The organism is Lacrimispora sp. (assembly GCF_046972725.1).
GTDB lineage: Bacteria > Bacillota > Clostridia > Lachnospirales > Lachnospiraceae > Lacrimispora.
The window spans coordinates 805,288-862,958 of record NZ_JBKVXF010000002.1 but is presented as its reverse complement, the minus strand read 5'-3'; the positions used below and the strand labels follow the sequence as shown (position 1 = coordinate 862,958).

At 44.6% G+C, this 57,671-nt stretch carries 51 protein-coding genes and 1 other annotated feature (2 of these 52 only partly in view); of the genes, 5 read left to right on the top strand and 46 right to left on the bottom strand.

Going from position 1 to position 57,671, the window contains the following annotated elements; all coding sequences use genetic code 11:
* The 12 genes from ACLTWA_RS12310 to coaBC form a co-directional block, all read right to left on the bottom strand.
* Nucleotides 1-95 carry the beginning of a YqeG family HAD IIIA-type phosphatase gene (locus tag ACLTWA_RS12310; protein WP_412328080.1) on the bottom strand. Its footprint begins 415 nt before the window's first position, so 95 of the gene's 510 nt are visible here — the first part of the coding sequence; its start codon is at nt 93-95; the stop codon falls past the left edge of the window.
* 7 nt (nt 96-102) lie between these two features.
* Nucleotides 103-555 carry a transcriptional regulator NrdR gene (nrdR, locus tag ACLTWA_RS12305; protein ID WP_412328078.1) on the bottom strand — a complete coding sequence of 151 codons (453 nt, stop codon included), beginning with the start codon at nt 553-555 and terminating at the stop codon, nt 103-105.
* Nucleotides 556-639: 84 nt separating this feature from the next.
* Nucleotides 640-900: a PRC-barrel domain-containing protein gene (locus ACLTWA_RS12300; protein WP_412328076.1), complete on the bottom strand. Its 261-nt coding sequence runs from the start codon at nt 898-900 to the stop codon at nt 640-642.
* A gap of 63 nt (nt 901-963) precedes the next feature.
* Entirely contained in the window at nt 964-1,791 is an 828-nt protein-coding gene (locus ACLTWA_RS12295; RefSeq protein ID WP_412328075.1) for a DUF975 family protein, read from the bottom strand.
* The gene (locus ACLTWA_RS12290) at nt 1,791-2,192 is read right to left on the bottom strand and encodes a hypothetical protein (RefSeq protein ID WP_412328074.1); all 402 of its coding nucleotides are present in this window, start codon (nt 2,190-2,192) and stop codon (nt 1,791-1,793) included. Before ACLTWA_RS12290 ends, ACLTWA_RS12295 begins: the two co-directional genes overlap by 1 nt.
* 152 nt (nt 2,193-2,344) lie before the next feature.
* Nucleotides 2,345-3,241 (bottom strand): MetQ/NlpA family ABC transporter substrate-binding protein, encoded by an 897-nt coding sequence (locus ACLTWA_RS12285; protein WP_412328073.1) that lies wholly within the window; start codon nt 3,239-3,241, stop codon nt 2,345-2,347.
* 46 nt (nt 3,242-3,287) lie between these two features.
* Entirely contained in the window at nt 3,288-3,953 is a 666-nt protein-coding gene (locus ACLTWA_RS12280; protein ID WP_412328071.1) for a methionine ABC transporter permease, read from the bottom strand.
* Entirely contained in the window at nt 3,943-4,965 is a 1,023-nt protein-coding gene (locus tag ACLTWA_RS12275; RefSeq protein ID WP_412328069.1) for a methionine ABC transporter ATP-binding protein, read from the bottom strand. The genes ACLTWA_RS12280 and ACLTWA_RS12275 overlap by 11 nt, the downstream gene beginning before the upstream one ends.
* Nucleotides 4,966-5,304: 339 nt before the next feature.
* Nucleotides 5,305-6,708 carry a dipeptidase PepV gene (gene pepV, locus ACLTWA_RS12270; RefSeq protein WP_412328067.1) on the bottom strand — a complete coding sequence of 468 codons (1,404 nt, stop codon included), beginning with the start codon at nt 6,706-6,708 and terminating at the stop codon, nt 5,305-5,307.
* Nucleotides 6,709-6,726: 18 nt separating this feature from the next.
* Nucleotides 6,727-7,179, bottom strand: a complete 453-nt coding sequence (locus ACLTWA_RS12265; RefSeq protein ID WP_412328065.1) for a GatB/YqeY domain-containing protein — start codon at nt 7,177-7,179, stop codon at nt 6,727-6,729.
* Between the two features lie 50 nt (nt 7,180-7,229).
* Nucleotides 7,230-8,819, bottom strand: coding sequence for a peptide chain release factor 3 (locus ACLTWA_RS12260; protein WP_412328063.1), 1,590 nt, complete (start codon nt 8,817-8,819; stop codon nt 7,230-7,232).
* 63 nt (nt 8,820-8,882) lie between these two features.
* Complete coding sequence (gene coaBC / locus ACLTWA_RS12255) at nt 8,883-10,103, bottom strand: bifunctional phosphopantothenoylcysteine decarboxylase/phosphopantothenate--cysteine ligase CoaBC (protein WP_412328062.1); 1,221 nt, start codon at nt 10,101-10,103, stop codon at nt 8,883-8,885.
* A gap of 84 nt (nt 10,104-10,187) precedes the next feature.
* Here coaBC and ACLTWA_RS12250 point away from each other — a divergent pair, with 84 nt between their 5' ends.
* Both ACLTWA_RS12250 and sigG read left to right on the top strand, forming a co-directional pair.
* Nucleotides 10,188-10,958: a type III pantothenate kinase gene (locus tag ACLTWA_RS12250; RefSeq protein ID WP_412328060.1), complete on the top strand. Its 771-nt coding sequence runs from the start codon at nt 10,188-10,190 to the stop codon at nt 10,956-10,958.
* Between the two features lie 105 nt (nt 10,959-11,063).
* Nucleotides 11,064-11,840: an RNA polymerase sporulation sigma factor SigG gene (gene sigG, locus ACLTWA_RS12245; protein WP_412328058.1), complete on the top strand. Its 777-nt coding sequence runs from the start codon at nt 11,064-11,066 to the stop codon at nt 11,838-11,840.
* Nucleotides 11,841-11,893: 53 nt separating this feature from the next.
* Here sigG and ACLTWA_RS12240 read toward each other — a convergent pair whose 3' ends face one another.
* From ACLTWA_RS12240 to ACLTWA_RS12205, 8 genes are all read right to left on the bottom strand, one after another.
* Entirely contained in the window at nt 11,894-12,766 is an 873-nt protein-coding gene (locus ACLTWA_RS12240; RefSeq protein WP_412328056.1) for a DUF3298 domain-containing protein, read from the bottom strand.
* Between the two features lie 16 nt (nt 12,767-12,782).
* Nucleotides 12,783-13,262: an RNA polymerase sigma factor gene (locus ACLTWA_RS12235; protein ID WP_412328054.1), complete on the bottom strand. Its 480-nt coding sequence runs from the start codon at nt 13,260-13,262 to the stop codon at nt 12,783-12,785.
* Between the two features lie 128 nt (nt 13,263-13,390).
* Nucleotides 13,391-14,131, bottom strand: a complete 741-nt coding sequence (sigE, locus tag ACLTWA_RS12230) for an RNA polymerase sporulation sigma factor SigE (protein ID WP_412328052.1) — start codon at nt 14,129-14,131, stop codon at nt 13,391-13,393.
* Between the two features lie 29 nt (nt 14,132-14,160).
* A complete protein-coding gene (locus tag ACLTWA_RS12225) occupies nt 14,161-14,997 on the bottom strand; it encodes a sigma-E processing peptidase SpoIIGA (RefSeq protein WP_412328051.1) in 837 nt (278 codons plus the stop codon).
* Between the two features lie 310 nt (nt 14,998-15,307).
* Nucleotides 15,308-17,947, bottom strand: coding sequence for a valine--tRNA ligase (locus ACLTWA_RS12220; protein WP_412328049.1), 2,640 nt, complete (start codon nt 17,945-17,947; stop codon nt 15,308-15,310).
* Between the two features lie 67 nt (nt 17,948-18,014).
* Nucleotides 18,015-18,237, bottom strand: a binding site (T-box leader).
* Nucleotides 18,238-18,325: 88 nt separating this feature from the next.
* Nucleotides 18,326-19,141, bottom strand: a complete 816-nt coding sequence (locus ACLTWA_RS12215; protein WP_412328047.1) for a hypothetical protein — start codon at nt 19,139-19,141, stop codon at nt 18,326-18,328.
* The gene (locus ACLTWA_RS12210; protein ID WP_412328046.1) at nt 19,138-20,361 is read right to left on the bottom strand and encodes a DUF5716 family protein; all 1,224 of its coding nucleotides are present in this window, start codon (nt 20,359-20,361) and stop codon (nt 19,138-19,140) included. The genes ACLTWA_RS12215 and ACLTWA_RS12210 overlap by 4 nt, the downstream gene beginning before the upstream one ends.
* A 17-nt stretch (nt 20,362-20,378) precedes the next feature.
* Nucleotides 20,379-23,951: a DUF5717 family protein gene (locus ACLTWA_RS12205; RefSeq protein ID WP_412328045.1), complete on the bottom strand. Its 3,573-nt coding sequence runs from the start codon at nt 23,949-23,951 to the stop codon at nt 20,379-20,381.
* Between the two features lie 143 nt (nt 23,952-24,094).
* On the opposite strand from ACLTWA_RS12205, the gene ACLTWA_RS12200 reads away from it, so the two are divergent.
* The gene (locus ACLTWA_RS12200) at nt 24,095-25,252 is read left to right on the top strand and encodes an NADP-dependent malic enzyme (RefSeq protein ID WP_412328043.1); all 1,158 of its coding nucleotides are present in this window, start codon (nt 24,095-24,097) and stop codon (nt 25,250-25,252) included.
* Between the two features lie 76 nt (nt 25,253-25,328).
* On the top strand, nt 25,329-25,853 hold the full coding sequence (locus ACLTWA_RS12195) for a DUF4364 family protein (RefSeq protein WP_412328042.1): 525 nt from the start codon (nt 25,329-25,331) through the stop codon (nt 25,851-25,853).
* A 346-nt stretch (nt 25,854-26,199) separates the two neighbouring features.
* On the opposite strand, the gene ACLTWA_RS12190 is transcribed toward ACLTWA_RS12195, so the two are convergent.
* The 13 genes from ACLTWA_RS12190 to ACLTWA_RS12130 all read right to left on the bottom strand — a co-directional run bounded on the left by ACLTWA_RS12190 (nt 26,200) and on the right by ACLTWA_RS12130 (nt 42,425).
* Complete coding sequence (locus ACLTWA_RS12190; RefSeq protein ID WP_412328041.1) at nt 26,200-27,159, bottom strand: D-2-hydroxyacid dehydrogenase; 960 nt, start codon at nt 27,157-27,159, stop codon at nt 26,200-26,202.
* Nucleotides 27,160-27,300: 141 nt separating this feature from the next.
* Nucleotides 27,301-28,044: an amino acid ABC transporter ATP-binding protein gene (locus tag ACLTWA_RS12185; protein ID WP_412328039.1), complete on the bottom strand. Its 744-nt coding sequence runs from the start codon at nt 28,042-28,044 to the stop codon at nt 27,301-27,303.
* On the bottom strand, nt 28,045-28,845 hold the full coding sequence (locus ACLTWA_RS12180; protein ID WP_412328037.1) for an amino acid ABC transporter permease: 801 nt from the start codon (nt 28,843-28,845) through the stop codon (nt 28,045-28,047).
* Nucleotides 28,846-28,951: 106 nt separating this feature from the next.
* Nucleotides 28,952-29,848 (bottom strand): transporter substrate-binding domain-containing protein, encoded by an 897-nt coding sequence (locus ACLTWA_RS12175; RefSeq protein ID WP_412328035.1) that lies wholly within the window; start codon nt 29,846-29,848, stop codon nt 28,952-28,954.
* A 67-nt stretch (nt 29,849-29,915) separates the two neighbouring features.
* The gene (gene yihA, locus ACLTWA_RS12170; protein WP_412328033.1) at nt 29,916-30,515 is read right to left on the bottom strand and encodes a ribosome biogenesis GTP-binding protein YihA/YsxC; all 600 of its coding nucleotides are present in this window, start codon (nt 30,513-30,515) and stop codon (nt 29,916-29,918) included.
* A gap of 12 nt (nt 30,516-30,527) precedes the next feature.
* A complete protein-coding gene (gene lon, locus ACLTWA_RS12165; RefSeq protein WP_412328032.1) occupies nt 30,528-32,846 on the bottom strand; it encodes an endopeptidase La in 2,319 nt (772 codons plus the stop codon).
* A gap of 77 nt (nt 32,847-32,923) precedes the next feature.
* On the bottom strand, nt 32,924-34,225 hold the full coding sequence (clpX, locus tag ACLTWA_RS12160; RefSeq protein ID WP_412328031.1) for an ATP-dependent Clp protease ATP-binding subunit ClpX: 1,302 nt from the start codon (nt 34,223-34,225) through the stop codon (nt 32,924-32,926).
* A gap of 63 nt (nt 34,226-34,288) precedes the next feature.
* Nucleotides 34,289-34,876: an ATP-dependent Clp endopeptidase proteolytic subunit ClpP gene (gene clpP, locus ACLTWA_RS12155; protein ID WP_412328030.1), complete on the bottom strand. Its 588-nt coding sequence runs from the start codon at nt 34,874-34,876 to the stop codon at nt 34,289-34,291.
* An 81-nt stretch (nt 34,877-34,957) separates the two neighbouring features.
* Nucleotides 34,958-36,244: a trigger factor gene (gene tig, locus ACLTWA_RS12150; protein ID WP_412328029.1), complete on the bottom strand. Its 1,287-nt coding sequence runs from the start codon at nt 36,242-36,244 to the stop codon at nt 34,958-34,960.
* Between the two features lie 110 nt (nt 36,245-36,354).
* A complete protein-coding gene (locus ACLTWA_RS12145; protein WP_412328028.1) occupies nt 36,355-39,333 on the bottom strand; it encodes an EAL domain-containing protein in 2,979 nt (992 codons plus the stop codon).
* Nucleotides 39,334-39,336: 3 nt separating this feature from the next.
* The gene (locus tag ACLTWA_RS12140; RefSeq protein ID WP_412328026.1) at nt 39,337-40,782 is read right to left on the bottom strand and encodes an extracellular solute-binding protein; all 1,446 of its coding nucleotides are present in this window, start codon (nt 40,780-40,782) and stop codon (nt 39,337-39,339) included.
* A gap of 16 nt (nt 40,783-40,798) precedes the next feature.
* Entirely contained in the window at nt 40,799-41,359 is a 561-nt protein-coding gene (locus ACLTWA_RS12135) for a DJ-1 family glyoxalase III (protein WP_412328025.1), read from the bottom strand.
* 1 nt (nt 41,360) lies between these two features.
* The gene (locus tag ACLTWA_RS12130) at nt 41,361-42,425 is read right to left on the bottom strand and encodes a galactose ABC transporter substrate-binding protein (RefSeq protein ID WP_412328023.1); all 1,065 of its coding nucleotides are present in this window, start codon (nt 42,423-42,425) and stop codon (nt 41,361-41,363) included.
* 140 nt (nt 42,426-42,565) lie between these two features.
* Here ACLTWA_RS12130 and ACLTWA_RS12125 point away from each other — a divergent pair, with 140 nt between their 5' ends.
* Complete coding sequence (locus ACLTWA_RS12125) at nt 42,566-43,018, top strand: CYTH domain-containing protein (protein ID WP_412328022.1); 453 nt, start codon at nt 42,566-42,568, stop codon at nt 43,016-43,018.
* Nucleotides 43,019-43,130: 112 nt separating this feature from the next.
* Here ACLTWA_RS12125 and ACLTWA_RS12120 read toward each other — a convergent pair whose 3' ends face one another.
* The 13 genes from ACLTWA_RS12120 to ACLTWA_RS12060 all read right to left on the bottom strand — a co-directional run.
* Nucleotides 43,131-44,129 carry a galactose/methyl galactoside ABC transporter permease MglC gene (locus ACLTWA_RS12120; protein ID WP_412328020.1) on the bottom strand — a complete coding sequence of 333 codons (999 nt, stop codon included), beginning with the start codon at nt 44,127-44,129 and terminating at the stop codon, nt 43,131-43,133.
* Nucleotides 44,126-45,682 (bottom strand): sugar ABC transporter ATP-binding protein, encoded by a 1,557-nt coding sequence (locus tag ACLTWA_RS12115; protein WP_412328018.1) that lies wholly within the window; start codon nt 45,680-45,682, stop codon nt 44,126-44,128. Before ACLTWA_RS12115 ends, ACLTWA_RS12120 begins: the two co-directional genes overlap by 4 nt.
* A 73-nt stretch (nt 45,683-45,755) precedes the next feature.
* Nucleotides 45,756-46,877, bottom strand: a complete 1,122-nt coding sequence (locus tag ACLTWA_RS12110) for a galactose ABC transporter substrate-binding protein (protein WP_412328016.1) — start codon at nt 46,875-46,877, stop codon at nt 45,756-45,758.
* Nucleotides 46,878-47,064: 187 nt separating this feature from the next.
* The gene (locus ACLTWA_RS12105; protein WP_412328014.1) at nt 47,065-48,084 is read right to left on the bottom strand and encodes a galactose ABC transporter substrate-binding protein; all 1,020 of its coding nucleotides are present in this window, start codon (nt 48,082-48,084) and stop codon (nt 47,065-47,067) included.
* A 15-nt stretch (nt 48,085-48,099) separates the two neighbouring features.
* A complete protein-coding gene (locus ACLTWA_RS12100) occupies nt 48,100-49,071 on the bottom strand; it encodes a substrate-binding domain-containing protein (RefSeq protein ID WP_412328013.1) in 972 nt (323 codons plus the stop codon).
* Nucleotides 49,068-50,840, bottom strand: a complete 1,773-nt coding sequence (locus tag ACLTWA_RS12095) for a sensor histidine kinase (RefSeq protein WP_412328012.1) — start codon at nt 50,838-50,840, stop codon at nt 49,068-49,070. The genes ACLTWA_RS12100 and ACLTWA_RS12095 overlap by 4 nt, the downstream gene beginning before the upstream one ends.
* Nucleotides 50,840-52,456 (bottom strand): response regulator, encoded by a 1,617-nt coding sequence (locus tag ACLTWA_RS12090; RefSeq protein ID WP_412328011.1) that lies wholly within the window; start codon nt 52,454-52,456, stop codon nt 50,840-50,842. Before ACLTWA_RS12090 ends, ACLTWA_RS12095 begins: the two co-directional genes overlap by 1 nt.
* Before the next feature lie 30 nt (nt 52,457-52,486).
* On the bottom strand, nt 52,487-53,122 hold the full coding sequence (locus ACLTWA_RS12085) for a precorrin-8X methylmutase (RefSeq protein ID WP_412328010.1): 636 nt from the start codon (nt 53,120-53,122) through the stop codon (nt 52,487-52,489).
* 27 nt (nt 53,123-53,149) lie between these two features.
* Nucleotides 53,150-54,667 (bottom strand): cobyric acid synthase, encoded by a 1,518-nt coding sequence (locus tag ACLTWA_RS12080; RefSeq protein WP_412328009.1) that lies wholly within the window; start codon nt 54,665-54,667, stop codon nt 53,150-53,152.
* Nucleotides 54,668-54,671: 4 nt separating this feature from the next.
* The gene (locus tag ACLTWA_RS12075; RefSeq protein ID WP_412328007.1) at nt 54,672-55,760 is read right to left on the bottom strand and encodes a pyridoxal phosphate-dependent aminotransferase; all 1,089 of its coding nucleotides are present in this window, start codon (nt 55,758-55,760) and stop codon (nt 54,672-54,674) included.
* A 26-nt stretch (nt 55,761-55,786) separates the two neighbouring features.
* A complete protein-coding gene (cbiB, locus tag ACLTWA_RS12070; protein ID WP_412328005.1) occupies nt 55,787-56,785 on the bottom strand; it encodes an adenosylcobinamide-phosphate synthase CbiB in 999 nt (332 codons plus the stop codon).
* Between the two features lie 18 nt (nt 56,786-56,803).
* A complete protein-coding gene (locus ACLTWA_RS12065) occupies nt 56,804-57,193 on the bottom strand; it encodes a bifunctional adenosylcobinamide kinase/adenosylcobinamide-phosphate guanylyltransferase (protein WP_412328003.1) in 390 nt (129 codons plus the stop codon).
* A gap of 20 nt (nt 57,194-57,213) precedes the next feature.
* On the bottom strand, nt 57,214-57,671 hold the 3' portion of the coding sequence (locus ACLTWA_RS12060; protein ID WP_412328001.1) for an adenosylcobinamide-GDP ribazoletransferase. It continues 340 nt past the right edge of the window; only the last 458 of its 798 coding nucleotides appear in the window; the start codon falls outside the window, past its right edge; the stop codon is at nt 57,214-57,216.

Sequence of the window (57,671 nt, the reverse complement as noted above, 5' to 3'; positions counted from 1 at the left end):
AAAATCACACCCCTGATTCCGCGCTTATATAAGCGCTCAAAGGGTATGTCATACGTGGACACCACGTCTTCATCCGGATAAAATGCCTTTAACATAAATCTCCTACTTCTTTAATAGTTTTCCTATTTCTTCTATAAATGTATTTACATCTTTGAATTCCCTGTAGACGGAAGCAAAGCGGACGTAAGCCACTTCGTCTATTTCCTGCAGCTTCTTCATGACAAGTTCCCCAATGACGGTGCTTTCCACTTCCTTTTCTTCACGGTTAAACACCTGAGTCTCTACCTCATCGACCATAAAATCAATCTGCTGGGAGGACACCGGCCTCTTATGGCAGGAATGAAGAATTCCTGATTCTATTTTCGAACGGTCATAAACCTCTCTGGAACGATCCTTTTTAATTACCATGAGAGGCATGGTCTCAAGCTTCTCATAAGTGGTAAAGCGTTTTCCGCATTTTTCACACTGCCTGCGCCGCCTGATGGAACTATTGTCATCTGCTGGTCTGGAATCAATGACTTTTGTATCTGCTTCATTGCAAAATGGACATTTCACGCCTCTATCCTCCTGTCTTACGGACTCTGTTCTTATTATGTATATCATAACTTACATTCCACAGATTCGCAAGCCCATCTTCTACTATATCCCGCATTTTTCCGTTGCTTTATCCAGATCCACATTAACGAGGATTATATCCGGCCCAACCTGCCTGATATCACAGAAGGGAATGACATATTCTTTTTCCCTAACCAGAAATCCACAAAAGCATCCGGGACCGGGCACAATAATGGCTAAAAGACACCCGGACTCCATATCAAAATCCACATCGCCCACATATCCAAGACGTCTGCAGTCACAGATATTAATTACTTCTTTTGTCTTGAGATCAGAAATGCGCATAGAATACACCTCCTTACTGCTTAGTGTATTCTATGCGCAAAAAAGCCGTATGACACGGTTTTATCACTGATTTCCCTGATTCCACATGGATTCATAAGAAACATCCGGCTGGTCATAACCGGTTTTTGGCGCCTGCTCCGATTTTAAATCCAGGTAAAACTCTGTAAATGTAGCATGAGCATAGGGCAATATCCAAAGAAAGCCAATGCCTAAAGAGAGATATCCCAATAACACCATTCCAGTAAAACTCAGATAAATATAAAAGAGACGCCCTTTGTTCCCTCTCATCATCTCAGCGCTTTCCCGGATGCTTTGAAACACTCCCTTATCCGTAGCTTCGATTAATATATACATGGACTGGGATAAATAAATGGAACTGATGATGGCACCTGCCAGCAGTACAAAATACATCAGAATCAGGAGAACTACCATCACCGGCATATAATCTGTGATAACCGCAACTACAAACACAATGATGTAAGGGATGGCACATACAACCCCGATCAGCATCTGGGCCATATAAAGGCCTAAAAACTTCAAAGGTTTGTTTTTCAGCCCAAACAGCAGGTCTGAAAAACCGGGGTTTTGTTCTGTACTTATGTTATAATAAAGTTTCATAATTCCCGGCATTAAAAGCCCCATAGCCCCCACCAGAATAATGGAAAAGAAAATAATTACGAGCTGCATTATGATAAATCCGGCTCCAGATTCACTTCCTCCGGCAAACAACGCCGTATTCGCAACGCCCACAAACAGAGCAATCATAAAATAGATCAAAAAAAACACGGACAGAACGGCAGAAGCAATAAATTCTGTACCGACACACAAGCCATATCTGCCTTTCAGTCTGGCCTTCGCCCGCCTTTTAAGTTCTGAAGATGTGGTTTTCATTAAAAAGCACCTCCTGTCTCAAATTCACCGGCAACAGCAAATATGATCAATACGATTCCCAACAGCATTGCCATCACCATACCGATGACCGAGGTAATTAAACCGGCCTTTGCATAACCCTCAAACCGGTCTTCCGTCTTGGAAAGAAGCCCGAATAAGATTCCCAGGCTTCCAAATATCAAGCCTCCGTAGCAACAGCAGGAAGTAACGATACCTATAATTCCCATAACCAGAGATGCCAGGGCCATATTGCTTTGAGGGGACTTTACCGGCTGACTTGGAACCTCCTGATAATTCCAGTCTCTTTTCACTTCTTCCACACTGAAAGAATCCGGACGGGTCTCCTCTTTTAATCCTTCAGAAGGTTCCTTATGATATTCGTTTTGATTCTCCTGATCCATGTATTATCAACTCCCTTTTTGTCATAATATAAAGATTATACAATAAATCTCAGAATCTGTAAAACTAATATTTTCACCGGACTCATTTTCAAAAAAAATGCTGCGGAACAGGCAAGTGCATGCTCCGCAGCGTTTTTTCAATCAGATATGATTTAGAAGGAGGGAACAACCGCTCCGTCATAGGTATCTTCAATAAACTTCTTAACCGTATCGCTTGTTAAAGCTTCTACAAGCGCTGCTGTTTTCTCGCTTTTTTCCTCTCCCTTACGTACTGCAATAATGTTGCTGTAGCGGGTGGCTGCGGTAGACTTTGCATCTTCTACTGCCAATGCTTCAGATACCTTTAAGCCTGCTTCAATGGCATAGTTGCCGTTAATAACTGCAACATCCACATCACCCAAAGAACGGGGAAGCTGAGCTGCCTCTACCTCTATAATCTTAAGGTTTTTATCATTCTTAACAATGTCATTTTTGGTAGCCTCAAGTCCAACGCCTTCCTTAAGTTCGATCAGCCCATTGTCTGCAAGCAGAAGAAGTGCTCTTGCTTCATTGGAAACATCGTTAGGAACTGCAACCTGAGCACCATCTGCCAGTGCATCAAGAGATGCAGTCTTGCCTGCATAAATGCCGAATGGTTCATAATGAATGGAAGCAGCACTGACAAGCGTGGTCTTATTTTCCTCATTGAACTGATCCAAATATGGCTGATGCTGAAAATAATTGGCATCCAAATCCCCGGAATCAAGAGCCAGGTTTGGCTGTACGTAGTCCGTATATTCCTTTATTACCAGGTCATATCCTTTTTCTTTTAACACTTCCTTTGCAGCATTCAAAATCTCTGCATGAGGTGCCGGGGTTGCCCCAACGACGATCTTTTCTAAATCCCCGGCAGACTCTGCTTTGGAATCTGCTGCGGCTGAATCTGCTGCGCTAGTTGCTTCTGCTGTCGTTTCTGCTGTTGTAGCAGGCGCTTCGCTTTTTCCTGAACATGCGGTCAGAGCACCTGCTGCAAGCAAAGCTGCGGTAAGAACGTAAAGTGATTTTTTCATAATTTCTTCCTCCTTGAATTTTATATGGTAACGCCTTTGGCTGTTACTATTTGATTCTCTTGTCGCTGATTCTGGAAAGTTTCATTCCCGCTTCCTGAATGATCTGTACAATAATAACCAGTATTACCACGGTTGCAAACATCATTCCGGTCTGGTAGCGGTAGTAGCCGTATTTAATAGCAATGTCTCCAAGTCCGCCGCCGCCTACAAACCCTGACATCGCGGAATAACTAAGTATAGTGGTCACAGATAAAGCCGCTCCTACCAAAAGAGAGGGCTTTGCCTCTGGCAGGAGAACCTTCCATATAATCTGCAGCGTGGATGCTCCCATGGATTTGGCGGCTTCAATCACTCCCGCATCCACTTCTTTAAAGGAAGATTCCACAACACGGGCCACATAAGGAGCTGATGCAATGACTAAAGGTGGAATAACCGCTTTTGCGCCCAGAGTGGTTCCTACAATGGCTTTTGTAATGGGAATTACCATGATCAGTAAAATAATAAACGGCACGGAACGGAGAAGGTTAATGACCAGCCCCAGGATTCTCTGAAACCACGGAACCGGATAAATGCCGTCTTTATCCGTGACGATGAGAATGATTCCCAGCGGAATTCCGATCAGATAGGAAAAAAAGGAGGAAGTAAATGTCATAAACAGAGTCTCCCATATCCCCAGCTTTAACATATCAACAGTAGCTGCATCAAATACCATAATCCTTCACCTCCTCATGGGTTATTTCTGCTGTTCTTAAGTAATTTAATATGCGCTTCTGGTCCACTTCATCTTCCGGAAGCTGAATAACCATCTGCCCCATAGCGGTTCCGTTAATATCTTTTGTCTCCGCATGGATGATATTGACCGGTACTTTGCAGGCAAGAATCATGTTGGATAAGACCGGTTCAAAGGATGAACGCCCGTCAAAAGTGATTCTCACCATCTTTGACCGGCCGAACTGTACGGCATGTTCAGCTGCCTCTCCTAAAATAAGCTGCCGCCCGATCTTTGATTTGGGGCCGGAGAAAATATCTGCCACACTGCCTACCTCTGCAATGTGGCTCTGGTCTATGATTGCCACCCTGTCACAGATCGCTTCTATAACAGCCATCTCATGTGTGATAACCACCACCGTTACCCCAAGATTCTTATTGATTTCCTTTAAAAGCCCAAGTATGGATTTGGTTGTATTTGGATCAAGAGCACTGGTAGCTTCATCACAAAGGAGAATCTTCGGATTGGTAGCCAATGCTCTGGCGATAGCAACTCTCTGCTTCTGCCCTCCGGAAAGCTGGGAGGGATAAGCCTTTGCCCTGTCCTTTAGCCCGACCAGTTCAAGCAGTTCCATGGCCCGGTCCATTGCTTCCTTCTTCTGTGCATAAGCGATCTCTAGAGGAAAGCATACATTCTGAAGTACATTTCTCTGAGACAATAAGTTAAACTGCTGAAAGATCATCCCCATGGACTGTCTGGCCAGCCTCTGCTCCCGCGGTCTCATGGCAGATAAGCTTTTGTTTTCAAAAAGTACCGTTCCTGAGGTGGGTACCTCCAGATAATTGATACAGCGGACTAATGTACTCTTACCGGCTCCGCTTAAGCCGATTATTCCAAAAATCTCTCCCCGCTCTATGGAAAGATTGATATCGTCCAGTGCTTTAATGGGACCACTGACCGTATGAAATTCTTTACCAAGCCCTACCAGTTCAATAATTGGTTCTGCTGACTGCATGTGTTCCGTTTCCTTTCTTTTAGGTACAAAAAGGCCGCAAGTCCTGCACAGACTTGCGACCTGATAATTCCCGCGTTTCGCTGCTACTGGCGAATTCAATCACAATCCATACAAATGAATTTCATTATCGGTTTTTTACGCACTCTGACTTACAACACATCATCATACACGTGCCGTTTATCCGATCCATATTCATCTGCATAGCTTTTGAATGATTCATGGCAGCTACTCCTTCCCCGATTCCTATAGTGAAAGTAGGAATTACTTTATGAGGCGTATTTTACGCTTTCTTCCTATATTTGTCAATACTATTTTAGAATATTGAAAAATTTCAGAATCTTAGGAACAAAGGTCTACAATTACCTGTGCAAATATCTTGGCACTTACAACAAGTTCGTCTACAACGGCAAATTCATCAGCCCCATGCATCCGGTTATCTGTCTCCGGCATAGAAGCTCCGAACGCGACCCCGTTCTTTAAATCATGAACATAGGTTCCGCCACCCATGGAAACACATTCGCCCTTGCGTCCGGTATATCTTTCATAGACATTTAAAAGGGTTTTCACAAATTCCGAATTCCCATCTACATGATGGGGAGGTCTCATGGAATCATTATGAAGAGTGAAGCCCTTTGCGGCCATATTCTTTTTGACAACCTGAAGGACATTTTCTTCTGTGGAACAGATGGGACAACGGCTGTCAAAGGTTCCTTCCAAACAGTCATCCGTTATCTTCAGCAAACTAAGGGCCAGAGTCAGATCCCCGGAAATCTCATCGCCCATTGCAATTCCCAGCGCCCTTCCGCAGGTATCACCGTGAGGAATCAGTTCCAGAAGATTCCGCATCATGGAAACCTGAGGACATTCCGCCAGAGGAAGTTTTACCAGATAATCCAAAAGTCCGGTCAGCGCATTGTTTCCTTCCTGAGGAACGGAAGCATGGGCGCCTTCACCAATTGCCGTTACAGAGGCATTCCCATTCTCCATCTTGATTTCAAAGCGAATTCCTGTATTCTTCGTACATTCCTCTGCAATCTTCACTAAAACCGCTTCTTCCACTCCGGCCACGACCGCACTTGCCTTACCAGGTACCACATTGACCTTGATTCCGGCATCAAGGCTTACCAGCTTTGGAAGCTTGTCTGAAGGAGTAAATCTGGCTGTAAAATGACCATTCAAGCCTCCCTTTTCCGTATTCACCACCGGGAAAGCACCGTCCGGAGAAAATGTCATGGGTGCTTCCTTTTCCACTGCATAATAATGAGCGATATCCGAACTGCCGCACTCTTCATCGGTACCCAGAATCAACCGGACATTCTTCTGAAGAGGAATCTTAAGTTCTTTTACGGCTCTCATGGCATAAAGAGCTGCCACTGCCGGTCCTTTATCATCGGAGGTTCCCCGGCCGTATAACTTTCCATCCTTTACCACCGGTTCAAAGGGCTGAGTCTCCTTCCAGCCTTCTCCTGCCGGAACCACATCAAGATGCGCCAGAATATCAAGCTGCCGCTCCTTATCATTCATATCCACGGTTCCCACATAGTTGTCGTAATTGTTAATGGAAAACCCATAGGACTCTGCCATATTAAGAGCCTCTGTAAGCGCTTCAAAAGCACCAGGTCCAAAGGGCATCCCTTCTTTATAAGGCATTTTTTCACTATTGATCCTGCATAGGGTACAGATATCTTCGATCATTTCCTGCTTATGCGCCTCAATATATGCTTCTATTTCCTTCTTATACATAAACAACGCCTCTTTTCTTTACTTCATCATTCCTGCCAGAACTTCATTCACGACCTTGCCGTCGGCCTTTCCTTTTACCTTTGGCATCAGGACTTTCATGATCTTTCCCTTATCGGCTGCCGTGGGCGCTTCAATCCCCAGTTCAGCAAGAACCGAAAGAATGATCTCCTTAATCTGATCCTCGCTCATATCTTCAGGGGCAAATTCCTTATAAACAGCGATGCGGGCTGCTGCTTCTTCCCGTATGTCATCCCTGTCTGCAGGCGCCAGTTCATAAGTCTCCTGGGTCTGCCTGATCTCCTTTTTCACGATTGCATTGGCTTCTTCTTCTGTAATCGGAGTATGATCCTTCTTATCGATCTCAAAATTTTTCAGTGCTGCGAGAAGCATGGATAACGCATCTTTCCTCTGCTTGTCTTTTGCTTTCATGGCTTCCACCATGGCTGCTCTTACTTCATCAATTTTACTCATTGTACTTCCTCCTTCAATGATCTATATTCCCGGTCTTTCCATTCCAATATCTAGTTATTGCCAAATTCAGAAAGTTCCAGTCCCGGATTACGCTCCAATACCATTCCCACACTCCAGCTGTTCACAAACAAAAGAAGAGGATTGTCCTTTAAATCCTTAATCCGCTTCATATCAGATGTTCCCTGGATCTTTGCCACATCAACTTCATTCTTATTCACGATCCAGCGGATATATTCATACGGAAGCTTCTCAAGCTTTACTTCCACATTGTATTCATTCTCCAGACGGTAAGTCAGAACCTCAAACTGGAGTTCTCCCACCACGCCCACAATGATTTCTTCCATACCCGTATTGAATTCCTGGAAAATCTGAATGGCTCCTTCCTGAGCGATCTGATTCACACCCTTGATAAACTGCTTTCTCTTCATGGTATCAATCTGACGCACTCTGGCAAAGTGCTCCGGAGCAAATGTGGGGATGCCCTCATATTCAAACTTTTCATTGGACTTGCAAAGAGTGTCTCCAATGGAGAAGATCCCCGGATCAAATACGCCGATGATATCTCCTGCATAAGCCTCTTCCACAATCTTACGGTCCTGTGCCATCATCTGCTGAGGCTGAGATAACCGGAGTTTTTTTCCGCCCTGAACATGATTCACTTCCATTCCTGCTTCAAATCTGCCGGAAACAATTCTCATAAATGCAATCCTGTCTCTGTGGGCCTTATTCATATTGGCCTGAATCTTAAAAACAAAAGCAGAGAAATCTTCTTCAAACGGGTCCACCACTCCGGTGGTCGTAAGCCTTGGCAGAGGAGAAGTCGTCATCTGAAGAAAATGCTGTAAAAATGTTTCAACACCAAAGTTTGTCAGTGCAGAACCGAAAAATACCGGAGATAAGTTTCCTTTGCTGACCCGCTCCATATCAAGCTCATCACTGGCACCGTCAAGCAGCTCGATCTCATCCATCAGCTGTCTGTGGAACGCTTCGCCGATCAGATCATCTACGCCCGGATCTCCCAGCCTGACTTCGGTAGATTCCACTTCCTTTTGTCCGCTCATGGCTGCGCGGTAAGTGGTTATGGTTTCTTTATAACGGTCGTAAACGCCTTTGAATTCTCTGCCGCAGCCGATAGGCCAGTTGACCGGACAGGTGCGGATTCCCAGCACGTTTTCAATCTCATCCATCAGTTCAAAAGGATCCCTTGCTTCCCGGTCCATCTTGTTGATAAAGGTAAAAATAGGAATATGGCGCATAACACAAACCTTAAACAGCTTGATGGTCTGTGCCTCCACACCTTTAGACCCATCGATGACCATGACCGCAGAGTCAGCTGCCATAAGTGTACGGTAGGTGTCCTCAGAGAAGTCCTGATGCCCTGGCGTGTCCAGAATATTTATACAGAATCCGTCGTAATTAAACTGCAGCACGGAAGAGGTGACGGAAATACCTCTCTCTTTCTCAATTTCCATCCAGTCAGATACTGCATGCTTGGAACCTTTTCTTCCTTTTACCGTACCGGCCAGATTGATCGCTCCTCCATAAAGAAGAAACTTTTCTGTCAGTGTGGTCTTCCCGGCATCTGGATGGGAAATGATGGCAAATGTTCTTCTCTTTTTAATTTCTTCCGCTATATTCACAAAAATAATTCCTCCAATTATACGTCTAAGTCCTGTCTATTGTAGTATGATTCCTGTCATAAGTCAAGATTCACTGTCCATAGAGCAAACCATTCCGTCAGCAGGAAAAATCTCGTTAAGAAGCCTGTGAGCAACTTCCTCCTTGGTCATCTTTTCAAGCTCCAGTTCTTTCTCCCTGGTAATAATGGTCACTACATTGGTATCTGTCCCAAAACCGGCTCCTGCCGTTTTCAGATTATTGGCTACGATCATATCGATATTTTTTTTCTCAAGCTTTGCCCGGGAATTTTCCAGCATATTTTGTGTTTCCATGGAAAAGCCGCACAGGAATTGGCCGTTCTTCCGGTGGCTGCCCAGCCACATCAGAATATCGTCTGTCCGTTCAAGCTCGATCTGCATGTCTCCGTCCCGTTTCTTGGCTTTTTCCGTTCCTGCATGTCTGGGGCGGTAATCAGCCACTGCTGCTGCTTTGATAATGGCCTCCTGATCCTCATAGCAGCCAGTCACCGCATCAAACATCTCCCTGGCGCTGGTTATCTCAATAACATTTACAAAGGGCGGCTTTTGCGTTCCGGTTCTTCCTGTGATAAGAGTCACTTCTGCTCCTCTTAAGGATGCTGCCCTTGCAATGGCATATCCCATTTTCCCGGTAGAGTGATTGGTGATAAACCGCACCGGATCAATGGCTTCCATGGTCGGGCCTGCGGTAACCAGAATCCTTTTTCCGGTTAAATCCTTTTTATAAGCAGCTTCTTTTTCTATATATTGAAATAATATCTCCGGTTCCGGCATCTTGCCTGCTCCCGTATCTCCGCAGGCAAGATAGCCGACTGCAGGATCAATCACTTCCATCCCATAAGCTGCACATCTCTTTAGATTATCCTGAACCACAGGGTTTTCATACATGTTTGTATTCATGGCCGGTGCAATCATTTTTTTGCATTTGCATGCCAGTACGGTTGTCGTCAGCATATCATCCGCCATGCCATGGGCCAGCTTTGCAATTACATTGGCACTGGCCGGTGCAATCATCACCACATCGGCCAGTTTTGCCAGGGAAACGTGTTCCACGCTGTACTGGAAATTCCGGTCAAAGGTATCCACCAGGCATTTATTGCCGGTCAACGTTTCAAAAGTGATGGGATTTATGAAATTAGTGGCATTTTGTGTCATAAGGACATGTACGTGACAGCCCTTTTTCATCAGCATGCTGGCTAGTGATGCTATTTTATAGGCTGCAATGCTTCCTGTTACTCCTAAAATAATATTTTTTCCTTTCAGCATAAGCGCCTCCCGTTGTTTTTCGACTTAAAATGTGATACTCTACAGTATAGCATAAGAAAAAAAAGTTGAAAAGGAGTTCCCTCTATGATTTTAGCCATTGATTTAGGAAACAGCAATATCGTCATAGGAGGTATCGATCATACCAGAACTTATTTTGTAGAGCGAATTACTACCAATCACGGTAAAACCGAATTGGAGTATGCGGTTAATATAAAAGATATCATGGATATTCACCATTACCCTCTATCTGCCATTGAAGGTGCCATCATCTCTTCTGTGGTTCCTCCGCTTACGGACGTTGTGATCTCTGCCGTTAAAAAAATAACAGGAAAAACGCCTTTGCTGGTTGGCCCTGGAATGAAAACCGGACTGAACATTAAGATGGACAACCCAAAAGCCGTGGGAAGCGATTTAATCGTTGATGCTGTCGCCGCTTTAAAGGATTATCCGGCTCCGATTATTATCATTGATATGGGCACAGCTACCACCCTGTCTGTGATCGATCAGTCCGGTAATTATTGCGGCGGCATCATCTTTCCGGGGATGAGAGTCTCTCTGGATTCCTTGAGCAGCCGGACTGCCCAGCTTCCCTATATCGGATTAAACAGGCCTAAGAAAATTATCGGCAAAAATACCATAGAATGCATGAGAAGCGGAATCCTTTACGGCAATGCCGCCATGATCGACGGTGTCATCGACCGAATGGAGGAGGAACTCGAAACATCTGCCAGCCTTATTGCCACCGGAGGTCTTGCTTCTGCGGTTGTTCCTCTGTGCCGTCATAAAATTCATTTCGATAATGCTCTTTTGTTAAAAGGATTATTGATCTTATACGAAAAAAATAATAAAGAATAGACCTGACCAAAAACTGGAAATAAATTTTGTCCCTGCTATCGTATAAAAGCCCTCGATTGAGTACATCATTTCTATAGAGAATAAAAATGATGCGGAGGGAAAGATATGTCTGGATACAAAGTAGAAATTTGTGGTGTTAATACTTCCAAACTGCCTCTTCTGAGCAACGAGGAGAAGGAAGTTCTATTCAAACGGATACTTAACGGGGATAAAAAAGCCCGTGAAGATTACATCAAAGGAAACTTAAGACTGGTTCTCAGTGTCATACAGCGTTTTTCCGGCAGCAGTGAAAACGTGGACGATTTATTTCAGATCGGCTGCATCGGCTTGATCAAAGCCATTGATAACTTCGACATTACGCAGAATGTCAGGTTCTCCACCTATGCGGTTCCCATGATCCTTGGAGAAGTAAGACGTTATCTCCGGGATAATAACTCCATTCGTGTCAGCCGTTCTCTGCGCGATACCGCTTATAAAGCAATTTACGCAAAAGAGAATTTAATGAAAAAGAACTTAAAGGAACCGACTGTGATGGAGATCGCCGAGGAGATCGGAGTGAGCAAAGAAGATATTACCTATGCGTTAGATGCAATCCAAAGCCCGGTAAGCCTTTATGAACCGGTTTATTCAGACGGCGGAGACCCGCTCTTTGTTATGGACCAGATCAGTGATAAAAAAAACCTGGAAGAAAACTGGGTGGAGGATATTTCTTTAAATGAAGCAATGAGACGGCTCCCGGAAAGAGAGCGTCATATCATTGACATGCGCTTTTTTGAAGGAAAGACCCAGACTGAGGTTGCAGAAGAAATCCATATCAGCCAGGCACAGGTAAGCCGTCTGGAGAAAAATGCCTTAAAGACCATGAAAAGTTATTTGTCTTAAATATACAAAGCATAAGCCCACCTTTTAATAGAAAGGCAGGCTTATCCTACATATCAGTATAACCCAGTGACCGATTTCGGTATGGCAAATTCTACTGTCCCCATATAACCAGGCGCAACTTCATATTCGTCAAATACAATCACGATTTCTCCCTTATTATTAAAGTAATAACTTTCATCTCCATTTATTCCGGTAAAATCATCCTGGCTGAACTCCTTTGAATGATAAAAATAAATCTTTGAATCGTCGGAAGCCATCTGGTCTTCCATCTGCTTTTTGATATTCTCCCCGATCTCTTTTAATACATCTTCCTTTTCCCGAAACAGGTCTTTCAGCGTCACAACGTCACCGGTGGACTTATCGATGGTAAATATCTTCACATACTCTGCACCGCTGGCCATAATCACTGTGGTTTGAATCCGCAAAGACAAATACTTGTTATTATCCGTAACCACATCATATGAGGATGTCACAGAATAGTGTCCCTTGCCTGCCAGACCCTGGGTAACCTGTTGTTCATATTCTTTTATGAGCTGATTTGCATACTCTTCAATGGAACGGTTCACTGTATAGTTGTCGCTGTTGTTAATCGAAACCTTTGGTATGTCGATTTTGGCCTCATAATGATTATTGATCTCTTCAAAAGTGCGGAAGGTCACAACTTTGGCAATTGCCCCAAGAACCGGAATTTCTTCCATGGCATTGGCAGTCACAGGGCTTGCATTGGCCAAAATGGTAATGAGTGCAGCAGCGGCGGCGGCTGACATGGCAGAACGTTTGGTAATTCTAATCATCTGTATCTTCCTCTTTTCTCTTTTTCCTTTGTTAATTCCATGAATAACAGCGTTTCTGGCAGCCAGGGGCACCGAAATGGTTTCATAGCTGTTTTTCATCTTTAAAAGTTTATCTTTATCACTGCATTCCATATTTAAGACTCCTTTCTTAGGTAAATTCCGGTTCCAGTGCAATCTTTAGTTTTTTAAGTGCACGGTAAAGTCTGCTTTTAACAGTACTTGCGTTCATATCCATGACTTCTGCAATCTCCTCAAGCTTCCAATCTTCCAAATATTTTAGTATTACAATGGCCCGGTCTTTTTCTTCCAGAGTGTTTAAAAGCTCCAATGGATCATCTTCCCGGTATTGGTCTTCATGAGGAATATCCACATCATAAAGACTTACCTCTTCCCGTTTTCTTTTCCTTAGACAGTCAATGGCTGTATGAATAACAATCCGGTAAATCCAGGTGGAAAGGAAGCTGCTTTCTTTCACTTTATCCAGTTCCCTGATTGCCCGGTAAGCACTTTCCTGGACAATATCAAGGGCATCCTGTTCATTCTTTACATAGCTGTACGCAAGCCGGTAATACTTCTCATAATTTTCTATGAGTATTTTCTCTGCTTCCGCTTCAATCTTTTGTTTCATTTTTTCCTCCTCTCCGGGTTCTACTTATTAGACGTTATAAACTCTGAAAAAGTTTCAATATTTGCATAAAAAAGGAAAGACTCCATGAGCCTTTCCCGAATACACTACACCCTTATAATACTACACCCCTATTCAAAACGGACGATTTCTTTTTTCAACCGCTTCATGATCTTTTTTTCCAGCCTTGAGATATAGGACTGGGAGATGCCAAGCAAATCTGCCACTTCTTTCTGCGTCATCTCTTCTCCCTCCTCATCCGTCAGCCCAAACCGCAGTTCTACGATCTTGCGTTCTCTGGGACTTAAGCGGCTGATGGCGGTATTTAAAAGATTCCTCTCCACTTCTGTTTCCAGATCCTTGTAGATCACATCCTCATCAGTACCAAGGATATCGGAAAGCAAAAGTTCATTGCCATCCCAGTCGACATTAAGAGGCTCATCAATGGAAACCTCCATCTTTGTTTTATTGTTCCGACGCAGATACATCAGTATTTCATTTTCAATGCAGCGTGATGCATAAGTAGCCAGCTTAATATTTTTCGATGGATTAAAGGTATTAATGGCTTTGATCAGTCTGATGGTACCGATGGAAATTAAATCTTCCACACCCACGCTGGTATTATCGAACTTCTTTGCTATGTATACAACAAGCCGGAGATTATGCTCGATTAATTCTGATTTTGCTTTCTGGTCTTCGTCGCCGCCAAGAAGTGCTATGATCTGCGCCTCCTTTTCATTGTCTAAGGGCGCCGGCAGGATATCCGCTCCTCCGATGTAATGGATTTCCCCCTGAGACGGCATCACAAGCGTCCTGAATGTAGGAATTGCCTTAAACTGAAAACGATTTGGTACGGAAACTTTTATTATCATGTCGATACTCTCTCCTTTACATCAAACATTTACTCATCGTGCAACAGCATCTGGTATTCACCATTTACAGATAACGTCTTTTTATAGACAGCTACCAGAGGCTTTATAATTACTTTTACTTCATCTCCCTGGCGTATTTCCATTTCGTCCAGAAAAATCCCAGGCAATACACCACTGCTTTTACCAACACTTCCAAAAGGAATATAAATAACCTCTGATACATTTTCACAGATTTCCCGGACAGCTTCATAGGTCACAACATGGACAGGCCGGCGGCTTATGGGTTCATACAGCCGGTTTCCCGTATCAAGAAGAGCCGTCACTTTCTTTTCCTTTCCTCTGTAGCGCATGGTGACTTCAAAAAAATTGCTTCTTCCTTTCCATATCCCCGGAATCCACCAGAGCAAATAACGAATACCAAAGTAAGCGCCTGCCGCAAGAAAAATCAACCGGTAAAGAGGGAAGGCTTTTCTGCCATTTCCCCTAAGAATCTGTTCTATATAATAACCGGCCTTCGTATGTTGATATAGGATATTCATAATTCCTGATACCACGATTGCAGCCAAAAAAAGTGCTCCTACTGCTTTGCATATCTCCTTTGGTTTTTTCACATTGAAGGCCGCCATTACCATCAGGGTGCTGATGACTAAATAGGTAATAACCATTTCCAGCCATAAGGGCAAGATAGGAAAAGCGGCGGCAAATACGGCCCACGCCGCCCCTATAAATGCCCCAAGAATCATTCTCCAGATAATAAGACGGTATTTCATGCCCCGCCTTACAATGGATAATACCAATAAATCCATGGTAAAATTAATTAAGAACAATACGTCTATGTACAGGTTTATTTCCGTTGCTGCATTCACCTCCCGCCCTGTACGAACATTATAGCCAGTATATCATTCAGAATTTGTCAAAACCATGGGGATAATTCCACTTTTTCATCGTCTTTTTCCGTCCTGCTGCGGCACAGGATGACATATTTTTACACAGGATAAATCACTGGAAAGACAAATACAGCCGTGTCCCCATACATACGTTTCCCATTCACCAGATTGCAGCTGCTTTGGAAAAAATAACTTTCCTATAAAATAAAAAACAGCCGAACCTGGCATTTCTGCCGTGTTCGACTGTTTTTCACAAACTATTTTTTATTGTCGATATTTATAAATATATTCAGGAAAGCTGTAAAAGCCTTTCTTTTACCTGCTCCATCATCTGAGTATATTTTTCAAGCTTTGCTTTTTCTTCCTGGATTTTAGCTTCCGGAGCCTTGCTTACAAACTTCTCATTGCTTAACATTCCGGTTACACGGGCCAGTTCTTTGCTTAACCGGTCTTCTTCCTTCTTTAACCGTTCGATTTCTTTCTCAATATCAACCAGTTCTGCAAAAGGCATATAGATGACTGCCTGATGGATCACCGCTGACACTGCATCATCAGAAATCCCGTTCTTATCCTTCTGCAGATAAACCTCTCCGGCATATCCAAGAGTGGCAAAGAATACTTTGCTGTTCTCAAAAATATCAAGAATCTCCTGATTTTCAGACACAACATAAACCTTTGCCTTTTTACTTGGGGGCACATTCATGGAAGTACGCACATTACGGATTGCTCTTACCGCTTCCTTAATGGTCTCTACAGCCCGCTCTTCGGATTCAAAATTCCATGAATCTTCATATTCCGGCCACCGGGAGATCATGATGGATTCCTCCTGATCCTGCAGAGTACAGAATATTTCCTCAGTCACAAAGGGCATATAAGGATGAAGGAGCTTTAAGGACCGGATCAGCACGGTCTTTAAGGTCCAGATGGCAGCCGCTTTTGTGGTATCAGTATCATCCCACAGTCTGGGCTTCACCATCTCAATATACCAGTCACAGAACTCTTCCCATATAAAGTCATAAACCTTTTGAAGCGCAATCCCAAGCTCATATTTATCCAGATTGTCTGTCACGTCCCTGGCAAGAGTATTTACCTTTGATAAGATCCATTTGTCTGCCATGGTAAGCTCGGACAGCTGGGCCTCTGTTTTGGGTGCTTTTTCAATATTCATCATGATGAAACGGGAAGCATTCCACACTTTATTTGCAAAGTTTCTGCTTGCTTCCACACGTTCCCAATAAAATCTCATATCATTGCCGGGAGCATTCCCTGTAATAAGGGTCATGCGAAGTGCATCTGCTCCGTATTTTTCAATCACTTCCAGAGGGTCAATGCCGTTTCCCAGAGATTTGCTCATCTTACGCCCTTCGGAATCTCTCACAAGGCCATGCATCAGTACCGTATGGAACGGCAGCTTTCCGGTCTGCTCAATGCCTGAAAATACCATACGGATTACCCAGAAGAAAATAATATCATAGCCGGTAACCAGTACGTCTGTTGGATAGAAATACTTTAAATCTTCTGTTTCCTTCGGCCAGCCCAGGGTCGAAAACGGCCAGAGAGCAGAAGAAAACCAGGTGTCAAGCGTATCCTCATCCTGGGTGAAATGTGTCCCCTTGCATTTTGGACATACCTCTGGTGCTTCCTTTGAAACAACGATTTCTCCACAGGTATCGCAGTAATAAGCTGGAATCCGGTGTCCCCACCAGAGCTGTCTGGAGATACACCAGTCACGAATGTTCTCAAGCCAGTTAAGATAGGTCTTATCAAATCGCTCCGGAACAAACTTTAAGGAGCCATTCTTTAATGCTTCAACCGCTGGCTTTGCCATCTCCTCCATCTTAACGAACCACTGCTGTTTCACCATAGGCTCTACGGTGGCGCCGCACCGGTCATGAGTTCCTACCGCATGGGTGTGTGGCTCAACCTTTACCAAAAGTCCCTGTGCCTCTAAATCCTTTACCATGGCCTTTCTGGCCTCATACCGTTCCATGCCGTGGTACTTGCTTCCCGGAAGGTTGATGGTGGCATCGTCGTTCATAATAATCCGTTCCGGCAAATCATGTCTTTTTCCAACTTCAAAGTCATTGGGGTCATGGGCCGGAGTGATCTTCACACAGCCGGTACCAAACTCTTTATCAACATAAGAATCGGCAATTACCGGTATCTCCCGGTCTGTCAGAGGAAGCTTTAACATCTTCCCGATCAGATCCTGATACCGTTCATCATCCGGATTGACAGCTACCGCACTGTCTCCAAGCAGAGTCTCCGGTCTTGTGGTCGCGATCTCCACAAATCTTCCTTCTTCTCCTGCAATGGGATAATTGATGTGCCAGAAAAAGCCATTCTGGTCTTCGTGCTCCACCTCAGCATCGGAAATGGAGGTCTGGCACACCGGACACCAGTTTACGATTCTGGAGCCTTTATAAATATAGCCTTTTTTATGAAGACGGATAAAAACCTCCTGAACCGCTTCCGAACACCCATCATCCATGGTAAAGCGTTCTCTCTCCCAGTCAGCGGAGGAGCCTAATTTGTGAAGCTGATTGATGATCCTGCTGCCATAATCCTTTTTCCAGTCCCAGCATTTGGAAAGAAAGCCATCTCTTCCAAGCTCCTCCTTATCAATGCCCTGCTGTCTTAAGCTCTCAATCACCTTTACTTCTGTGGCAATCGCTGCATGGTCTGTTCCCGGCTGCCAAAGTGCCTCAAATCCCTGCATTCTTTTGTAGCGGATCAAAATATCCTGCATGGTATTGTCAAGGGCATGGCCCATATGAAGCTGTCCGGTAATATTTGGCGGAGGCATCACAATGGTAAACGGCTTCCTGTCCTTATTTGGTTCTGCATGGAAATATCGTTTATCCAGCCATTTCTGATAAAGCTTTCCTTCGATCCCTGCCGGATCATAGGTCTTCTCTAACTCTTTCATCATCTTCTCCTTTATCCTTTCACATGGTTTTTCGTAGAAAAAAGAAAAACCCTCTGCATCCTGGGATGCAAAGGGCGAATCATCGCGGTACCACCTTTTTTTATATGGCATGTTCTGCCATACTTCTTGTGGCCTTTAACGCTGCCAGGCGTGAAGGCTTACTGTCTTCTCCGTTCAGCCTTCCGGTTCCAAAGCTACCTTCCGAACACACTTCCTTAACCGCCTTTCAGCCGATGGACGGTTTTCTCTTTCAGGGTTATGAACGTACTCCTCTTTTTCTCTACCTTTTCTTTATTCCCACCCGCACTCTTTTGGTAAAAGCCATACTGCAGGGTGTTTTCTTATACTTTTTAATGATAGTGTCTTTTTAGAAATTTGTCAAGACATAATGTTACGGTATTCCTGTTTCCACTTCTGGACAAGCTCTCCCGCACCCTGAAAGCGCTTAATGGGATCCTTTTGAAACAGTTTTTCCAGTTCCAGAAGACTGTCCGCTTCCCCTGCCAGCTCTTCTGCCCTTAACCGCTCCTGTTCGGCTTCCTGCTTCATTTCCTCCGTAATCAGAGCCTGAAACCTCTCATGAACTGCAAGGCCGGAGTTCCACTGGGACAGATGATATATTTTCTTTAAAACTTCATTGTTTTTTACCAGATCAAAGGATTTTTCATAGGCCTTGCAGGCCTTTTCGGTCATAAACAGCCGTGCATAGGAAGCCCCCAGATTATTATAGATTTTTGCCCGAAACCCATCATTGACATGGCTTCCCTTCGGCAGATCAAGAATCTTCTGATACTCAGACACTGCTTTTCCGTATTGCTTTCTGGAAAACAGGAAATCCGCCCGTTCCTTTAAAAACTCAGCCTCCGGCATCCGCCGGTAAGCGGCCAGCTTCTGCTTAAAACGGTTCACCTCTGCTGCATGATAATAATCGCATTCATGGAGAATTACAGCCAGAATTTCATCCCCATCCTCGCCGCTTTGCTGCAATTTCACAAGCTTTTGGGCGAGAAACGCCATATCCAGATCCTCCCGGATAAATTCAATCAGGGAACTATCCACAAAATCCTCCATGACCAGGAGAGGATTGTTATAAATTGCATAACACAGTTCCTGGGAAGAAAACAAACGGACGCCCAGGCCTTCAAAATAATACGGGTGTTTCACCGGCTCCTGCCGGCAAAGAATCAGACTCATAGCATGACCTCTTGTCTTATGACTGCATCCGTCGCAGGAAACAGTTCTCCAAATCCTTTGTCTTTCAGTACCACTGCCATGGTTTTCTCATCCAGAAACCCAAAGCTCAAGCCCAGTCTAGTAGTTTTATTGGGCCGGTTGGGAAATCCTTCTAACGCAATCCTTACCAGACGCCTTTGCTTCGGATCCATGGGAGTTACCATAAATTCCACGTAATCCTGATTGTCCAGGATCAAATCTACACTGCTCTTTGATTCATACCAGTTGTCACCGGCCGCCGCCACAACAAGCTGGCTTTCCCGTTCCTTGTGGAGTACCCGCATGGAAACCGTAGAACGAAGCCTTCCTTCACAAATACAGGTAAACGGATAAGCCGTCTTTTCCTGCATATAATCCATTCCCTTAAAAGCTGCTCCCCTCGCAAAAAGCTCCGGTTCCATATAAACCTTCCGGCGGGAGCATAATACCTTCATGGAATCGATTGCCCAGTCATGGCGCTCAAATCCTTTTCCAGTGAGGAACACAGAGGAAAACAGCTTTTTTTGAAGAAGCCGTTCCGCGCAGGAGCTTAATATCTTATCCGCCAGTTTCCCTCCGGACGGTGTATCCAAAATATCAAGATTAAAACTTTCTTCCAGGGCTTCATCTTCTGCAATCACCATGGTCTTCCGTAACCCCCGCTGCACCTTCAGTTCATGATAGTGAAAGGAATCCTCTGACAAATCAAATACCCCTACCTGATTGCTCCAGACCTCTTTCTTCTGGCTGAGAGTATAGTACACAAACCCTTCCGTGTGGCTTATAATATGAACTCTGTCTCTGGAAATCCCTAGAGAGTCTGCACAATGCATAAGAGAATCCATCAGCTTTAAATCCACCTTCTGTAAAGTGATCACCAGTTGTTTCACTTCATCACAGAAAAATTCCTCCATCGGAAACTTCAGTATTTTTTTTAAATATATTGTTAAAAGTTCAAGCCCCTCGTATTTGGTTCCGCCCAACGTCGCGGTGCCCTCTTTTCTAACCATTTTTATCAGCTTATCTACAATGATGCCTTCTCCCACAAGGGTATAGGCATAAGCCTCTTCCCCCACATACCAGGCATCTTCATCCTTCTTACGGCAGATGACCGTAGGAAGGCACCATGATTTTTCCCTGTCATGGCAGCATATGCGGGTATAGGCATCACAGAGATCAAGCCCTATTATCAGTCCGTCCATCGACAGCCCCCTTTATCTCACATCAGTGGAAATAATTCTTCTGCAGCTGCATTCTTTTTCAAATACTCCTGCATCCGTTTTTTAAGCCCGGTTTCGTCCTTTAAATTCAAGGACAGGCTCATTTCATTCAGACACGCAAACCTGCTGTCCGAATCTTTAGGGGATTTACCAGTGTCACAACTAACACTGCCTTCCTTTTTCAGTACCCACTTATCATCAACCAGTTCGCTGATCCGGTACTCCATGATCTCGCCTTCAAACAAAATCTTCTGCTTGACAAACACCCCCTGGTATACCCGGGAAATGTCTTCGATGTGAAATTCTTCCTCATCGGGAAGAATCCGTATCTGAAGCTCAATCTTGGAATCCCTGGCTGCACAGTACTGAATCATGACCTTATCAAGAATATCCTCCGGGATAGGAATGTACTTTGCCAGGTCTTTATAATGGGGGAATACATATCCTTCTTCCAGAAGATAGTCCACCGTTTCCCTGCACAGCCCGATCTGTTCTTTTGAAAGGCTGGAAAGCCTTGCATAATATCTGGATAGGGCCAGCAGATAAATGGTCGGAAGACGTCCTTTGACAGAAGAACTCTTTATCAGACCTTCCAGATAAGCGAATATCTTTTCTTCCGGCTCTTTTTCCTCCATAAAATATTCCGTACACTTTATGGTAAAATAGGCTCTCACGATATTATCGCTGGTTTCCTTACGGGTTCTGTATAAATGGAATACCTTATCGAGTTTTGCTGCACAGCCGGAGAACATCATCTGAGCGGTCAGCCGTTCCTCCATGTCATACGTCTCCACATGTCCGGAAACTCCCTGCATAAGCACCTCATACATCTGGTCTGTAAGACCGTTAAAATGTTCACACAGATAATCCAGGATAACACTGTCATGTTTCCCGTTCTGAAACACCCTATAAGCCAGGGATAGCAGCAGGGGATCTTCATCGAAAAGATTTTGAAGAATCATTTTCGTACACAATTTATAAAGACATTCTGTCTCGATTCCTTCGCTGCCGAATTCACGGATCATCTGGAAGGCTTCTTCCATATAGCCATTGTGGATCAGGGTATTGCAGACTCCGATCCGCTCTGATTTTGTCAGCACCTTTTTGTCCAGATTCAACAGATATCCGGCACCCTCTGTGCCCTCTTTAAGAACATCGGACTGATTCTGGTAAAATTCAATAACTCTGGATAAAAGAAGCCTTTGATAAAAGGGCCTTAGCTTTGGATCTTCCAAAGTCGCTTCTAAAATCTTCACCTCAGCCATGTCAGACACGCCGCCGGCAAGGACCTTATCGCAGGCTCTCAACCGGAGCATGGAATGTTCCGGATAAAGCTCAAAGCATCGTTCTTCCAGTTCCGGACGGTCCATGACCGGTTCCTTTTTATATGGAACATTGGCATACCGGTTTCCAAAGGAATCCTGAAACAGAAGAATGCTGTGTTCAGAAAAAAGCGGAACGTAAGCAATCCCATCTTCAAGAAGGAATGCATCTTCCTCCGTCATCTCTTCGTAACAGACAATGACGTATTTCATCTTCGGATTGCTGCACTCCACCCGGTAAGAGCGCAAAATGGATGGAAGTACCATCGCCATAGGAAGATCAATCACATCTTTTAATATCATCCGTTCGTAGATCGCTGCCAGACGGTTGTTGATCCGGGATTCAAATAACTGCTCCGTAGCAAACTTTTCAATGGTTCGTTCGTACGCCTGATACAGCGGGTCTGAAGGCTCTAAATACACCAGGACATTTTTATAAAGAACCGTCCGGCTGTGAATATCCAGTTCATTGCCTCCATAGGAAAAGTAAAGCAGCACTTCCTTTGGCAGAAGGTAGCAGTAATCTCTTGGAAGCGCATACAAATAATATTCATAAAGTCTCGTCAGACTGATTCCGGCCTTTATTCCTTTTTCATACCAGGCAAAGGCTTCTGCCATACGGCATTCCCCTTTAATCAGGAGCGCACAGATTGCTTCCAGCACTTCCTTTTCCGGGTATTCCTTATAAAGCCTTACAAGCATCCGGTAATGAAGGCGGTTAAAGTGCTTGGCCGTCAGGGTAAGCCTTGAAACCGCTAACGCCAGCTTCTTTTCCACCAGCCCCTTTCCGGCACAGTGAAACAGAATCTGAAGTTCCATAGGTCCAACGGCCCGCATCAAATCCGGTGCGCTGTTCAATACCCGGCATCCCCATACATAGAAAAAGGGGCTTCTGACGCCCACATCATATTGCCGTTTCAGCATGGAAAACAGAGCAGGCATATGTTCAAAGAGCCTTTTATCCAACTTGATGAGCAGCACAAAAAGCCAGGAAAGCTTCCAGTCTTCTTCCAGATATTTTTTCATCAGGCGGATCAGGGATTCCTTCTGATATTCATCCGGCTGCACATTTAAGCGCAGATACTGATAGTAGCAGTATAATTCTTTCTGTTCCTGACGCTGTTTTAAAATGTCATCTCTGCACTCATCAAGAAGCAGCGCTGCTTTTGAAGGCTTTTCCCTAAACAAGCATACTTCCGCTCTCAAAAGCTTATAAAGGCTGGTTTCCCCTTTCATCAGTTCCAGTTCATCAAGGGCTTTTTCCATCTCTTCGTAAAGATTGTCCGTACTCTTTTTCCCGGATTCCTTCTCCAGACGAAGCCGCAAAAATCGGCCGAAAGCCTCTTTTGCAAAGGCATCCTCCGCCGATATCCCTCCTCCTGGGTTTACAACTGCCGTAACCGGTATGAGAAATCTGTCTTCCACACCAGTTATCATGATTCTGCCGGAATTTTCTCCCTGATGCATTCGTTCCGGGTGGACCAGAAACGGGATACTGCAGGTATCATCTTCAAAATCATATTCTCCGACACTTTTTTTCGGTAACTCTATAAAATCACAGTCCGTTGAAACCTCCAGGTTCACATATCCCCAGCCGCTGCGCGTGATTACAACCTGGTCCTTTACAACGTCCTCCAGTTCTCCAAATATCCGTTCTGTGGTTTCCACCGATAACTTCACCGGCTTTTTGACCTTCAGCGCGGTTAAAAATTCTTCCAGTTCTTTTCTTCTGTCCGGCCTTCCTTTTAACCCATCATAAATTGCCCTTATATGAAGATCTTTCATAAAGGGAGCCGTGACAAAATCGCGGTACTCGAATAAACGAAGAGCCGTGTCCATATCTTTCTTTGCAGTCTCTGCAAAATCTTCTGCTGTTTTTAAATCACTCAGCGCTTTTCCTGACGTACTCAGCTCCACACGAAAAGAATAAGGGACTTCTCTCTCGCCGCCATTGGTAACCAGATAAAAAGATCCCTTAATCACATCCCCATCTTCCAAATAACTGCCGTTTATCTCATAGACCAGATGGTTATATGTACCGCCAAACGCTCCGTTAATAAGCCTGACGCGATAATTCGAGGAATATGCAAGTCCTTTTATGTGCAGATTATTCTCACTGGTAACGACAAGTTCCCGCCTCGTGGCTCCTCCGGAGCGCACCACATCATCAATTCCCGATGGGGTAACCTTAATCTTTGGAATTTCTGAATCAATGATGCCTTTTGCCAGCCTGTTGATCCGTTCTCTCATAGTGCCACCTGTATCTTAAATTTCCTTATCTTATTAGCTTGCTTAAATTTAATTACTCTATATTCTAACATATTTTCTATTGATTTAAAACCCTAAAATTGGTATGATATAATAAAAACTGTTGAAAAAAGGACAAACTCATTATGACAACCAACGAAAAAGCTTTATTGCTGCATAAAGAATGGAACGGAAAGCTGGAAATAAATTCCAAAGCAAAGGTAAAAACAAGGGAAGATCTGGCCCTTGCCTATACCCCCGGCGTAGCAGAACCATGTAAAGTCATCGCACAGGATCCGGATGCCGCCTACCAGTACACGATGAAATCCAATACGGTTGCCGTAGTCTCAGACGGCAGTGCGGTTCTCGGCCTTGGAAACATCGGCCCTCTTGCTGCCATGCCGGTCATGGAAGGAAAGGCTGTACTGTTTAAAGAATTTGGCGGGATCAATGCCATTCCCATCTGTCTGGATACCCAGGACACAGAAGAAATCATTAAAACCGTAGTGAATATCGCTCCGGCTTTCGGCGGTATTAATCTGGAGGACATTTCCGCTCCCCGCTGTTTTGAAATCGAAGAACGGCTAAAGGAGCTTCTTCGTATCCCGGTATTTCATGATGACCAGCACGGAACTGCAATCGTGGTTCTATCCGGTATTATCAATGCCTTAAAAGTGACCGGAAGAAAAAAAGAAGAATGTAAAGTCGTTGTAAACGGCGCAGGTTCTGCTGGAATTGCCATTACAAGGCTTCTTTTGACCTATGGATTTGTTCATGTTACCATGTGCGACAGGATCGGAATCCTTGCAAAAGGCATGGAAGGGCTAAACTGGATGCAGGAAAAGATGATGGATATGACGAATCTGGAAGGGGCACACGGTTCATTGGCAGATGCCATGAAGGGTGCTGACATCTTTATCGGTGTATCCGCTCCGGGAATCGTTACGGAAGATATGGTCGCTTCCATGAACTCTGACTCTATCTTATTTGCAATGGCAAATCCGGTACCTGAGATCATGCCGGATCTTGCAAAGGCTGCCGGAGCCAGGGTCGTGGGTACCGGAAGATCTGATTTCCCAAATCAGGTGAATAATGTGGTTGTTTTCCCAGGAATCTTTAAAGGTGCACTGGAAGGACGGGCAACTGCCATTACCGAAGAGATGAAGCTGGCTGCAGCCACCGCTATTGCTGACCTTGTGGCACCTTCAGAATTGAACGAAAACAACATCCTGCCCGAGGCTTTCGATCCCCGTGTTGCAGAGGCTGTAAGCCGGGCGGTAAAAGATCATATCCGGCAATCATAAAGCAAAAGGATCAGCCGGAAGATCATTGATCCATTCCTGAAATTACGGCGCGCAGAATGCGTCACTGGAGGTAACTATGCTGTCAGAACCCATGACCCTGTACAAACTGATGATTTTATATATGCTAAAGCAGGTAAACTTTCCCCTGACCAGCGCCCAACTGTCAAACTTTTTTCTGGAGCATGAATATACCACTTATTTCACATTGAACCAGGCACTCAATGAGCTGCTGGAGGCAAGACTGCTTCATGTGGAGACCAATCACAACAGCAGCCGGTATGAGATTACGAGAGAAGGGGAAGAAACACTTTCCTTTTTCGGGAACAAAATCTCTCCCGCTATCATCAATGATATGGATGAGTATTTAAAGAACAACAAATTCCGCCTCCGCAATGAAGTCGGCGTCACCGCAGACTATTATAAATCCACCAGTCAGGATTATGTGGTCCACTGCGAAGTACGGGAAGGAAAAAACTGCCTGATAAACCTGGAACTTTCAGTTCCTGACAAGGATCAGGCAGAAATCATGTGCGATCATTGGAAATCCAAAAGCCAGGAAATCTATGCGTTTGCAATGAAATCGCTGATGAGCGGTTCTTAGCATACTCCTGGCTGCAGGCTTTAAGGGGGCAATCAGCTTGAATAAAATCCATGTCAAAAAAACAAGGTTTCAAACGATCAAAGACCATTATCAATTGATATACAGGCAGCAAAGGAAGAAGCTGTTCTTATTTAAAGTCAAACTTTTATTAACCATTGTTCTGCCGGTCCTTATATTCGCACTCGGGCTGAAAGCCGCCCGTACTTTTATTCAGATGAAAATACGCCAGATATTCACAAAACCCATCCCAAAGAACAGGGAAGAAGAGGCAGTTCTGTCACACCATGATAAGCACTTTCCTGGATAATTCATAATCAGACCGGCAAAACCGCTGCAACCCAATCGCCTAGGACCTTACAATATTCCTTTCTTCTCCGCGAAGAAATGCCGAAATATTTTCATATACCTCTTTCAGACACCTTTGTCTGGCCTCTACAGTCGCCCAGGCAATATGAGGAGTGACAATAAGCTTTGTACTGTCAGTTATGCGAAGCAGCGGATTGTCGGACAGCATGGGTTCCACACTGACCACATCAAGGCCGGCCCCTGCAATTTCATCTGATTCCAACGCTTTGACAAGCGCTTCCTCATTGACGATCTTTCCTCTTCCCAGATTGAGCAGTACTGCTGTTTTCTTCATCTTTTTCAAGGCTTCTTCATCAATCAGATTCTCCGTAGCAGAATTTAACGGTGCATGGATGGAGATAATGTCCGAGGTTTTTAATAAGGTCTCGTAGTCCACCTGTTCATAGGAAGAATTGTTATTCTTACCGGAAGTAGAATAATAGATAATCCTGCAGCCAAACACTTTTGCAACCTCTGCAACTCCTCTTCCAATCTCTCCAAATCCAATAATCCCCCATGTTTTCCCATAAAGCTCATGAAATTTCTTATCAAACCGGCTGAAGATATCACTGGCCGCATATTCCCCTGATTTTACAAACTGGTCATAATAGGATAACTTTTCATACACATAAAACAATAGCGCAAAGGTATGCTGTACTACGGACTGGGTCGAATAGCTTTTTACGTTTGCCACTGCAATATTTCGCTTGTTTGTATAATCAAAATCTACAATATTGGTTCCTGTGGCCGTAAGACAGATCAGCTTCACATTCTTTGCCTGATCGAGGACCTCTGCATTCATGGGAACTTTGTTTACTACAATAATATCTGCATCCTGGATTCTTTTTGCATTCTGACCGGGTTCCGACTTATTATACCGGATGATTTCTCCCAGATTATCGAAGGGGGAATAATCCACATCATCTCCCAATGTATCTGTTTCCAAAAAAACTATCTTCATAAAAACCTCCGTCTCAAATGTTTTTTACTTGGCTGCACCAATAGATGCATAAGCTTTTCGTCATATATGCTTTAAGCATATCAAAAAGGAGCTGGCTCCACAACTGATCGTTCAGTTATTTTGCAGCAGCCCCCTATTCTCTTATCCCTGCATAAAGCGGTTTAAAAATTCCTTTGTAGAGTTCTTTTGAGGATTTCCAAAAATATCTGCGGGTTTTCCTTCCTCTTCAATGACTCCTCCGGCCATATAAACCACGCGATTGGACACATCCCTTGCAAATGCCATCTCATGGGTCACAATGATCATGGTAAGCCCTTCCTTTGCCAGTGTTCTCATAACTGACAGCACTTCTCCTACCATCTGAGGGTCAAGAGCTGATGTAGGTTCGTCGAATAAAAGAATCTCCGGTTCCATCGCCAAAGCCCTGGCAATCGCCACTCTTTGCTTTTGTCCGCCGGACAGCTGCCTTGGCTTGGCATTGATGTAAGGAGCCATTCCAACTTTCTCCAAATACATCATAGCTTTCTTTCTTGCTTCTTCTTTATCCTTTTTCAGTACCTTCACCTGCCCGACCAGACAATTTTCCAATACCGTCATATTATTAAACAGATTAAAGCTCTGAAATACCATACCAACTTTGGTTCTGTAAGATGGTGCATTCATCTTTCTGTCCGTAATATCCACATCATGGAATAAGATCTCACCGGTCGTCGGTGTTTCCAAAAGGTTAATGCAGCGCAGGAGCGTTGATTTACCGGAACCGGAGGCTCCGATGATGCAGGTCACATCGCCGGCATTCACAGAAAAATCAATATCCCGCAAAACCACGTTGGCACCAAAGGTCTTACTTAAATGATGAATTTCCATTATTTTTTCTGCTGCCATTTATTTATCCTCCTTCTCTTTCGGATCCGGGAACTTCACCAGACCGCTGGTGTAAGCCAGCGTATCTGTAGTAGCCAGATCGTAGCTGTCCGGACCGTCCATCTTCTTTTCCCAGTGGCGAAGAATTCTGGAACATGCAAAGGTCAGAATAAAATACATGATCATGGCAATGGTAAATGCTTCAAAGTAAGTGTAATAAGCACCTGCCACATCCTTGGTTGAATAAAATAATTCCACTACACCGATAACGGAGAGCACGCAGGTATCCTTGATGTTGATGATTAAGTTATTGCCGATTTGAGGCATGATGTTACGGAGTGCCTGAGGCATAATAACATTTACCATAGTCTGGAAATGAGTCATACCGATTGCCTTTGCGCCTTCAGTCTGTCCTGGATCAATGGAAAGGATACCGCCTCTTACGGTCTCCGCCATATACGCACCGGTATTGATAGATACAATGAAGTAAGCAGCAAAAGCAATGGACATATTGATATTAAAGAGGGCAGAGGAACCAAAAAATATAAACATGGCCTGAACCATCATCGGAGTTCCACGGAAAATTTCAACATAGACATTTAAAATAAATTTTACAACATTTAATAAGAAACGCTTGGCAAGATTATCATTTTTTGATACAGGAATGGTCTGAACAATTCCTACAGCAAAACCAATGATACAACCAATAATCGTTCCGACAACAGCAATCGCCATTGTCTTTCCAGCGCCACGCAAAAGAGCTAGACCGTAATCATGCAGAATAAATATAATTCTGCCAAAAAAATCTGATGGTAAAGACATATTACCTTCTCCTTTTCACAGTGTCATTCAGACAGCACAAGCGGCACGGAATTGAACGCTGTTGTCCTTCCCGTGCCCGCAAATCTTGCTTCTTTTCTATTACCGATTATTTTGATAACGGCTGTACGGAAATGGCTTCTTCCATCATCTTATTGAAGTCAGCCTCTGTCATCTTGGAGAGAACTCCGTTGATGGCATCCTTTAATTCCGTGTTGCCTTTCTTTAATGAAACGCCAATATTGATGTCCTCATCAGACACTTTAAACTCACCTTCTGTTCCGGTAAAGTCAAGAAGTTTAAAGTCGGGATATGCCATCAGTGCAGCCTGTCCGGTTGGCTTATCTGTAACAACCACGTCACATCTGCCGGTGCTAAGCGCTACCAGCATAGCAGGTGCGGATTCCATCGCAGGCAGAACGTTTGCCTGTGGAATCTGAGGAAGGCAGCTGTCATACCAGATGGTATTTAACTGGGATGTTCCTGTAGCACCTGCAAGATCTGCCACACTCTTGGCATTCTCATATTTGCTGCCGCTCTTCACCAGAGTGACAATGGTTGCATAATAATAAGGATCTGTAAAATCAACGGACTGCATGCGTTCAGAGGTAATAGACTGACCGGCAATAACACAATCTACTTTACCGGACTGAACTGCCGGCACCAGGGAATCCCAATCCAGCTTTACAATCTCCAGACCGTATCCAAGTTCCTCTGCAATCTTCTTTGCCATCATAACATCATATCCGTATGCGAAATTAGAACTTCCAGAAATCGGAACAGCACCGTTTTCATCATTTGATTGCGTCCAGTTATAAGGGGCATAGCTACACTCCATAGCAACCTTTAATACTTTCTTGTCCCCTTCTTTTGCATCCGCTGCTGTTGTCTCTGATCCAGCGGCTGCTGTTTCCTTTTGAGCTCCGCCTCCGCATGCAGTCAGCGCTGCTGCTGCAAGGGAAACCGCCATAAAAGTTGCTGCTAATTTCTTTATTGTCTTTTTCATAACTTTTTTCTCCTCTTCCTGCCAAAATGAACTCTATGTAATAAATAGATTCATTATAAAAAGATTTTTATTCCTTGTCAAGACTATTTATGGAATCCGATATCAAGTCCCAGATTTCTTCTCTGCCCTGCTTTGTCTCAGCAGAAAATGCAATGACAGTCACGTCACTTCCGATTCCAAGACCGCTGCGGAGAATCTTTAATGATTTCTGCACCTGACTCCGTTTCAGCTTATCCAGTTTTGTTGCAATGATAACCGGCTGATACCCCTGATACACAATCCAGTCATACATGGACTTGTCATTGCCTGACGGCTCATGGCGGATATCTATCAGTAAGAATACGCGCTGCAGCATGGGGGATTTGTGCAGATAATTTTCAATCATCTTCCCCCATTTTGCCTTTACTTCCAGGGATACCTTCGCATAGCCGTAGCCCGGAAGATCCACATAATAAAACGCATCGTTAATATTGTAAAAATTAATCGTCTGGGTTTTTCCCGGCTGGGATGAAGTCCTGGCAAAGGATTTGCGGTTCATCAGAGCATTGATCAGGGAAGATTTCCCCACATTTGACTTGCCAACAAAAGCAAATTCCGGTTTCGTATTTTCCGGCAGCTTGCTGGTGATGCCGCATACAGTCTCCAAATCTACTGTTTTAATAATCATAGGATTTCCTTTCTATTCCTGGACGAAAGCTTCCTTTAAAACCTCCGGCATATGTTTCACATAAACGATGGTAAGATTCCCAGTGATTTCATCGGAAAGTTCCAAAATATCAGGCCGGTTTTTATACGGGACCAGAACCTTTTCCACATGGGCCATACGGGCAGCCAGGATTTTTTCCTTTAAGCCGCCGATAGGAAGGACACGGCCTCTTAATGTGATCTCTCCTGTCATTGCCACCTTGGCATATACTTTACGGTTTGTAACTGCAGACAGCATGGCCGTTGCCATGGTAATTCCAGCAGAGGGTCCATCCTTTGGCACCGCTCCCTCAGGAATGTGAAGATGTATATCATGCTTTTCAAAATAATCATCTTTTACCTGGTATTCCGGACAGACAGAGCGGACATAGCTTAATGCAGTACGGGCTGATTCTTTCATCACATCTCCCATTTGACCGGTCAGCTGAAGATTTCCTTTGCCCGGCATGACGTTGACCTCAATCTGCAAGGTGCTTCCGCCTACGCTTGTCCAGGCCAGACCTCTTACAATGCCAACTTCATCGTCATCATTCACATCTTCAAAGGTCACTTTTTCTTTCCCCAGATATTTTTCAATGCTGGATTCCGTAATCTCAATGACCTGAGACTGATCGTCCAGAAATTGTCTTGCAGCTTTTCTGTAAACAGCCCCGATCCGCCGCTCCAGGGCACGGACTCCTGCTTCTCTTGTATAATTATGAATAATCTTTTCAAGTGCTTGATCCGTAATAATAACCTGGCTTTCTTTCAGACCGTTCTTTTCTCTTTGCTTCCTTACCAGATAATTCTTTGCAATATGGAATTTTTCATTCTCCGTATAGCTGGTTACTTCAATTACTTCCATACGGTCCAAAAGCGGGCCCGGAATGGTAGCGGTGGTATTGGCCGTAGCAATAAAGAGAACATTGGATAAATCAATGGGAAGCTCTACATAATGATCTCTGAATTTTACATTCTGTTCGCTGTCAAGAACTTCTAAAAGTGCCGATGATGTATCTCCCTTGTAATCTCTGCTTACTTTATCGATCTCATCCAAAAGCATCAAAGGATTGCTTACGCCAGCCTGCCTTAAGGCTTCTGCGATTCTTCCCGGCATAGCACCCACATAGGTTTTCCGGTGTCCTCGGATTTCCGCTTCATCCCGGACTCCTCCCAGACTGATCCTCACATATTCCTTATTCAGGGCCTTTGCTACAGAACGTGCGATGGAGGTCTTTCCGGTTCCGGGTGGTCCTACAAGGCAGATAATGGGGCTTGCTCCCTTTTTGGTCAGCACACGGACCGCAAGATATTCCAGAATCCTCTCTTTTACCTTTGAAAGTCCATAGTGGTCTTCCTCTAAGACTTTCTCTGCATGAGCGATGCTGTTATTATCCTTTGATACCTTTTTCCACGGAAGGTCCAGAACTGTCTCCAAGTACATGCGAACCACATTGGCCTCCTGGCTTCCCCCAGGCATCGCCTTAAAGCGTTCAATCTCTTTTTGGATCTTGTCCTTAATCTCCTTGTCCGCTTTTAAGGACTTTAACCGTTTGCTGTATTCATCCGCATCGGACAGCGGATTGTCCTCTCCCAGCTCCTCCCGGATGACCTTTAGCTGCTCTCTTAAAATATAATCTTTCTGATTCTTGTCAATCCGTTCTTTTACGTTGGACTGTAATTCCCGCTTAATCTTCGTGACTTCAATCTCCGTCAGAAGATGCTTCATCACCAGGGCATATCTGTCTTCCAGCATGACACAGTCAAGCACCCGCTGCCGAATCAGATAATCCCAGGACAGCTGCACTGCGATCTGGTCAAGAAGTTCTCCTAAATCGGTAAGAACCAGAAGACCCGGAATCACTTCCTTTGCAATTCTGGGATTTTCCTTGCCATATTCCGAAAGCTTTTCCCTAACGATCTGCATCATGGCCTGTCTTGTAACATCATCAAGGATTTCATCGTATTCCAGCACGTTGTCTATCTCCCCTACCAGCATGGGTTCTTCGCTTTTAAGGGAAAGAAGTTCCACTCGTTCCAGCCCTTCCACCATAACGCGAATCACATTGCCCGGCATCTTTACCAGCTGTTTGACAAGTGCCACAGTGCCGATGTGATGTAATTCTTCAAAAGCAGGGTCTGCTTCTTCCGGATTTTTCTGAGTAACCAGACATACTTTCTGATCTCCTACCATTGCTTTTTCAACTGCAACAACGGATTTTGTCCGGCTGATATCAAAATGTAACATCATTTTGGGAAGAACAGTCATGCCACGCAGGGCGATAACTGGCATTGTGATTGTCTTATCCACCATTATGTTCTCTCCTTTGCATTCAAAAAGGTGTTGCAGCAGTTTTCTCGCTGTAACACCTTCCCGACTCATGCAGGGATCTATGCGATCTCGCCTGTTTTATCTTTTCTTATCTTTTGGGCCAGCGTTTTTCTGGGAACTGCCGTATCCCGGAAAATGAGTTCCGGCTCACCTGTCTTATCTACAACTTCTTTGGTAATCTTGCAGATTCCAATATTACTGTCGGAAGGAACTTCGTACATTAATTCCATCATAACACTTTCCATAATGGAGCGAAGCCCTCTGGCACCAGTTTTTCTCTCAACTGCCAGCTCTGCAATTCGTTCGACTGCTTCCTTGGTCAGTTCAAGTTTTACATCGTCCAGTTCAAACAATTTCTGATACTGCTTCACCAGAGCATTCTTTGGCTCAGTCAAAATCTGCACCAGGGCATCACGGTCCAAAAGCTCCAGTGATACGGTAATAGGCACACGGCCGATGAATTCCGGTATCAGACCGAATTTTACCAGATCCTGGGGAAGCACCTTCCTTAAGAGATCATCGATATCAGACTTGTTCTTATCAACAATTTCCGCATTAAAGCCGATGGAACCGGCACTTAAGCGGCTTTCAATTATTTTTTCCAGTCCATCAAAGGCACCGCCGCAGATGAACAGAATATTCGTAGTATTAATTTGCAAAAGCTCCTGATGGGGATGCTTTCTTCCTCCCTGAGGGGGAACACTTGCAACCGTACCCTCCAGGATCTTTAAAAGAGCCTGCTGAACACCTTCACCGGAAACGTCCCTGGTAATGGATACGTTTTCCGACTTTTTCGTTATCTTATCGATCTCGTCAATATAGATAATTCCGTATTCGGCTCTGCTTATATCATAATCTGCAGACTGAATCAGTTTCAAAAGAATGTTTTCAACATCTTCGCCTACGTAACCAGCCTCTGTCAGGGCAGTGGCATCTGCAATGGCAAATGGAACGTTCAATACCTTGGCAAGGGTCTGCGCAAGGTAAGTCTTACCAGAGCCGGTAGGTCCTAACATCAGAATATTGCTCTTTTGCACATCCACATCCATTTTTGTTCTGGACGTGATTCTCTTATAGTGGTTATAAACTGCTACAGACAATACCTTTTTTGCGTTGTCCTGACCAATGACATAGCCGTCCAGAAATTCTTTGATTTCTTTTGGCTTCATCAGATTGATATCGCTGAAATCAGGTCCTTCTACTTCATGGTTGTCGAATTCTTCCTCCAATATTTCTGCGCACAGATCAATGCATTCGTCACAGATATAAACATTGTTGGAACCGGCAATCAACTTTTTTACCTGATCCTGGGTTTTTCCGCAAAAAGAGCATCGGATCTTCTCGTCTGTTCTGACCGGCATATACACACCTCATTCTTTCCTGCTTAATCGCTCATGCTTTTGGGTATAGAGGTACACCCAGTTTTAACGGTCGTGGCTGTATAGAATTTCATCTATCAGGCCATATGCTTTTGCTTCTTCCGCACTCATATAATTGTCACGTTCCGTATCCCGTTCAATCACTTCATACGGCTGGCCTGTGTTGGCGGCCAGAATCTCGTTCAAACGCTTTTTTATCTTCAGAATGTTTTCAGCCACAATACGGATCTCTGTCGCCTGGCCTTTTGCTCCGCCGGAAGGCTGGTGGATCATGACTTCTGCATTGGGGAGGGCAAATCTCTTGCCTTTTGCTCCGCCAGACAGTAAAAATGCTCCCATGCTGGCTGCCATTCCCATGCATACAGTTGAAACATCGCACTTAATGTAGTTCATGGTATCATAAATTGCCATACCTGCGGTAACAGAACCGCCAGGGCTGTTAATATAAAGATTGATATCCTTATTCGGATCTTCTGCCTCCAGAAAAAGCAGCTGGGCAACTACAAGGCTTGCCGATACATCTGATACTTCTTCTCCAAGAAATATGATCCTCTCCTTAAGAAGTCTGGAATAAATATCGTAAGAACGCTCGCCCTTACTGGTTGATTCAATGACATAAGGTACTAAACTCATTTGTCTTCCTCCTGTCTGTTTTCTTATCAAAACCGAATAGACTCCGGACAATATGCCAGGAATCTACTCGGGTAAATCCACTTAAACTAATTTTGCTTCTGCAACAAGAAAATCTACTGCTTCCTGAACCGCAAGATCTTCCTTCATCTGCTCAATGCCTTTATCGCCAAGAGCTTCCTTTACCTGGGCAGCTTCCATCTTATATGCTTCTGCCATTTTGGCAATTTCCTTCTCAACGGTTTCATCTGCTACCGTAATGTTCTCTGCCTTAACAACCGCTTCTAACACCAGTCTTGTCTGGATTCTCTTAATAGCCTGAGGCTTCATCTGCTCCTTTAAGGATTCGATGGTCATACCAGTAAACTTCATGTACTGGTCAAGAGAAAGTCCCTGTTCCTGCATTCTTCTTGCATAATCATTGACCATGTTGTTTACCTGACTGTCGATCATCGGCTCAGGAATCTCCATGGAAGCATTCTCTACCACTTTTTCTACTACATGATCCTCATTCTCTGTTGCTGCAGCTTTTTCTTTCTTCTCTGCAAGCTTTTCTTTAATATCTTTTTTGTATTCTTCCAAAGTATCGAATTCAGAAACTTCACTTGCAAACTCGTCGTTTAATTCCGGAAGCTCTTTCTTCTTGATCTCCTTAACGGTTACCTTGAACATGGCCGGCTTGCCTGCTAAATCAGTTGCATGGTATTCATTGGGGAATGTAACGTTAATTTCACACTCTTCTCCGATGTTCTTGCCGATCAGCTGCTCCTCAAAGGTATCGATAAAGGAATGGGAACCGATGGTAAGAGGATAATCCTCGCCCTTTCCACCGTCAAAAGTTTTTCCGTCTACAAATCCTTCAAAATCGATTACGGTCTGGTCGCCATCTTCCACGGCTCTGTCTTCTACAGTAACCAGTCTGGAATTCTGCTCCTGGACTCTCTTTAATTCTGCTTCGATATCTTCTTCTGTTACTTCTGCAGATGCCCTCTGTACTTCAATCCCTTTATATTCGCCTAAGGTCACTTCCGGTTTCACTGCAACTGTTGCTGTGTAAATCAAAGCCTTGCCTTTTTCTACCTGTACAATAGCAACCTCCGGTCTGGAAACGATATCCAGTCCGCTTTCCTCTGCTGCATCTCCATATGTCGCATCAAGAGCTTCATTCACTGCATCTTCGTATAAAATGCCAGCTCCATACATCTTTTCAATCATGGCCTGAGGAGCTTTCCCTTTTCTGAAACCTGGGATATTGAATCTGCCCTTATTCTTATTATAAGCTGCAGTAAGAGCCTTATCAAATTCCTCAGCCGGCACCTCTACCGTTAGCTTTGCCATGTTCTTTTCTAATTTTTCTACTTGTAAACTCATTAATGGGTTCCTCCTTGAAATATATGTGAACCGCCATACCGACAGGGCGTTACACTTCAATTTAGCATTATAACATACTCGTCCTGTAAATTCCAGCATTATTTACGATTTCATCGGGTTTTTCCTGAAAACTCCTGCATTTTCTTCACGATGTATGGGTCCAGTGGACGGATCTCCATCTGAGGTCTTGCAATATAATATCCCTGAAACAGATATACGCCGCAGCTCATAAGAAATTCCAGTTCTTCCGCCGTCTCTACCCCCTCCGCCAGAACGCGGATATGATTTTTTTCTGCAAAATCCAAAAGATTTTTCAAAATGATCTGACGGTTTGGGTCTTCGTGTATGCGCCGGATGAGGCTCATGTCCATCTTTACGATGTCCGGTTTCATATGAAGCAGAACCCCTTCACTGTTATATCCGGTCCCGAAATCATCGATTGCCGTCTGCCCTCCCCACTGCCTGGCCATATCAATTTTGCACTGCATGAAAGTCTGACCGGCCGGTTCCCCTTCCGTCATCTCAATGACAATTCTGGAAAGCAGCTGTCCGTATTGTTCCTCCAGTTCTTTCTGTCCTTCCTTTGTCAGACAGACACTGGCAATGGAATTGATGAACAGCTTTTCGTCTTTGCCAAGCTGGCCGGCTTCGGCTTCGGCCTTTGCCGCTCTCAGCCCGGCAAACCAGGTAAGGACCTCCATCTGCGGAAGCTTCGCCTGGGCCCTGGTAAGATTAAGCACTTCACTGACGCCCTTCATATTCAGGAAATCAGGTCTCATCAAAAGCTCATATCCATAGACAGAGCCTTCCCTGGTGACAATCGGCTGAAAGGCAAACCGGACTTCCTTTCTATCAAGCATCCGGTTAAGTTCCTCACTGCCTGTAAGCATGTAGGCATTATGGGTATGCTCGGAAATATCAAATTCCTTTACCACTCCCTTGACGCTGTGCTTTACCATATACATGGCAAAATCCGCATAATTAAACAGGGTATCAAAGTCTCCGGCATCATCCGGATACCAGGACAGCCCGCCTGATACCCTGACAGGGAACTCATAACCGCCCTCCATATCCAGCGTGAACTCTTTGATATATTTCATGAAATCCCGGATTGTTTTACGGATTTCTTCTTTTTCTTTCCCTTTTAAAAATACAACAAATTCATCTCCGGAATACCTGGAAATGATTCCTCCGCTTTCCATAAACTTTTTCAGGCAGTTTGCAAAAAGTACGATATAGCGGTCCCCTTCATCATGACCATAGGTATCATTTATGTATTTTAAATTATCCAAATCCCACATGATAACAGAGGCAATCTCATCCGTTATTCCTTCTATGGCCGCCTGGGCCTTTTCCCTGAAGGCTCTGCGGTTATAGATATCGGTCAGAAGATCATAGTTTCGTTCTCTTTCCAATTTTTCCTTTTCTTCCACATTGGCGGTCACATCCGTGCATACGCCAAGAATCGTCCCTTCCTTGGACTGGTCAAGGATAACTTCGATCCACCGGTTTCCTTCCGGCCGTTTCAGGCATTTTAATATGCGCTCCCCTTTTTCTTCGATACTGTCAAAGGTTTGTTTCATAAATGACTTGAATTTTTCTGCTTCCAGATAGCAGTAGGATTCTTCGATCCTGCCCCAGCCAAGCATTTCAAAGAGAGATTTACTGCAGAAAACACGGTTCTTTTCTTCCTCGTATTCAAACACACCTACAAGCACATGGGCATGTTCCAGGATTCCTGACATCTTTGAGGAGGCTCTTTCTACATTCCTGTTCAGCAGTTCAATGGTTTCTGTCAACTCATCGATTTCTCTTACATATACCCGCTCCAAAGACAGGCCTCTGCTTCCTGACTTTTTTCTAAGCTCCGTTACCAGTCTGCGGATTGGTTCTGTGACGATCCTGCCTATCATATAAGCGCCCAGCAGGCTGAAGATGAGGGGAACGAGCATGGAGCTTAAAAGCATGCGCCTGACCGCATTATAAAATGCCAGAAGGTCACTCTGCCGCGCGATGCCTGCAAGCACCCATTCTTCCTCACGAAACGGCCCGGCAGTTCCATAAACCTCCAGATTTTCCACACTGGCATACCACCTGGTGCCATCCGGGGACTGAAGAGAACTTATATTTTCTTTTTCGTTGTTTATGTAATCAATTTTATCACTCTCATTAAAATACTGGTTAAAAAGATAACCGGAGCCAGCCACGGGAACAATGGAACTGGTGCCTTTTTTTCGCATACCCAAAAGCCAGCACTCGTCAAAGCTTCCCCTGATCTGTACTTCCGAGAGAATCTGCTCCAGCTGGCCAACCGACAGCTCCAGACCGCAAACGCCTACAACCGTTCCGTCTTTCATGATGATGGGAGCGGAATAGGTAATCACCTGCATGTCTTTTGGGCTTAACCGAAAAGGCGGGCTTAAATAGGCACATTCCATGGTATCCTTTTGTACCGTTTTCCTTTGAATAGCAGCAAAATAGGGCAGCTTATAAAAACCTGCAGCCCCCTTTTCCCCGCTGTCTGAAAATCCAAGCTCCCAGAAAGAATCCAGAGGAATACCGTATTTTTCAGCCAGAGAAGGCAGCCCCCGCTCCATCAGCAGGGATGAATTGTCATTTAAATATCCTCCGGGATTGGAGTTGCGGATATAAAATCCTGCTTTCATTTCTTCCGGACTATTGACAGCAGACGGCCCGTTTAAGTACACAAAAACTCCTGTGGCATAACTTAAGTGGAGCATATCTATGGATTTTTCCATAATCTTATCAGCGATTTCACTGTTTAAAGCATAATCTCTGTATATATCTTCCGGCTCACGGCCTTCTTTTTCGAGAATCTGCCGGATTTCTTCAGACATGAATCCGGAATTGTTGAGCATGACCGTCCAGTGGTGTAAGGTTTCCTTTTCCAGTCCCAGCTTTGTATTCTCCACATTTCCAGTCAGGATGCTTATTTCATTATTCTTTAATTCAGTGGAAACTCCGCCAAAGAAAACGGTTCCGGCAATAACCGCCGCCTGTAACACCAATAAAACAAATAACGGCCCAAGCAGTTGGGTGCGAATGGATTCACTTCTCTTCTTTTTCATAACTTATTCTCCGACGATTGTTTCCAGCTTCCCCCTCGTTTCCTCGTACCAGCGATCAAAATTATCATCTGTCAAAAAACCGGCAAGCGCACGTTCTCTTGCTGTTCCCTGTTCTATGAGTTTTCTCACCTTCTCATAATCTTCTCTGGCTTTTCCGCTCATGGAGGTCTGTAATATCTCTCTGGCACGATCTCCCCCTTGAAAAGGCCTGGAAGTATAGAGCAGGTATTTATTGGCAGTATCAAGCCCGATTATAAGATTTTGCGAGACAGGACTCCCCTCACCGGTTACATTCAGATACGGTTTCAGGACCGCTTCACTGCCTGATACCTTTTTTACAGGAAGATAGCCGGAACCTATGGAAAATTCCATATTATGTTCCACACCGGTAAACCATTTTAAAAAGACTGTGGCAGCATACTCTCTCACCGGCTCAGAACGGAAGACCATCATGCCGGCCCCCTGCTGCACCGCACAGGGCACCGTTCCCTCAAAATTCGGCAGAGGGTACAGCTTGCTTTTTATGGCATAGCTGGTTCCGTCCTCCAAGGTCACAGAGGAGGGAAAGTATGCGATTCCGCTGGTTGCCCCAACGTATGCCGCCAGCTTTCCTGTCTTTACGTCATCACTTCTGAATTTGCCGTAGGAACCAAAATATCCGTTTACATAGGGCACATAATAATTGTCCCACAGCTTCCGCATGGTACTTTTGTCAAAATCAAGAGTCGTCTTTCCAGCCTCTGTCCGAAAAATCTCATGTCCAAGCTGCATACTTCCTACAATTATATAATTGGCAAAGGCATCCCTTCCAAAGAACGCTTTTCCGTCATCAGGTGTTTCTGTCAGGCTGTCCGTCCAGTGATAGTATTCACCGGCTACACGGGTAATTCCCTCCCATGAGGAAAAGGCAGCCTCTGTCTCTCCTGTGGCTTTTGAAAACCGTTCCCAGTCCGTCTGGTTCACTGCAAGGATTTCCGTTGATTTTGCTATGGGAAATACCTTGATGGCCTGACTTCCGTCAATCTTCCCCTCTTCCATATATGCATCCACATATTCAGAGATCTCCTCTGCAGTAAGATATGGACTCAGATCGGCAGCAAGGCCCATCTGGTCTATCTCATACACTTTATCTGCATAAGCAGAAAATACATCCGGCAATGGTTCGGAACCGATTTTCTTATCAATGCTGTCATTGATCAGGCTGCTCATTTCATCAACACTGCCTTTGTTAAATGCTTTTATAACGATCCCCTGTTTTCTCCCCTCATTTTCATTAAAGGATTGTACCAGGCTGTCAAATGCTTCCTTTTGTACGCCGTTATAATAATGCCAGATGGTAATACTTATTGGATTTTTTTCAGATAGCCCATAAGGGTTTTTCTTTTGGCAGCCAATCAAAAGGCATAAGGAAGCAGCAGCCGCAAGCGGTAATATCCATCTTTTTTTCATGATATCTCCTGTTCTGTTACATGGGGATCTGATCGTACTGGATTGCCTCCTTGACCTTTCTGGCTTCATTTTCACCGGCCAGATGTTTTAAAAGTTCGATTCCCAGATCCAGCGCATACCCAAGCCCTCTGGCCGTTGTTATGTTGCCGTCTGTGACCACGCCCTGTTTTGTATAGAAGGCACCGGTTAAATCGTCTTCAAAGCCTGGATAACAGGTTGCCTGCTTTTCTTTCAAAAAGCCAAGCTTTCCTAAAATGCTGGGAGCCGCACAGATGGCTGCAATTCTCCTGTTCTCTGCAAAGGCTTGTTTTAAAGCGGCTGTAAGACCTTCATGGGCTTCCAAATTCCTGGTTCCCGGCATACCTCCCGGAAGGAATAAAAGATCTGCTTCCGTTACATCTGCCTCCGAAAACTCCAGATCCGCCTGAAGCCTCACCTTATGGGCAGTTACCACATCTTTGGTTCCTGTTACAGAAACAATTTTTACTTCCTGACCGCCTCTTATTAAAACATCCACAACAGCTAATAACTCTACTTCTTCTGATCCGTCCGCTAAAAACGCATACACTTTTCCCATTTTAATCGTCTCCTTTTAAAGTTTCAAATGTACTTACTGCAGTGATTTTTATATAATCCACCAGATACCTGGTCTCTGTCTCTTCCCCGTCTATCATCTTTATGAGCGTATCTGCCGCCAGCCGGGCCTGTCCATCGTAATCGTTTAAAACAGTTCCCGCAATTTCTCCTGACTTTATATGTTCCACCGTTTCCTGTAATGCATCGACTCCAACCAGGTAGACATCCTTTCCAGGCACAAGGCCAGCCTCTTTTGCTGCCTCCAATGCACCATTAGCCATCGCATCATTGCTACAGAACATTACCTCAATCTTATTTCCATACTGCAAAAAGGCTTCCTGGGCCATTTTCTTACCGCTCTCCCTGCTCCAGTCTCCGTTTTCGGAAAACAGCTCTTCTACCTTCATACCGCCCTTTTTTAAAGCCTTTATGGCATATTCCGCCCGGTATTCGCTGTCTTTCTCACCTTCTTCGCCTTTCAGCATCGCACAGGAAACCACTCCATCTCCATTAAAGTCTCCTTTTTCAGGAGTCTCCAAAATAATCTGCCCCTGATAGGAGCCTGCCTGTCTGGAATCGGTTCCAACGCTGGATACTGCCATATGTTCCCTCTTCCACCGCTGCTGTTCCGGTCCCTTTGGCTCCCGGTTAATAAAGATAAGGGGAATCCCCGCTTCGTCTGCCGCATCTGCAAGTTTTCCTGCTGCTGTAACTTCCACCGGATTTACAATAATTCCTTTGCAGCCATCTGCAATAAACTGATTTACCTGCTGATTTTGAGTTTCCTGGTTCCCGCCTGCATTGCGCATCACCACCTCGGCATGGTAAGTTTCTTCCAGATACTGCTTCAGTTCCGAACGGTATAATTTCATAAAGGTGTCATCATACCGGTAAATACTTACTCCGATCTTAGGTCCTGTCTCCTTAAGAACTGCTTCCGTTCCTGCCTCCTGAGTCACGTTTTTTTTCGATTCCCTGTTCTGGTCCGGAAAAGAGCAGCCGGAAAGCAGAAATACCGTTCCTAATATTATAAAGCCTGCCAAAATGTCCTTCTTTGACCGTTTCATCTTACTTTTCTCCTGAATTTTACTGTATTTCTCATATTACCACGTTTTTCCTTATTTTACCACATCCTTCTATTTTTTATCCATCTGTGGTATACTAACAGCATTTGGCAATACTGTAAGGAAAAAAGGAGGGCTTTTTTATGGAAATAGAGCGTAAATATCTGATTAATAAACTCCCGGAAGGCATCACAGACTATCCCCATCACAGGATCGAACAGGGCTACCTCTCCACTGACCCTGTGGTACGTGTAAGAAGGGAAGACGACACTTACTACCTTACCTATAAATCAAAGGGACTTTTGGAACGGGAAGAATACAACCTTCCGCTTGCAAAGGATTCCTATGAACATCTGATAAAAAAGGCGGACGGCCATATCCTTACAAAAAAAAGATATTTAATTCCCATAGAGGATTCCGATCATCTGACTATTGAGCTGGATATCTTTGAAGGACAGTATGAAGGGCTTATGCTGGCGGAGGTGGAATTTCAAAGCAGAGAGGAAGCGGATCTTTTCACTGCACCGGAATGGTTTGGAGAAGACGTTACGTTCTCTGGCGAATATCAGAACAGCAGGCTCAGCAAACTTACTTAATCAGAAAAAAACAAAGCGAAGGCGGAATACATCTGTATTTCCACACCTTCGCTTCCATTCTTTTTTTACGTCAATACAGACAACATGCTTTTAATCATTTTCATTTCTGAATTTACTTCTTTGCAATATATTTCCGGATATCAAGCGCTATGGCTACTACGATAACGATACCCTGGGCAATGTACTGGTAGTTTGTATCGACTCCCAGATACTGAAGACAGGTTTTTAAAATCTCAAATACTAGAACTCCGATCAAAACACCGGATACTTTTCCAATACCGCCGTTTACTGATACACCGCCGATGGTACATGCTGCAATGGCCTCCAGCTCCCAGCCCATACCCATGTTTACAGAAGCACCGCCGGATTTGGCACCTACCAGGAATCCGCCAAGTGCATACAAGGCTGCTGCTGTTACGTAGATGATTATTTTGGTCTTATTGGTATTGACACCGGATACTTCCGCTGCCTGTTCATTCCCGCCGATGGCATACATATATTTCCCATGCGGAGTCTTATTGTAAACAAACCAGATAATGAATCCTACAACAAGAGCAATTAAGAACAGATACGGAATCACGCCGAACAGTCTTCCTTTTGCCACTTCCGTATAAGCCGGACGGTAACCGCCGATTGGTGTCGCATTGGTATACACAAGGCAGGCACCGTATACGATCAGCTGCATACCCAAAGTTCCGATAAAAGCAGGAACCTGAAGATAGGAAATCACAAGACCGTTGATCAGACCAAAGATGGCACAGACTCCGATACAGATCAGCAGTACGACAAATACCCACCAGATTCCAAAATCAGGAAGATTCGGAAAGAATTTGCCGCTATACCCCGGTTTCTGGAGCAGAGTACCTGCAAGACAGGCAGAAAGTCCAACGATACGGCCAGCCGACAGATCCGTACCTCTCGTAATAAGGCATCCGGAAACACCGCAGGCAATAATAAACCGGGGTGCTACGTTTAATGCGATATTTTTCAAATTATCAAATGATCCGAACGATGGCTGCTTAATTGCCGTAAAAATAGCCAGCAGTATGAGGACTACTATGATTCCGTTATTAATAAGGAAATCCTTTAAATTAATCTTCTTTGCCGTCATGACTTAACCTCCTGTGTGGGACTTTCTCCTGTTTTATCGTTCATATCGAATTTTGTGGCAAGTGCCATGATCTTTTCCTGGGTTGCCTCTTCATTCTCCACTTCTCCTGTAATGCGCCCGTTGCACATGACGATAATACGGTTTGACATACCGATTAACTCCGGCATCTCAGAGGATATCATAATAATGGATTTCCCCTGCCTGGCAAGATCCACCATGATCTGATAAATCTCATATTTTGCACCTACGTCAATGCCTCTGGTCGGTTCATCCATAATGAGGATATCCGGGTTATTGGCCAGCCATCTGGCAATGATTACCTTTTGCTGGTTCCCTCCGGACAGAGACTGGATCTGGGTGCGGTCACTGGGAGTTTTGATGCTCAGTCTGGCAATGCTGGTTTTTACTACCTCAGCCACTTTCTTTCCATTAATAACGCCGGCTTTGGTGTAGTTGCGGTAGGATGAAACAGCCGTATTATCAGAAATGCTCAGGCAGCCGAAAATACCGTTTCCACGCCGGTCTTCCGTAATCATACCGATTGAATGATTGATGGCATCCTGCGGATGCCTGATCGTTACCTTTTTTCCCAGGACTTCGATTTCTCCTCCGGCAATATGGCGCATTCCAAAGATTGCTTCCATCAGTTCCGTACGCTGGGCGCCGACCAGACCGCCAAAGCCTAAGATTTCTCCTCTTTTCAGTTCAAAGGAGCAATCCTGAAAGGAACGGCTGTGAATGCTGCTTAAGTGACTGACCTTTAATACCACTTCATCCGTAATGTAATTCCCCTTAGGCGGATAGACGTTCCCCAATTCACGTCCTACCATACGCTTTACAATCTCTTCATCTGTAATGTGATTGATTTCCCATGATCCTACATATGTACCGTCACGCATGATCGTGATGTCATCCGCGATCTGCCTGATTTCTGCCATCTTATGGCTGATATATATCATAGAAACTCCCCTGGATTTTAAATCTTTGATGATACGGAAGAGCGCTTCTACTTCATTATCAGTCAGGGAAGAAGTAGGTTCGTCCAGAATTACAAGCTTTGCATTCTGGCTGACCGCCTTTGCGATTTCCACTGACTGCATTTGTCCGATTGAAAGAGTCCCCAGCTTTGCTTTGGGATTAAAGCTCATTTTTACATCCTTGAGCCATTTTTCCGCTTCTGAATTCATAATCTTATGATCCACGATTTTTAAAGGACCTGCTTTTATCAAAGGATATCTTCCCAGATACATGTTCTCGGCAATGGAACGATCCGGAACCGGCTGCAGTTCCTGATGAACCATGGCAAGCCCTTTGTGCAGTGCGTCATCCGGGTTTGCGATGCTTACTTTGTTTCCGTCGATAAAGACCTCACCTTCATCCATCCTGTAAATGCCGAAAAGACATTTCATTAAGGTTGATTTGCCTGCTCCGTTCTCTCCCATCAACGCGTGAACGGTACCGGGACGTACTTTTAAGTTAATCTTGTCAAGCGCCTTAACGCCGGGGAAGGATTTACTGACCCCAACCACTTCCAGTCTGTATTGCTCTGCCATCCCGTTTCTCCTTTCATTCCTTTTAAAAATCGGGTGTGCCTGACCGACACACCCGTTATACGGCTGCTGGAAATTATTTTAACTTATCAAGTGTATCCTGTGCATTTTCTTTGGTGATTTTTACATAGTCAACCATATTAATATTATCAACGGCTTCTCCATTTAAGAATTTGACAGCCAGATCACTTGCCATCTTTGCCTGAGATAGATAATCGTTAAATACGGTACCTGTCTGTTTGCCGTCAATAATGTTCTGGACTGCCTCTGTTAATGCATCTACACCAACCAAATAGATATCTTTATTTACGGTACGGCCTGCGGCTTCAATCGCCTGCAAGGCACCAAGGGCCATGGCATCGTTGTTGCAGAAGATTACTTCAATCTGATCTCCGTACTGTGTCAAAGCATCCTGGGTGATCTGCTGTGCTTTTGCCTGGTCCCAGTCTCCGCGCTGTTCCAAAAGCTCTTTTACTTTTGCACCGGAATCGGTAAGTGCCTTTATGGAATATTCCGTTCTGTACTGTGCATCAACATTTTCCGGGTCGCCCTGGATCATGATATAGCTGATTACGCCGTCACCGTTGATATCACCTTTGTTCGGAGTCTCCAGAATTTCCTCTCCCTGGAAAGTACCGGACTGTCTGGCATCACAGCCAACATAAGTAGCATTGATGTTCTCATCTTTCCATCTCTGCTCTTCCTCAGGATCCGGCTCACGGTTGATATAAACCACCGGAATTCCTGCTTCCTTACACATATCGGTAATTTCCGGAGCAGAGGAAGCCTGAACAAGGTTTAAGATCAGCACATCATACTTCTGCGTAATGAAGTTCTGAATCTGATTGGTCTGTTCTGCCTGATCTCCTTTTCCATCCTGGATTACTACATTTTCTTTCTTAAAGCCCAGTTCTTCGGTCAAATAACGCTGAAGTTCTGTTCTGTAAAGTGTCATAAAATTGTCGTCGAATTTGTAGATAGAGATACCAACCTTTTTATCAGTTACATCCCCGCCTACTGCGTCCTTTACCGCATCTGCAGTGGTTTCTGCCCCACTTGTATCTTCCTTCTTTGACTCGGTATCCGTAACAGCCTCTGATGCTCCGGTTGTTGCCTTACTGCCTGAACTGCAGCCTGCCATGGAAAACACCATTGCGGATGCAAGACCTACTGCTAAAATTTTTTTGAGTAATCTCATAAAAAATCCTCCCTTTTGATTATATAGTCGACGATCGTCAGCACTTTGCTTCATCTACATGCACATTATATATATTTTTTGTGCATTATTCCATATAATATTATTAGGTGATATATCGATTTTTTTAGATGCTCCTGTTTTTTCTTAGAATTTATTATATATTTGCCTATAATGTGCAAGTGTTTTTCTATTCAGCACGAACCGCTTTCTGGCTGCATTCGTAGTATTTATCTTGATACAGGGTTACTTCTTTTTTTACATCCTGGCCAAGAGATCCGGCAGCTGCAATTTTAAATATAACACTGGCATATTCCCTGTTGTCACACTGGACCGTTCCAAAAATCTTTCCGGAACGCAGGCCCTCAAGTCCCTGAGGCGTCCCGTCGATTCCAACGATCTTAACCGGTCTTTTTATGCCGCTGCGCTCCAGAGCGTCTGCGGCGCCCAAAGCCATATCATCGTTATTGCAGATCACAACCTCAATCTGATCCGGATATTCCTTAAGCCACTGTTCCATCCACGCCGATGCCTGGCTTCTGTCCCAGTTTGCAATTCCTCCGGTAATTTTCTCCAATGGCACTGCGCCGTCTTTTAAGGTCTGAATGGACCATTCTGTACGGATCAAAGAATCCTGATGGCTGTTCTCTCCTTCCAGAAGGACATAACTGACTTTTCCGTCTCCATTCAAATCCAGAGAAGCCGGGTCCTTTCTATAGGCTTCCACCAGAATATTGCCCTGAAGAACCGCAGATTCTTTCGCATTCTCTCCGACATAGTAAAGCTTTTCCCACCGGCGCATATCTTCCTCAACCGGTTCTCTGTTAAAGAAGACCACCGGGAGATCTGCATCCATGGCTTTGCTTATTATATTTGATGCCATGGAACGGTCTACCATATTTACGCAGATCGCATCATATCCAAGAGATATAAAACGGTCCACCTGGCTGTTCTGGGCATTCTGATTGCCCTTTGCATCCACAACCTCCATAACAACCTTTATTCCCGTTTTTTTCTCGTATTCCTTTGCCTGCTCCTCCATATTTGACCGAATGGTATTTATAAAGGAATCATCTCCCCGGTAAAGAGTAACTCCAATCCGAATCGATTTTTTATGTTCTGTTTCCTCTCCCTTAAGCCTCTGATAGAACAATCCCCCAAAGATCAGCAGCAAAACAACTGCTGCCATCACACCATATCGCTTTCTCATCTTCTCATCCCCCACTCAATCAATCGGATATAAGATCTTTTCAAACCTGCTTTCCCGCAAATTGTTTTTATTAATATAGTACGTATCCAAAACAATCTGCTCCCGGTCCTGCCTTTTTTGGACCGCTTCTACTGCTTTTTCTATACATGTATAACCTGCATCAAACTGGTTGACTGCAATAAGCCCCTTGATGATTCCCTTATCCAGTTCCGTTAAAAGCTTAGTCGTGCTCCCTATTCCGTAAAGCCCTGTAATGTAACTGCCGTATACCGGACTTCCTGCAATGATTTCTGCCGACGCATCAAGACTTTCCACATCAATGGCTGCAATAATGGCTTTTTTTCTGCCTGGATATACGGTTCCTTCTATGGTCTGCCGGAAAGTTTCCTCGTTTTCTTTCTCATGCAGTGCTTTAGAAAACCCGGACCTTTCCAGTTCTGCGGTCAATCCGGTATATACTTCTCTGTTATAACCGTATTCCAGCCCTTCCGTAAAAATCCAGACCGGAATGGAAGAATCGTTTTCTTCTGCAATGGCCTGTCCCAGCCGCTTTCCTTCTTTTTCGTAGTCCATGGCTATTCCGCTGCGAACCTGTTCATTGGGAAACATATTGCCCATTATGATCACCGGACTGTTCAGAACCATCTCATCAAGCCTTCTTGCACATTCTTCCGGATTTACTGGAAACAGAACCACTGCCGATGCACCGTCTTTGATCTCTCTTTTTAAAAGTTCCATCTGCTGGGCCCCATCCCCTTTTTCAAAAAGTGTAATAAAGCTGACATCCACGTTATATTCATCTGCTGCTTTATCGGCACCCTTCCGAAAATTAGTATAAAATTCATCGTTTGTATCACTGACGATGACAGAAACCGGATAAATGTCTGTTTTCTTTTCCTTAATAATAAAATCTGTGGAAGATAAAAGATACAGGACAACCAGAACCGCCGCCATCAGGCTCCATAATAATTTTTCCTGTTTTGTCATGGTCTTTTTTCTCTTTCTACCCCGGGGCCATAAGGAACTGCCGGCAGATGAATGGTAATTGTGGTTCCTTCATCCGGCTCTGAATCTATGGTAAGTCCGTAGGCTTCTCCAAAATAAAGTTTGATCCGCTCATTGACATTTTTTACTCCAATCCCGGAACCCTTTTTGGATGTGCTGTGCACCTGATCGGAAAATAAGCCTGCCACCTGTTCTGATGTCATGCCAAGTCCGTTATCTGACACTGTAATATATAAGTCATCTCCTTTTTGGAAAACGTTTAAGAGGATTTCTCCGTCTCCATCCATGAACTCCATTCCATGATAGATGGCATTCTCCACAAGAGGCTGCAGCACCAGCTTTAAACTGGTAAGCTCCATGCATCCTTCTTCGGCATGAATTTCATAGGAAAACTTATTCTTAAAACGCATATGCTGGATCATTAGATAATTTCTCACATGCTCCAGCTCATCCCGGACGGTGATGACGTTTTTTCCTTTGCTTAAGCTGATCCGGAAGAAACGGGCCAGGGCTGTTACCGCTTTTACGGCTTCTGCCTTTTGTTCGTTTTCGATCATCCAGACTATGATGTCAAGGGTATTATATAAGAAATGAGGATTGATCTGAGACTGAAGTGTATCGAATTCCTGCTTCCGTTTGGCCTCGTGCTCTGCCACGATGTCATCCATGAGGACGCGGATCTGCTTTGCCATATTTTTTATGGAATTTCCAAGATGCTGGATCTCATAGGATCCCCCGATGGAAACAGGAGTTTCTAAATTTCCTTCCTCCAGAATTCCCACGGATTTTTCAAGCTCCTTGATCGGATTCGTAATGCGGGAGGATATGTATGAGTTAATCAGGGCAAGAACGGACAGGATCAAGGTGATAAGAAATACAATGAACAGTCTGGTTTTAATGGAATTTAAGGATACAACATTTTTCGGTGTTACACCTACTACCTTCCAGCCGGTGTAACCGATGGATTTGACCGTAATGATCCTTTGCTTTCCTTCAAATTCCTCCCGGTGGTTTCCGTCCTTATAGCCTGCGGCTGCCAGGTTGTTCTCCTGCAAGCGTCCCGAATCAATCAACTGGAGCTTCGGATGATAGAGGATTTCCCCATCATTGCTGATGAGATAAACGTAACCGCCTTTTTTCGTGGTCACGCCGTCAAAGAGATGTTCCAGGCTGGAATAGCTTAGATCCACAAGGAGGACGCCCTGTGTGGTGGAAGTCCCTTCGGTCAGTTCGATGGCTCTTGATAAGGATACCACCCACCGGTACTGGTTTTCATTGCTGTCAAAAATATACTGGACATGGGGATAAGAAAAATGCTGGTTCTCTGTTTTTTCCAGGGCATTTTTAAACCAGCTTTCCGCTGTTACCTTTAGACCGTTTTTTAATCTGGCGGCAGGTACGGTTTCCACCAGGGAGCCGGACTGGGTAAAGAGGGCAATGTTATCCACATTATCTTTGTTGTTGTCATACAGAAGTGTAATTTCGTTATTAATCGACTGGGAGGAAAGGTCCGCATTTTTTACGGCACCGTAATATAAGGAATCCGACAGCTTCATGACCGTACGCAGATACGATTCCACAGACCTTGCCACCTGATTGATCAGGCTCTGGTTTTCTGCCATGACCATTTCTGAAACCTGGCTGCTCAGCCGCTGATACAGCGAAAATGTGATCAGCAGGCTGGCTGCAAGTGCGGTCACGGTAAAATATACGAATATGGTATAACGAATGCTGTTATTCTTTCTTTCCATTACCTGGCTCCACGAAATCTGGTCGGTGAAACACCGAATTTTTTCTTAAAGACATAACTGAAATAGTTTTGTTCCTGATAACCTACCTTGGCCGCTATGATATAGGTCTTATCATCAGTCTTATTAAGCAATTCCACTGCCTTGTTAAGCCGGAGATCGGTCAGGTATGCAATATAAGCCTGTCCTGTCTCTTTTTTGAACATGGTGGAAAAGTACGCCGGACTCATATGAAGATGGCGGCATATCATCTCCACCGAAAGGTCTGGATTCTGGTAGTGATCCATGATATACTGTCTGGCTTCCTGAATCACCTGGCGGGTGGTCATATCCCGCTCCTGGTTGATCTTTTGATTCATCTTCCCGGCAATTTTTAAGAGCCACTGTCCAAATTCTTCGATTTTTTTCAGCTTATCAAAGACCTCCGTATACTCCGGTTCGCCGCCCATAATATCCTCTATGGCAAGATCATATTGCTGCATCATCTGAATGATGCTGTTTAGAACCCCGAGCCGATAGACCTGCTGCTGGCGGTGATGGACTTTGGCGGTCTTCATCTTATCCACAATGCCTTTTACCGAAGCCTCAATCTTTTCTTTCGTGCCGAACTTAATGGAGGAAATCAGTTCTCCTTCCGTAACACTGTCAAATTCCAGCTTTCCTGCCCCTACCGGTTCCATGTCATTGATGTATATGGTACTTCCCGTACCGGCAATGGCCTTATAGCCAAGGGCATCCACCGAAGACCGGTAGGCCCTTTTAATACCTGACAACTCCTCACAGCTGTGCCCGATTCCAATGGTGACAGGCACCTTTAAGATTCGTTTCGTTTCCTTGCAGATATCGCCAAGCACAGCGATCAGCCCTGTGATGGAGTTATCCTCATCAAGGGCGGCGATTACCACCATATCTGCCTCAGATGCGGACTGAAAAAGAGAGAAACGGGAATACCCCTCCAGCTTTTCTCTTACAATCTGCATGACAGAAATGGGAATGAGTTCTTCTTCGCTATGAAGAGAAAGGGGTTCCCCCACTTCTTCCTTTTCCACATCAATGGCCGCGATCACCCATTTTCTAGCACCCAGAACAGGAATGTCATACTCCTTTAACTTCTGCTCCACCAGCTCTTTGTTTAAGTTTTTGTGGACCAGATCATTGAAAAACTGTTCCCGGATAATGGGCAGACTGTTCCGGTACTTTTCCCTTAAACGGCTTAAATTTCTTTTCTCTTCGATTTCACGGTCCAGATTGTTCTTGATCCGTTTTAAAATCGATGTCAGTTCCTCTACATTGACCGGCTTTAATATGTATTCGGTCACATTCAGCTTAATCGCCTTCTGGGCATATTCAAAATCATCATAACCGGAAAATATGACAACCTTTATGGATGGATACCTCTGCCTCACCTTCTCCGCCAGGGCAAGGCCATCCATATAAGGCATCCGGATATCGGTCAGAACCACATCCGGTTCCAGCATCTCTATCTTTTCCATGGCATCTTCTCCGTTCTCCGCATCTCCAACCATACGGAAACCGGCAGCCTGCCATTCAATTTTCTTTATAATGCTTTTACGTACTTCCTCTTCATCATCAACCAAAATTATGCTGTATAAATCCATACCGTTCCACCCCCGTAAGAACAAATTCCTTTATTTCACCTGATAAAGCAGTGCATTCACGATTGCCGCCGCCACATTGCTTCCGCCCTTTCTTCCCTTTGCAACAATATAGGGAATCCCGGACAGTGACATGATCATTTCCTTTGACTGAATTACATTGACAAAGCCAACAGGCACTCCGATAATCAGTCTTGGGCGGATTTTTTCTTCCTGTATCAGTTCATATAAGCGGACCAGGGCAGTGGGAGCATTTCCTATGGCAAAAATCAAGTCTCCGGACAGCCTGGACGCTTTGTCCATGCTTGCACAGGCACGGGTCGTCTTATGGGCTTTGGCATATTCTGCTACGTCTTCATCTGCCATAAAACAATCCACCGTACTATTCAGCTTTTTTAAAGCAGCCTTATTGATTCCCGCCTTTCCCATGTTGGTATCTGTAATGATCTGTACACCTTCTTTTAATGCTTCCAGTCCTTTTGTCACTGCATGAGGGGAAAATACCAGATGATCTGCATATTCAAAATCTGCGGTGGTATGTATGACGCGCTTGATGACCAGTTCATTCTCCGGGTCCAATGTTTTTTCCCCAAGTTCCCTGGTAATCAGTTCAAAACTGCGTTTTTCTATTTCCTCGGGGAGCACCCGTTCCAGTTCGTAATGTTTCATTTGTTCCTCCAATCTTTTATCCGTAGCTTATATCCCCATGATCTGGTATATCTTTTCCATGTCAAGACTTTCACGAAGATATCCAGCCAGGCGCTCATACTGTTGTTCTTTATATTCCTGATAGGAGATCCTTCCTTCTAAGGAATCCGAAAGGCCCTTCTCCCTCATCAATGCGTTTACAATGGTTTCGGCAATTTTTTCCTTATCAAAAAATCCATGGATATAGGTACCGTAAACATTATCCTTCTGGCAGCCATCCATCTTAGACAAATGGGAACCGGACTGGCTTTCCATCACATAGGTCAAAGGCGGCACAGACCGGGCAGTCTCGCCCATGTGGATTTCATACCCTTCCACCTCCAGGCCTGAAAGCTCCCGGAAAATGCCTTCCACATTGGCAAGGGTTCCTGTGACTCTGGTTCTTGTCTTTTCTTTACCAAACACCGTTCGAACCGGTAAAAGTTCCATCCCCCTTACCTGCATGGAGGAGGCTGTTGTTTCCACTCCGTAAGGATCTGACAGACTTTCTCCCAGCATCTGGAAACCGCCGCAGACCCCAAAAAGAGGCACCCCCTGGGCCTTCAGCCTGCATATGGCTGCTTCCAGACCGTTCTGGCGGATAAAGAGCAGGTCTTCAATGGTATTTTTGCTTCCAGGCAGAATGATCATATCAGGTCTTCCAAGGTCCTGTACCCGGTCAACAAACCGAAGCTGTACCTGGGGAATCGAAGAAAAGACCTGAAAATCTGTAAAATTAGATATTCTTGGGAACCGGATCACCACAATTTCAACTGCAGTGTATTGGTTTTTTTCGGTGCCCATCAGATGATTGCCAAGGCTGTCCTCATCCTCCAGATCCACATTCATATAGGGAATCACCCCGGCGACCGGAATGTTCAGTTTTTCTTCAATCATGGAAAGTCCGGGGGCCAGAATGGTTTTATCTCCCCGGAATTTATTAACGATCAATCCGGCAATCCGCTGTCGTTCTATTTGTTCCAGCAGCATGACCGTCCCGTACAGCTGGGCAAACACGCCGCCCCTGTCAATATCTCCCACCAGAAGAACCGGCGAGTCCGCCATTTCAGCCATTCCCATGTTGACAATATCATCCTGTTTTAAATTAATCTCCGCAGGACTTCCGGCTCCTTCTATCACAATGATATCATACTCATCCGAAAGCCTGTCAAATGCTTTTTTAATCACCGGCACCAGCTTTTTCTTGTATGCAAAATACTCTCTTGCAGGCATATTGCCGATGGAAATACCGTTGACAATCACCTGAGATCCAGTATCATTGGTTGGTTTTAATAAAATGGGATTCATGGCTGCGTCCGGTTTTATACCTGCTGCCTCTGCCTGAACCACCTGGGCACGTCCCATCTCCAGCCCCTCCTCCGTAATAAAAGAGTTAAGGGCCATATTCTGAGATTTAAATGGGGCCACACGAAAGCCGTCCTGTTTGAAAATACGGCATAATCCTGCCGCAATCAGACTCTTTCCTGCATTTGACATGGTCCCCTGTATCATGATCGGTTTCGCCATTTTCTCATTTCCTTTCTGTCAGTATGAATTTCAGCACAGAAAGAAATTCGTCGTTTTCTTTCCTCTGTTTCACGCATATCCGGTAATACGTGCTGTCAAGCCCCCGGTAATTGGCACAGGACCGTATCAAAACCCTTTTTTCAAGGAGCTGGTGATACAGTAGCTTCTCTTCCTCTAATGCTTCTGCTCTTATATCCTTAAAAAATATATAATTTGCCATAGAATCATAAACAAGAAAGCCCAGAGCGGTAAGGCTTTCTTTTAAGTACTCCCGTTCCCGGGCAATAAGACTTCTTGATGCTTCCACATATGCCCGTTCCTCAAGCGCCGCTTCTCCGGCTGCCTGGGCGATGGAAGACACGCTCCAGGGCTGCCGTATGTGATGAATTCTTTCTAAGGTGCTGCTGTCATTGCAGATGCCATACCCAAGCCGGATTCCGGCCATGGCATATATCTTCGTAAAGGCCTTTAATAAAAATACCTGCTTACAGGAATCTGCCCGGAGGAATTCAAGCACCGAATATTTTTGCGGGTCCTCTAAAAATTCATTGAAACATTCATCTATCACCAGATAAATATGTTTTTTCCGGCAGTAATCAAGAAGCACTTTCAGCTGCTCTTTTTTTAAGGCATAGCCGGTTGGGTTATTGGGATTGCATAAAAACAGCATCTGAAAAGAGCGGCTGCTTTCTTCGATCCATGCAATCAGCTCCTGTTCCCTAAGTGCAAATCCGTACTCTTCCTTTAATCCATAATAGGTAATGTTACAGGAAACCGAATGAAGTGCCTGCTCATATTCCAGAAACGACGGAGCGATTAAAAGCGCCTCTTTGGGTCTGACCGCAGAAACCACCTGAAAGATCAAATCCGCCGCTCCATTTCCGCATATAATGGTTTCTGCGGAAACATTATGAAATTCAGACAGCTTCCTTCTAAGAGCCGCCGACTGGCTGTCCGGGTAACAAAAGCACTGGTCTGCCGCCCGATAAACTGCCTCACGCACTCCCTCCGGAAGGCCCAGAGGGTTGATATTGGCTGAATAGTCCATTGTGACACAATTGGTATAGATATCTCCGCCGTGTTGATATTCCATGTCTCTCTCCTGTCTGATTGAATGCTTTAAGCTGAAAAAAAGAAAAGGATAACCACCAAACCCAAAGCCAGAAGGTAGGTAACTGACATTAAAACATTGGCTCTCCGGATATCTTCGTATTCTACCGGTCTTACAGGGTCTCCTATGGTCGGTTTTTCATACCGTTTTCCAAAGTAACAGGCATCCCCTGCAAGCTGGATCTGCAAAACACCGCCGCAGACTGCCTCCGTCTGGGCGGAATTGGGGCTTTTGTGGTTAAAACGGTCCCTTTTAAATATCTTTACTCCCATGGCTCCGCTGTATGGGTTCTGACCGCCTTTTAAAGATCCATGCAAAAACTGACAGACATAACCGGCCATGATCATCAGTCCGGCAGAAATTCTTGCGGGGATGAAATTACAGATATCATCAAGCCTTGCCGCGGCCCGTCCAAACCACAGATACCGGTCATTTCTATATCCCACCATGGAGTCCATGGTATTGACCGCTTTATATAGATAAATTCCGATTCCTCCAAAAAAAATCATGGAAAGCAAAGGAGCAATGACTCCATCCGATGTATTTTCCGCAACGGTTTCAATGGCTGCTTTTGCAATTCCTGTTTCAGACAATGACTGGGTGTCCCGTCCTACGATCATGGAAACTGCCTGTCTGGCCCCTTCCACATCATTTTTTTCAAAGGCATGAAATACCTTCATGCTTTCCCTGCGAAGTGACCGCCATGCCATCATCTGAAAGCACATCAGACTTTCCATGATAAAAACTGCGTACGGAGAAATCAGCCACCCGGCCACCATGACTGCTCCAGATAAAACTCCTGTAATGAGAAGCACCAAAAACACCAGATACCTGCCGGCTGCCAGTTCCCCCTTCTCTCCTTGCGGAAAATGTTTCCTCAAAATCTTTTCCATGCGGCTGATAAGGCTTCCTATACTGCATACGGGATGCCAAATCCTCCTGGGATCCCCCAGACAAAAATCCAGAAAACAGCCGGTAAGAACTGCTAATAAATGTAGTCGTATCATCGATTCATTCCTTATATTCTATTTAATGCGGGAAGCAATGCCGCAAACCAGGCGGTAAACTTCTTCTGCTTTTTTCGCCAGTAAGACTGCGGACCTGCCGGATACCTCTCTCCACTCCCTGTCCTCTGGTTTTGCGGGAACGATCCCGCAGCCCAGTTCATTGGAGATGATGATTGCATCTTTATTCTCCTTTTCAATGGAAGCAATAAATTCCTCCACATGGTTCCCCTCTTTTAAGAGACGTTTGATGTACTCATGAAAATCATGAATAATGGGTCTTTTCATGGCTGCTTCAAAACTGTCGGTTCGTCCCTCTGCCACCTGTGGCATTTCATTGCCGGCTTTTGCGGAAAGTTCTTTTGCAAAGTCCAGTTTTCCCTGCCATGCTCCGCCGATAATCAGTATCATACAAAATCCTTTCTATTGTTCTATACAAAATGGGATACTGCTGCCAGACCAGCCACCAGTGCCAGCTCACACAGTTGAAGAAAATAACCGGCCAGATCCCCCGTAATTCCTCCGAATTCCCGTTTTGCCATGGTGTAATAATATATGTATACAAGAATTGATACCAGAAAGCTGACCGCTGCTGCAATAAATCCTCCCAGATACCAGATCAGCAGTTCTGCCGCAAGAACATATACCATCATAACGGTGCCAACCGTCCGCTTATGGGCTGCATTGGAAAAAGAGGCCGCAAGTCCGCTGTTCTTTGCCAGGGGAAAGGTGACTACGGCCAGACCGCTCAATGCCCGGGTCAACATAAATATCATACCGTAGGCAGGAATCATCCCCGGCTTCATTTCCCCAAAGGCCATTACATAAAGGAGAAGGTAAACACCGCCTCCGATCATGGCAAAGGCACCTGTATGCGGATCCTTCAGGA

Coding starts and splice junctions, on each gene's coding strand:
- ACLTWA_RS12130 (WP_412328023.1), bottom strand. CDS start 42,425: ATGAAACGGTCAAAGAAGGACATTTTGGCAGGCTTTATAATATTAGGA.
- ACLTWA_RS12115 (WP_412328018.1), bottom strand. CDS start 45,682: ATGGCAGAGCAATACAGACTGGAAGTGGTTGGGGTCAGTAAATCCTTC.
- ACLTWA_RS12265 (WP_412328065.1), bottom strand. CDS start 7,179: ATGAGTAAAATTGATGAAGTAAGAGCAGCCATGGTGGAAGCCATGAAA.
- ACLTWA_RS12220 (WP_412328049.1), bottom strand. CDS start 17,947: ATGAAAGAGTTAGAGAAGACCTATGATCCGGCAGGGATCGAAGGAAAG.
- ACLTWA_RS12120 (WP_412328020.1), bottom strand. CDS start 44,129: ATGACGGCAAAGAAGATTAATTTAAAGGATTTCCTTATTAATAACGGA.
- ACLTWA_RS12205 (WP_412328045.1), bottom strand. CDS start 23,951: ATGAGAGAACGGATCAACAGGCTGGCAAAAGGCATCATTGATTCAGAA.
- ACLTWA_RS12075 (WP_412328007.1), bottom strand. CDS start 55,760: ATGGAATATCAACACGGCGGAGATATCTATACCAATTGTGTCACAATG.
- pepV (WP_412328067.1), bottom strand. CDS start 6,708: ATGTATAAGAAGGAAATAGAAGCATATATTGAGGCGCATAAGCAGGAA.
- ACLTWA_RS12110 (WP_412328016.1), bottom strand. CDS start 46,877: ATGAGATTACTCAAAAAAATTTTAGCAGTAGGTCTTGCATCCGCAATG.
- ACLTWA_RS12300 (WP_412328076.1), bottom strand. CDS start 900: ATGCGCATTTCTGATCTCAAGACAAAAGAAGTAATTAATATCTGTGAC.
- ACLTWA_RS12100 (WP_412328013.1), bottom strand. CDS start 49,071: ATGACAAAACAGGAAAAATTATTATGGAGCCTGATGGCGGCGGTTCTG.
- ACLTWA_RS12090 (WP_412328011.1), bottom strand. CDS start 52,456: ATGGATTTATACAGCATAATTTTGGTTGATGATGAAGAGGAAGTACGT.
- clpP (WP_412328030.1), bottom strand. CDS start 34,876: ATGAGTTTAGTACCTTATGTCATTGAATCAACCAGTAAGGGCGAGCGT.
- ACLTWA_RS12295 (WP_412328075.1), bottom strand. CDS start 1,791: ATGAAAACCACATCTTCAGAACTTAAAAGGCGGGCGAAGGCCAGACTG.
- ACLTWA_RS12135 (WP_412328025.1), bottom strand. CDS start 41,359: ATGGGAAAAGTGTATGCGTTTTTAGCGGACGGATCAGAAGAAGTAGAG.
- ACLTWA_RS12240 (WP_412328056.1), bottom strand. CDS start 12,766: ATGGAATGCAGTGATAAAGATAAACTTTTAAAGATGAAAAACAGCTAT.
- coaBC (WP_412328062.1), bottom strand. CDS start 10,103: ATGCTGAAAGGAAAAAATATTATTTTAGGAGTAACAGGAAGCATTGCA.
- ACLTWA_RS12280 (WP_412328071.1), bottom strand. CDS start 3,953: ATGGTATTTGATGCAGCTACTGTTGATATGTTAAAGCTGGGGATATGG.
- ACLTWA_RS12175 (WP_412328035.1), bottom strand. CDS start 29,848: ATGAAAAAGACAATAAAGAAATTAGCAGCAACTTTTATGGCGGTTTCC.
- tig (WP_412328029.1), bottom strand. CDS start 36,244: ATGAGTTTACAAGTAGAAAAATTAGAAAAGAACATGGCAAAGCTAACG.
- ACLTWA_RS12080 (WP_412328009.1), bottom strand. CDS start 54,667: ATGGCGAAACCGATCATGATACAGGGGACCATGTCAAATGCAGGAAAG.
- ACLTWA_RS12190 (WP_412328041.1), bottom strand. CDS start 27,159: ATGAAGATAGTTTTTTTGGAAACAGATACATTGGGAGATGATGTGGAT.
- ACLTWA_RS12250 (WP_412328060.1), top strand. CDS start 10,188: ATGATTTTAGCCATTGATTTAGGAAACAGCAATATCGTCATAGGAGGT.
- ACLTWA_RS12140 (WP_412328026.1), bottom strand. CDS start 40,782: ATGAAAAAAAGATGGATATTACCGCTTGCGGCTGCTGCTTCCTTATGC.
- yihA (WP_412328033.1), bottom strand. CDS start 30,515: ATGATTATTAAAACAGTAGATTTGGAGACTGTATGCGGCATCACCAGC.
- ACLTWA_RS12275 (WP_412328069.1), bottom strand. CDS start 4,965: ATGCAGTCAGCAGAACCAATTATTGAACTGGTAGGGCTTGGTAAAGAA.
- ACLTWA_RS12180 (WP_412328037.1), bottom strand. CDS start 28,845: ATGTCTTTACCATCAGATTTTTTTGGCAGAATTATATTTATTCTGCAT.
- ACLTWA_RS12095 (WP_412328012.1), bottom strand. CDS start 50,840: ATGGAAAGAAAGAATAACAGCATTCGTTATACCATATTCGTATATTTT.
- ACLTWA_RS12235 (WP_412328054.1), bottom strand. CDS start 13,262: ATGAAACAAAAGATTGAAGCGGAAGCAGAGAAAATACTCATAGAAAAT.
- sigG (WP_412328058.1), top strand. CDS start 11,064: ATGTCTGGATACAAAGTAGAAATTTGTGGTGTTAATACTTCCAAACTG.
- ACLTWA_RS12285 (WP_412328073.1), bottom strand. CDS start 3,241: ATGAAAAAATCACTTTACGTTCTTACCGCAGCTTTGCTTGCAGCAGGT.
- ACLTWA_RS12105 (WP_412328014.1), bottom strand. CDS start 48,084: ATGAGAAAGCGATATGGTGTGATGGCAGCAGTTGTTTTGCTGCTGATC.
- lon (WP_412328032.1), bottom strand. CDS start 32,846: ATGGTGGATAAGACAATCACAATGCCAGTTATCGCCCTGCGTGGCATG.
- ACLTWA_RS12145 (WP_412328028.1), bottom strand. CDS start 39,333: ATGAAAAAGAAGAGAAGTGAATCCATTCGCACCCAACTGCTTGGGCCG.
- cbiB (WP_412328005.1), bottom strand. CDS start 56,785: ATGATACGACTACATTTATTAGCAGTTCTTACCGGCTGTTTTCTGGAT.
- ACLTWA_RS12215 (WP_412328047.1), bottom strand. CDS start 19,141: ATGAGTCTGATTCTTTGCCGGCAGGAGCCGGTGAAACACCCGTATTAT.
- ACLTWA_RS12085 (WP_412328010.1), bottom strand. CDS start 53,122: ATGAAACATTACGAACTGGAACGGGTGCTCCCCGAGGAAATAGAAAAA.
- ACLTWA_RS12200 (WP_412328043.1), top strand. CDS start 24,095: ATGACAACCAACGAAAAAGCTTTATTGCTGCATAAAGAATGGAACGGA.
- ACLTWA_RS12125 (WP_412328022.1), top strand. CDS start 42,566: ATGGAAATAGAGCGTAAATATCTGATTAATAAACTCCCGGAAGGCATC.
- ACLTWA_RS12195 (WP_412328042.1), top strand. CDS start 25,329: ATGCTGTCAGAACCCATGACCCTGTACAAACTGATGATTTTATATATG.
- ACLTWA_RS12185 (WP_412328039.1), bottom strand. CDS start 28,044: ATGGCAGCAGAAAAAATAATGGAAATTCATCATTTAAGTAAGACCTTT.
- ACLTWA_RS12210 (WP_412328046.1), bottom strand. CDS start 20,361: ATGGACGGACTGATAATAGGGCTTGATCTCTGTGATGCCTATACCCGC.
- ACLTWA_RS12065 (WP_412328003.1), bottom strand. CDS start 57,193: ATGATACTGATTATCGGCGGAGCATGGCAGGGAAAACTGGACTTTGCA.
- clpX (WP_412328031.1), bottom strand. CDS start 34,225: ATGCCGGTCAGAACAGACGAGAAGATCCGATGCTCTTTTTGCGGAAAA.
- sigE (WP_412328052.1), bottom strand. CDS start 14,131: ATGATAATAAAAGTTTCCGTACCAAATCGTTTTCAGTTTAAGGCAATT.
- ACLTWA_RS12290 (WP_412328074.1), bottom strand. CDS start 2,192: ATGGATCAGGAGAATCAAAACGAATATCATAAGGAACCTTCTGAAGGA.